The following is a 57671-nucleotide window of genomic DNA, read 5'->3' on the forward strand; positions in this document are numbered from 1 at the left end:
ATGAGATATCCCTCCAATATGGAGTAAGACCCCTTGAAGACTACAAGGTAGATAGGGCAGAGGTGGAAGCATGGCAACATGTGGAGCTGACTGTTACTAATAGGTCGAGGGCTTAATCTGGTTAATAGCGGAGAAAGACGAGTACATGAGAATTCAGGCTTTGCAAATTTATTTGCAGAAGGCTGAATTGGAATGGACGCAGATTTGCGAAGCAAATCCATCGAGATGAAGCGAAGCGGAATCGAGATGAGTTTTTCGGTGTAGATTATAAAAACAAATCGGGTTTGTATGAAGTTTTGAAGGTACATTAAAAATAAGACGTAATTCCTATTGCGTCCTTTTTCTATATTTGATATAATATTTGAATATAGGGGATTGGTCAAATGGTATGACAGAAGTCTCCAAAACTTTTAGCGGGAGTTCGATTCTCTCATCCCCTGTTCTTAAACCTTGAAGCAAGATGGTTGTTTCAAGGTTTTTTATGTTTAAAAATGAAAAGAAATGTAGGGAGGATTTTTAAATGAAGGAAAAGCTTAGGATTAATATAACAAAACCACAGTATGTGCAGGTATCAGATATCACATATGCGCAGGTGGATTCGTGGTATGATCACTGTCGTAGAGATTTAAAACTGGATTTAATATATCCGGAGGATATGTCCGATAAGCGTTACCCGTGTATAGTATGGATATGCGGTGGTGCATGGATGAGGATGGATAAGTCAGCACATTTATCGTATCTTAGCATGCTTGCACATCATGGCTTTGTTGTTTGCAGTGTGGAATACCGCACATCAAATGAGGGCAGTTATCCTATACAGATAGAGGATGTGAAGGCTGCGATCAGGTATTTGAAGGCGCATGCAGACAGATACAGAATTGACAAGGAGCATTTTGGTGCGATGGGAGAATCAGCCGGAGGATTTTTGACATGTATGGCGGCATTGGACAATGATAAGGCTCATGATGTCGGAGACTATCTTGAGGAGTCCAGCAGCATTCAGGCAGCATGTCCATGGTATCCACCGACTAACCTCAGCACATTTAAGTATAAAGATGCTGAGGAGAGTGCAGCGTCTATGGAGTCGCTTTTACTTGGTTATAATATTATGAGAAATATCAAGGATGCATACAACAGTTCTCCTGTATCCAAGGTGACGAAGGATGCACCACCATTTTTGATTATCCATGGTATAAATGATCAGACTGTTTCATTCGAGCAGAGCGAGGAGCTTTACGATAAGCTTATTGAAAATGGCTGTGACGCTGATTTGATTGCATTGGAAGACGCTGACCATGCTGATCTGCAGTTTTTCCAGGATGAGCTGTGGGATAGGATCATCAAGTTTTTCAAGACTAAATTGGGATAAATTATGTCAAATTGCAGCTTTTATCAATCTTATTTCAAGAGTGAATAAAGTATGTTGATAAAGGCTATGACATATTTTGGCAACTGAATAGTTACAAATCATCATATATAATGATTATAAATAAAAACCATAGTATCTTAATGAGTTTAAGATATCTATGGTTTTTTGTTTTGAAATCAATGGAAATATTAAGTATTGCCGAAAGTGATTTGATATTTTTGGCAACTTAAATGAAAAACAAATTCCGGTTATGAGTTAGCCAAATATTGTATCCACAAAATACCACTTGCTTTTCTCGAACGTATGTTGTATAATACAAACAGATGTTCGAGAAAAAGGAGGGCATTATGTTAACATCAATCAATGCTGACATTATGGAAAAACTTAAGATTTTGTCTGATGCGGCAAAGTTTGATGTTGCATGTACTTCAAGTGGTACATCCCGTTTGGGTAATGGAAAGGATATGGGGAGTGCCTTTGCCAGCGGAATATGTCATTCGTTTACGGCTGATGGCAGGTGTATATCGCTTCTTAAGATACTTTTTACAAATGAATGTATTTATGATTGCAAATATTGTATCAACAGATGCAGTAATGATGTTGAAAGGGTGGCATTTACGCCTGAAGAGGTATGTAAGCTTACTATTGAGTTTTACAGACGCAATTATATAGAGGGTCTTTTCTTAAGCTCCGGTATCATAGAATCGCCTGAGCATACCATGCACCTTTTATATACCACACTTTTTCTTTTGAGAAACAAATATCATTTCAATGGGTATATACACATCAAGGGCATACCGGGTGCTTCATCTGAGATTCTTGAGATGATTGGATATCTTTGCGACAGGATGAGTGTTAATCTAGAGCTGCCCACCGCGGAGGGACTTAGGACAGTTGCTCCGAATAAGGTGCGTAAGAACATTCTTACACCTATGAGATTTATTCAAAATGGTATAAAGGACAGCCGAATGTATCATGGCAATAGCAGTATGAAAAACCGCATGTATATTGATGAACATGCATATTATGAGCAGATGGCCGAGATAAAAGATAGTGCTGCAAGATTGTCCGAGTATCACAGAAGGCTTAGTGTTGCTTCAGATTGCAGGAAGGCTGATAAGCTTGCTGAAAAAAGCTGGGGATTGGGAGCGCAGTTTAATCCGGGATTCGTCAGTGAGACAACGGATGTTTCTTATGGAGATGATCCTTATAACAATAATACAGGCTTAAGTATCAAAAGACCTGACAGATATTATGTGCCTGCGGGGCAGAGTACGCAGATGATTGTTGGTGCAACAGGAGAGAGTGATTATCAGATTATATCTGTGGCAGAAGCAATGTACAACAGGTTTGATATGAAGAGAGTATTTTATTCGGCTTTTGTGAATGTCAATATGGATGAGTCATTGCCGGGTATAGGGCAGCCTCCGCAGCTAAGGAGAGAGCACAGGCTTTATCAGGCAGATTTTCTTATGAGATTTTATGGCTTTAAGGCTGGGGAGCTTTTGTCGGAGAATAATCAGAGCTTTAATGATTATATTGATCCAAAGTGTCAATGGGCTGTAGGGCATCTGGAGTGTTTTCCTGTAGAGATTATGACGGCGGATTATTATACACTTCTCAGGGTTCCGGGTATAGGCACTAATAGCGTCAGGCGTATTATTAAAGCAAGAAAGCATGCAAAGCTTTCATTTACTGATTTAAAGAAAATGGGTGTTGTGCTCAAAAGAGCACTGTACTTTATCACCTGTGATGGTCGCATGATGTACAATACAAAGCTTGAGGAGAGCTATATTACAAGGCATCTTATATACAATGAGAGACCGGATACCATGCTTTTGGCTGACAATAAATCATGTACTTATGAGCAGATGAGTATATTTGATTTTATATCCGGCTGAGTGTTTTTCACTGTAGATTTAATTACCGCCGGATTACAGTATACTTCGGATAGCAGAGGCATTTTTTATGGATAGTATTCGTTGTGGCAGACATGGTGGAGTGAATAATATTTTTGTAAATTTACGAGGGAGAAGTATGCATGGATAATATAATATTGAGATGCGACAATAATATAAATGGGATTTTTACAGCGATATATGATGCTTTTGTATACAAAAACCAAATGCAAAAAGAAAATCACGAAATATACCGGGATAATATTTCAATTGAGACAGGTATGGGTGGGAACTATACTCTTTTTTCTAGGACAATAGATATTGTTACCGATGAGGTAAAGGTTCAAAAGACAATTCTGGCAATTCAGAAGAAGCTCGGTTTTAAGATATATGAGACGGTATTTGATGCTTTGTGCCACTATTCTGATAATAGAGCAACAATAGTGCTTGGATTTCTTGTCAGGGCATTTAAGGTTGGACAAAGGATTATGGAGCATATGACCGATAAATATGTTATGGAGGTATTTGAGCTTTCAAGAAAGGTAAATAAAGAGGCCGACAAGATAAGAGGATTTATTCGTTTCAGTGATAATGGAAACTATCTGTTTGCGCACTTTGAGCCAAAATGTGATATGATACCGGTTATTATGTGGCATTTTGTGGACAGATATCCCGGGGAGAATTTTGTGATTTATGATGAGAGAAGAAGATATGCAGTGGTTCACCCGAGGCTTAAGGAATGCTTTTATATAAATGAAAGTGAATTTAAGCAGCTTGAGGGAAGCGTGCCGGATAAGACAGACAATTTTGAGCAGTTATGGAGGGTGTATTTTGAGTACACTGATATAAAGGAACGGTTCAATCCACAGTGTCAGCGTAATCTTTGTCCAAAGTGGTATAGGAAGAATATGGTGGAATTTACCTGATTTTTTAAAGGCTGTAATCGTTACTGGTCACACTGTTAGGGGTGAACAATAGTTGCAGGCCGTAGTGAGGTTTGGCAGCGCGGTTTGAACAGTAAGATAGTGACATAAATACCAATAAATGATACAATTTATAAAGATGTACTTAAACATAAACGATACTATATCAGGGTGATGCTATGCAGATATCAAATTTGGTAAGTCAATATAATAAATCAGTGGCAAATGGTGAGCCTATGACAGGAGCCAAGGGTGTTGAGAAACTGGTATCTTCTTTGAATGAAATGTCCAGAGGAATGATATTTGAGGGAACAGTAAGCAGCGTCCATGGCAATCAGGTGAAGCTTGCCCTGTCAAACGGGCAGCAGATTTTAGCGAGGCTTGCAGGAAAGTTTTCATTTGAACAGGGGCAGTCAGTTTTTTTTCAGGTGAAAAATAATGATGGGGGAACCATAGAAATCAAACCATATACAGTTGATGGTGAGGGAGCCAATCTCACACTGATGGATGCACTAAAGGCAGCCGGACTGCCGGTAGATGGCATCAATTTGTCGATGGTGAACAAGATGATGGAGGAGCAGATGCCAATTGATAAGACAAGTCTTAATCAGATGTATCAGCTTGTGCAGGATAATAAGGATATTAATGTGACTACACTTGTTGAGTTAAAGAGGCTTGGAATTGAAATTAATCAGGTAAATGCAGCTCAGTTTGAAAATTATGCTAATGATAAACAGGCTATTACAATTGCTATGGATAGCCTGATAGAGGAGCTGCCGAATGCTCTTTCAGCTGAAGATTTATCAATGTATAAGCTTGTAACCCAGGCAAGGGATATTCTAAATGTTGTTACAGAAGGTTTGCCGGAAGAGGCATTTATTTCAAATGAAGCCTCTGATATGTCTTCGTATGAGGCAATAATGCGTGATAATCAATCGGCACCTGTAGTAAAAAAACACTTTAATATTGCAGAATTATTTGAATCATTAAATAGTGTTTCCGGTGAATCGCAGGATATTCAGACAATACAGAAAACAGATAATTCCCAGGGAATAGATAATATATTTTTACAGGACAATGAATCGCCGTCAAATACCATTGGTTTTATTTTATCAGATAAGCAGATAGAAGAGCTTAATGAACAGGTCAGAATGCTGCTTCCGAATTTACAGGAAAACAATATTTCCTTGTATTCAGAGGATAGCAGTGTTGTCGGAATACTTAATGATATAAAGAGTATGCTGGAAAACACGCCGGCAAATGCCAATACACTGAGAAATTTGTTTTCAGGAGAAGCCTTTAAGCTTATGTTGAAGGAAGCATTGGAACAGCAATGGATGATTAAGCCGGGAGATTTAGAAAAGAATCCTAAGAAGCTTGATGGCTTGTACGATAAAATTGAAAAACAGATAACAAATATGGAAAATATTTTGAAGACAACAGGCGTGGTGAATTCCAAAGCGGAGGCGCTGGCAGATAATATCCGTGGAAATATTGAATTTATGAACCAGATAAACGAGGCATATACATATGTGCAGGTTCCACTGAGGATGAACGAAAAAAATGCCAGCGGACAGCTGTATGTGTACACAAATAAGAAAAGCATGTCGGACCCGGACAAAGAATTATCAGCATTTTTACATTTGGATTTAGAGCATCTTGGTGTGACTGATGTGTCAATTAAAATGCTTCATAGGAAGGTGACAACTAATTTCTATTTGGATAGTGATGAGTCGTACACACTTGTAAAACAATTCCTGCCTGTGTTGGAAAAGAGATTGCAGGATAAGGGCTATAATTGTGAATTGAATGTAAACAGCGATTCAAAACAGATTAATTTTGTCGATGGATTTCTTAAAAAGGATTTGCCACCTACAGGTCAGGTGCATAGATATTCCTTTGACATGAGAGCATAGCAGTGTATAAGATAATTTACGAATAGTTACTACTGATAATTAAAGCTTACTTTAGAAAGAAAGGTGAGTTGTATGCATGGCGAAAAGGATAATCGTAACAATAATGGAATTGACACAGGCAAAACAGCCGTAGCTATAGAGTATGTGCCGGGAGAAGCGGCACCCAAAATACTTGCTACAGGCAAGGGCGCTGTTGCGGATAAAATTATTGAGAAGGCAAAGGAAAGCAATGTGCCTACATATAAGGATGATAAGCTTGCGGATACACTGTCTAAGCTTAAAATAGGTGATATGATTCCGCCGGAATTGTATGAGGTCGTTGCGGAAATACTTGTTTTTGTTAATGATCTGGATAAGCTTAAGGCAAAGATTGATCAAAAATAATGTGAGGGTTTACAGTATTTGAGGCAGTTATGAATAAAAGAAGTGTTGGAAGTATATATGAGCAGCTTGCGACAGAGCAGTTAATAAAGATGGGATACAGGGTACTTGCCCGCAATTACAGAAACCGCTTTGGAGAGATAGATATAATAGCAAAGGATGGGGATACAATATGTTTTTGCGAGGTGAAATATCGCAAAGATAATGGATGTGGCAGCGCTCTTGAAGCAGTGGGGTATAGCAAACAGAAAAAAATCATATCGGTTGCAAGGTATTATCTTATGACACATGGTCTGAATGAATGGACGCCATGCAGATTTGATGTGATAGCAGTGGACGATGACGAGGTTACTGTGTTGAAGAATGCATTTGAGGGTTGCCAATAGCCATTGGCTTGACATTTTTGATTTAGCATTTCTGATTCAGCATTATTGGTTCGTTTGATTTTTGAACGCCGTAGTAGAGTATTTCATGAAAAAGATAAGGAGCAGGCAATTATAAAAAGTAATTATAAGCAGTAATTATAAAAAACAATAGTTACCGTCAATATATAATTGCATAGATACAAATATGAAGACAGAGATTAATAAGAATATAAAGATTGACAACAATATAGAGATTGATAAGAATATACAGGCTGAAAAAATACACAAAGGTGTTGATGAAATTACTATAAATGATTTTGTGAAAAATAGTGATAAAGATGTTTTTGAGCTTAACAGGCATGTCCTTTCTAATGGCAGTGTTGTGCCGTTATTACATTTTAAGAAGCTTAATGAGCTTTCTATGATAGAGCATTGCTTTACAACACGTCTTGGCGGCTGCAGTACAGGAATGTTTGAGAGCTTAAATCTAAGCTTTACGCGTGGTGATGACGAGGAAAAGGTCTTAGAAAACTATAAAAGAGTGGCGGAGGCAATCGGAGCAGAAGCAGGACAGATTGTTACGACAGATCAGACACATACTACCAATGTTTTGAGAGTTGGAAGAAAGCAGTGCGGTATCGGAGTAACAAGAAAGAGACCGTATACAGATGTGGACGGACTTATCACGAATGAGCCAAATGTTGTTCTTGCCACATTTTATGCTGATTGTGTACCGCTTTATTTTGTTGATCCGGTACATAGGGCGATAGGACTTAGTCATTCGGGCTGGAGAGGTACTGTAAATCGCATGGGAAAACAGACACTTATTGCTATGAACAGGGAGTTTGGTACTCAGGCGCATGATGTTATAGCTGCGATAGGACCTTCAATATGTCAGGACTGCTATGAGATAAGTCAGGATGTTGCAGAGCATTTTGTGGATGAATTTGCGACAGCTAAAGATCCTCATGCACAAGATATTTTGCTCTATAAGGGGGATGGCAAATATCAGCTTGACCTTTGGGAATGCAACAGGAGGGTGCTTGTGGAGGCTGGTGTGCAGGAAGCAAATATTGCCATAACAAATATATGCACCTGCTGTAATCCATCTCTTTTGTATTCACATAGAGCAAGTCATGGCAGGAGAGGAAATCTTGGCGCTTTTATGTTTCTTAAGTAAATTTCGTACAATCTATTAAGGAAATAATAAGAAACACTGAATGCTATATATGTTAAAATAGGTGTATCACGTTGGATAGTACACTGTGTGAGAACTGATGCTGACGGAAGGAATGTCTTATGGTTCTTTGAGTCAATATAAAAGTCACAGCAGTACTGCCGTATATGAACCAGGGAGAACGATATGCAGTTAAATTATCGAGATTCAAAGCCTATTTATGAACAGATTAAGGAAAGCATCAGACGAATGATCGTTATGAATGTTATTAAACGGGATGAAAAGCTTCCGTCTGTCCGTGTGCTTGCCTGCAAGTATGCAATCAATCCTAATACTATAGCAAGGGCATACAGAGAGCTGGAGGATGAAGGATATCTTTATACTCAAAGCGGTAAGGGAACCTTCGTTGCGGATGCCAAGAATGCCAGACAGAGCCGGGCAAAGCATTTGAAGCTGCTTTTTGATCAGGTGGTTACAGAGTTAATTATACTTGAGACGCCTGTTGAGGAATTGATGACCAGGATGGACGATGCGAAGGAGCATTTAAATATTGAAGATGACGCAGCCGAACTTGTATTACAAGAGATGTGGACTGAAGCTGCGGTGATAGAGGGTAATGATGATACAGATAAATAATTTGGTGAAAAAATTTGATGATTTTACAGCACTTGACGGTGTTAATATGAACGTTGAAAAGGGTGCTGTCTATGGTCTTGTCGGTCCAAACGGAGCCGGCAAATCTACACTTATCAGGCATATTACAGGAGTAATGAGACAGGATGCAGGAGAGGTGTTTATTGATGGTGAGCCTGTATATGAAAATGCAAGGATTAAAGGGCAGATGGCTTATATACCGGATGATATGTTTTATTTTTTGCAGTCTGATACGATCAATATGATGCATTACTATAAGGGAATGTATCCGGATTTTGATGAGAAGCAGTTTTACAGGATGCAGGAGTTTTTTCCGTCTATAGATGTTAAAAGAAATATCAGAAAGCTTTCAAAGGGCATGCAGAAGCAGGTGGCATTCTGGCTCGCATTGTGCTGTAAACCAAAGCTTATTGTGCTTGATGAGCCTGTTGATGGACTTGATCCTGTTATGAGAAGACAGATATGGTCTATCATGCTTGATGATGTGGCCGTTAATAATACTACAGTGGTTGTATCGTCACATAATCTGCGTGAGCTGGAGGATGTGTGTGATCATGTAGGCATTCTCAATAATGGAAGGATTATGATAGAGCGGTCTCTTACAGAGCTGCAGGGAAATATTTCTAAGATTCAGATTGCGTGTCCGTATGGCATGCCTAAGATACCACAGGATTTTAAAGTACTTCACATGTCAAATATAGGAAGAGTATACACAGTTATAGTGCGTGGAGAGCCGGATGCTGTAGTAAAGGCCATTACAGATGGCAAGGACAGTCCACAGGTGGTGGATGTACTGCCTCTTACTCTGGAGGAAATATTTATCTATGAGATGGGAGGAGAGGACTATGAAGTCAAAGACATCATTTATTAATAGAACAATACTGCAAAAGAATGTAAAGCTTTACTGGCCAATCTGGACACTGTATACAATCATAATTCTGCTTAACGGTCCGTTTTCCCTGTGGAGCAGATTTAAGAGTGCAGAGTTTATTTATGGCGCAAACTGGCATAAGTATATGCTTGATATAATGTCCCCGGCTATCAGCATGGAGGCGGATATGATTTTCATTTTTGTCATGGCACTGGTTACAGGCATGGCAATGTTCAGTTACCTGTATAATTCGAGAGCATGTAATATGATTCACTCTATGCCTGTGACAAGGCGGCAGCTTTTTTCAACAAATGTATTGACAGGTCTGCTTTTTATGTGGATTCCACAGATAATTAAATACATTACGTCGTTTGTTATATGTATATCATATGGCAATACGAAGGTGGTACATATTGGAATCAATCTGCTTGCTACAATGGGAATATCATTTTTTATGTACAGCCTGGTGTGTCTGTGTGCGATGATTACAGGGCAGCTTGTTTCTGTGGCAGTGATGTATGTAGTTGTCAATCTGCTGTATGGAGGAGCGGTTATTGCCATTGCCAATGTTTTGACATATGTATCGTATGGGCTTCCTTATATGGAATTTGTTAGGAAAATAACTGTTACGTGGTTTGCACCGATATTACAGCTTCTCAATCGGGTAGGATTTCATCCGACCATGAAGAAGGCAGGGGATGATTATTACTGTATTAAATATACTTTCAGAGGCACAAACACTATCATAGTCTATGTCATTGCGGCTGCAGTTATATACTTTATTTCTTATAAGATTTATAAGCATAGAGATTTGGAAAATGCAGGAAGCTTTATTGCCATCCCAAAGCTTAAGCCGGTTTTCAGATGGGTACTGGGCTGTCTGGGAGGACTGATTTTATCTACTGTCACAGCGTCGCTGCTGCTTGGACTTAGAATCAGCATTGGGGTTCCTGCAATTATGGTGCTTGCAGTGGTGCTTGGAATAATAGCCTTCTTACTTTTAGAGATGATTATAAGGAAGAATTTTAAGATTTTTTCTAAAGCACTATTTAAGGAAATCATTGCTTTTGGTGGGTTTGTTGTAGTTGTATTTGGAGGCATAACAGTTTACGGAAATGTGCAGGAAAATTATATCCCGAAGCTTGCTGATATTGATTCTGCCTGTATAACCATAGATTTTGATATCAACCTGGAGGGAAAAGATGTTGAAAAGATTTTAGAGACTCAAAAGATACTTATGGCACAGAAAAAGGATTATTTTAAAAAGAGATATAATGATTCCGGGTATATTACTATCTCATATACATTAAAAAACGGAGAAAAAGTCAACCGTGTATATCATACAACAGATGATTTTAATCCACATAAGCAGTGCAAGGCGATTATGGCGGAGGAAAATAAACCAGAGAATATGATTAATGCCATAATGCAGTGCGATACGACGGATATTACCTTTATCAATGGCTCGGCAGAGCAGTACAATGATAAATATGTAGATGTGCTGAATGAGAGCTTTAACGGAAAAGTTGCTGCTGATATTTTTGAGGCTGTAAAGAAGGACGTTGAGGCCGGTGTGATGCAGGAATATAATTTGCAGAGAATGCTTGACGGAGTGGATAAGGATAATAGCTATATGTACAATCTTATGCTGAATTTTACAGTACCAAAGGGCAACAGGATTGAAAAAAGCTGGATTGACTATAGTTTTACATGGTATGAGGAGCTGTTAGATATACTGGGTGTGACAAAGGAGTATTCTGATTTTGGGGATGTCCGTTCCGATGGCATTGAAACGTATTCCGTCAACATTAGCTTTGGTGAAAACTGTACTAATCTGATAGCTGTTCTGAAAGAAAATGGATTAATTTCATCAAAAGAACCACTTTTGACATATGAATAGTTGTTTCTGTAAATGGTATTGTGATATAATTACTCTGTTATAGATGTTTTGTTTATTATTTTATAATTATATTTGAATAGTTACAGTTATTCTATAAGCTAATATAAATTTAGAACAGGAGAGTATATGAGCAGACCAGTAGTGGCCATCGTAGGCCGTCCAAATGTTGGAAAATCGACTCTCTTCAATGCGCTTGCAGGAGAGAGGATATCTATAGTAAAGGACACTCCGGGTGTCACAAGAGACAGAATTTATGCAGATGTATCATGGCTTGATTACAATTTTACCATGATTGATACAGGCGGTATCGAGCCGGAATCCGGAGACGTGATACTGTCGCAGATGAGAGAGCAGGCACAGATTGCCATCGATACGGCAGATGTTATCATTTTTATCACAGATGTGAAGCAGGGGCTTGTTGATTCCGATTCAAAGGTAGCAGATATGCTTCGTCGTTCACACAAGCCGGTTGTATTGGTTGTCAATAAGGTGGACAGTTTTGAAAAGTACATGACAGATGTGTATGAGTTTTATAACTTGGGAATCGGTGATCCGCATCCTATCTCTGCAGCCTCTATGCTGGGACTTGGAGATATGCTTGATGAGGTTGTGAAGCATTTCCCGGATTCATCAAAGCAGGATGACGATGATGACAGACCAAGGGTTGCTATAGTAGGTAAACCTAATGTAGGTAAGTCATCACTCATCAATAAGCTTGCACGTGAGGACAGGGTGATAGTGTCAGATATAGCAGGCACCACAAGAGATGCTATCGATACAGCTATAAAGTATGATGGCAGGGAGTATATATTTATCGATACAGCCGGTCTTAGACGCAAGAATAAGATTAAAGAGGATATAGAGCGGTACAGTATTATCCGTGCCGTTTCAGCAGTGGAGAGAGCTGATGTTGTCATAGTTGTGATAGATGCTACAGAGGGTGTTACCGAGCAGGATGCTAAAATTGCGGGCATTGCCCACGAAAGAGGCAAGGGAATTATCATCGCTGTCAATAAATGGGATGCCATTGAAAAGGATAATAATACCGTAAAGCAGCACACGGAGAAAATCAGACAGATATTAAGCTTTATTCCATATGCAGAGATACTGTTTATTTCGGCAAAGTCAGGTCAGAGACTCAACAAGATATTTGAGCTCATTGATGTTGTTATAGAGAATAACTCAATGCGTGTTGCAACAGGAGTGTTAAATGAGATAGTTACGGAGGCAGTTGCCATGCAGCAGCCGCCTACAGACAAGGGCAAGAGACTAAAGATATACTATGTGACACAGGTTTCTGTTAAGCCGCCTACCTTTGTAATCTTTGTAAACGACAAGAATCTTATGCATTTCTCATATACCAGATATCTCGAGAATCGAATCAGGGATACATTTGGTTTCAGGGGAACTGCGCTTAAGTTTATTACAAGAGAACGAAAGGAAAATGAGTAAGATGATATTGGCTAGGATTTTAGCATTGGTTGTTGGGTATTTCTTTGGAACCTTTCAGACCGGATATTTTTATGGTAAAGCACATGGAATAGATGTGAGAGAGCATGGAAGCGGCAATTCAGGCACCACCAATACGCTTCGTACGCTTGGATGGAAGGCCGGTGCAGTTACCTTCTTTGGAGATTTGTTCAAGGCAATCATAGCAGTTTTGATATTTTATTTCATATATAGAAATACATATCCTGAAGCTGTCAAATGCATAGAGCTGTACGCAGGCTTTGGCGCGGTGCTTGGACACAATTTTCCGTTCTTTCTTAATTTCAAGGGAGGAAAGGGAATAGCATGTACATCAGGTGTAATACTCGCTGTATGTCCGATTGCAGCTCCGATATGTCTGGTATTGTTTATTCTTGCAGTAGCCATAACAAGATATGTCTCACTTGGTTCTATACTGGTTGTCATATCATTTCTGATTCAGGCGATTGTATTTAACCATATGGGGCTGCTTGGAGTGAGTGGCAATTATGCGGTAGAGTTTGATATCCTTGCAGCTTGTTTTACGGCGATGGCTATCTGGCGTCACAGAGCAAATATCAAAAGACTTTTAAGCGGAACTGAAAATAAATTTGGTCAGAAGGCGAAGTAAGAGCATTTATTAGTGTTTTTGATTAAAATAAATTATATATAATATGAGGCATAGGAAATGAGTAGAGTAGGTATTATAGGTGCAGGAAGCTGGGGAACAGCATTATCCCTGGTGCTTGCAAATAACGGACATTCTGTTGAAATATGGTCAATCGTGGAGAGCGAGATAGAGATGCTTAAAGAAAAGCATGAGCATATTGATAAGCTTCCGGGAGTAAAGCTTCCGGACAGCATTACTTTTACAACAGATCTTGAGGAAACAATCAAAAATAACGATATACTTGTGCTTGCGGTACCGTCTGTATTTACCAGAAGTACTGCAGAAAAGATGGCTCCTTTCGTGAAGGATGGACAGATTATTGTCTGTGTGGCAAAGGGAATTGAAGAAAATACTCTTATGACCATATCTGATGTGGTAGAGGAGGAGATACCTTGCGCTGATGTGGCTGTAATGTGCGGACCTTCACATGCTGAGGAGGTGGGACAGATGCTTCCTACAACAGTAGTTGCAGGAGCAGGTACACAGAAGACGGCCGAGACAGTACAGGATCTTTTCATGAATGAGGTATTTCGTGTGTATACAAGTCCTGATGTGCTTGGAATGGAGCTTGGAGGCTCGCTCAAGAATGTCATAGCACTTGCAGCAGGCATGGCAGACGGACTGGGCTACGGAGATAATACAAAGGCAGCACTTATCACAAGAGGAATTGCAGAGATATCTGTGCTTGCAATTGAGATGGGAGCAAAGGCAGAGACACTTTTTGGACTGACAGGCATCGGTGACCTTATTGTTACATGTGAGAGCCGCCACAGCCGAAACAGAAAGGCCGGAATGCTCATAGGCCAGGGCTATACAATGGATGAAGCAACAAAAGAGGTCAAGATGGTTGTAGAGGGCATCTATTCTGCAAAGGCAGCGCTTGCCCTTGCAAAGAAGTATGATGTCAGAATGCCTATTATCGAGGAAGTAAACAGAGTGCTTTTTGAGGATAAGCCTGCAAAGGAGGCTGTTTCTGAGCTTATGCTTCGTGATAAGAAGATTGAGCACTCCAGTCTTGAGTGGAAATAATTAGTTCATAGGTTAGTGATTATATGACGATAGACAGTCATATAAAAATAGCATCAGAGGAAATTATAAAATGAAAATAAATATAAAAAAACTGACAACCACAGCAAAAATCCCTACAAGGGGAAGTGAATATGCAGCAGGCTATGATCTGTATGCCGATATTACAGAGGAGGTTGTTATAGAGCCGCATGAGACAGCAAAGATAGGAACAGGACTTTCGATAGAGATACCTGACGGATATTTCGGAGCAGTCTTTGCAAGAAGCGGTCTGGCAGCAAAGCAGGCTCTGCGCCCGGCAAACTGTGTTGGTGTGTGTGACAGTGACTACAGAGGAGAGTATATTGTGGCTCTTCACAATGATGGCACGCAGGCGCGCACTATTAATCCCGGGGATCGTATAGCACAGCTTGTGGTCATGCCATATCTGGCTGTTGAGTTTAATGAGGTATCAGAACTTTCAGACACGAAGCGTGGTGCCGGTGGATTTGGCTCTACCGGAGCCAATTAATCATAAATATAGGAAACTGTATAATGATTCAAAGATATATATAGATATGGATAAATATTTAGATAAATATATACGTAAATATATAGGGAGCTAAATAACCATATGTAGTTATACATATATATAGTTGCACATAGTTACAACTAAAACTAATCTTTACTTGAAAAGGGGGACTCATCATGGAAAATCGTATTGTAAAATTTAAATCAAAGGAGAGTGCAGGCTTAAATCTGCATGCTATACCGGGACATTTCGCTACAAGTCATTCGCATATTAATTATTATGTAGATGTGACAAGTATCAAGACCCGTGTATCTGAGGCTAAGGAGGCAGCAAAGGCTCTTTACACCAAGGTGCCGCATCATTCATATATAGATACAATTGTATGTATGGATGGAACAGAAATGATTGGTGCATTCTTAAGCCAGGAGATTGAGAGAAACGGACTTATGTCTGTGAATAAGCACGAGACAATTTACGTTGTATCTCCTGAGATTAACAACGGACAGATGCTTTTCAGGGATAACAATAAGGGTGCTGTTGATGGCAAGCATGTGGTGCTTCTTCTTGCAACCACCACAACAGGTGAGACGATCAGAAGAGCAATGGAGTGTATCAATTATTATGGCGGTATGGTCACATGTGTTGCATCCATATTCTCAACCATCGATGAGGTCAATGGAGTGAAGATTGATAAGCTGTTTGATGATGATGATGTGGTAAACTATCAGACATATCCTGTTACTGAGTGTCCATTCTGTAAGAAGGGGCTGCCGATTGAGGCTATGGTCAATGGTTTTGGATATTCTAAGCTGTAAGTAGTACGTTTATTGCGGTAATCGCCCTGTAAGTGGTTTGATATCAGACTGTGTTTCGTCATAATGACAACAACCTGTTAAATTATTTGGCGGATTGACGATAGCCAATTGACGATAAGTTTTGTATTATAAAGATACAAAGAAACAAGGTAACAGACAGTCAGGACACTGAACAGTTACATATATGTACATAATACTTAGGAGGTATTTTTAAAATGGCAAGTTTATCATTAAAGAACATTTGCAAAGTTTATCCAAACGGATTTGAGGCAGTTAAGGATTTCAACCTTGAAGTAGAAGATAAAGAGTTCATCATCTTCGTAGGACCTTCAGGATGTGGAAAATCAACAACACTTCGTATGATCGCAGGTCTTGAGGAGATTTCTTCAGGAGAGCTTATCATCGACGGAAAGCTTATGAATGACGTAGAGCCTAAGGATCGTGATATCGCAATGGTATTCCAGAACTACGCTCTTTACCCACATATGACAGTATTTGACAACATGGCATTTGGACTTAAGCTCAGAAAAGTTCCAAAGGATGAGATTAAGGCAAAAGTTGAGGAGGCAGCAAGAATCCTTGACCTTGAGAAATTATTAGACCGTAAGCCAAAGGCTCTTTCAGGTGGACAGAGACAGCGAGTTGCCATGGGTCGTGCAATCGTTCGTAATCCAAAGGTATTCCTTATGGATGAGCCTTTATCAAACCTTGATGCAAAGCTTCGTGTACAGATGAGATCTGAGATTTCTTCATTACATAACAGATTAGGTGCAACAATTATCTACGTTACACATGATCAGACAGAGGCTATGACACTTGGAACAAGAATCGTTGTTCTTAAAGATGGTGTTATCATGCAGGTAGACAGCCCACAGAAGCTTTACAATCAGCCAAACAACCTGTTCGTTGCAGGATTTATCGGATCACCACAGATGAACTTTGTAGATGCTCAGTGTGTTGTTGAGGGAGCAAAGGCATTCCTTAAATTTGACAAATATCAGGTTGAGCTTCCTGAGGCAAAGGCTAAGAAGCTTATCGATGGCGGATATGCTGGAAAGAACGTAGTATTCGGTATCAGACCAGAGGATATCTACGATTCAGCAGAGCATCTTGATAAATTTGCTTCATGCAAGATTGATTCAGATGTTACAGGATATGAGTTACTTGGTGCAGAGGTATTATTATACTTCACAGTTGCAGGTGCAAATATGTCAGCAAGAGTTGATTCAGATACACCGGCTCGTTACGGTGATCACATTGAGCTTGCATTTGATCCAAACAAGATTCATGTATTTGATAAAGAAACTGAATTGACAATTACCAACTAGTTCGTTAAAATTAAATAGTTGTAAATTGACAGACCGGGTGTATAATTTACACCCGGTTTTCTTTCGCAAATGTGTGGTTCTGACGCGAAGGTATGGTTTTGAATAGTTAAGTTACGCTGTTAAATATAGCAATGTTATGGCTCCTGTCGTGTGGAGGCTTTTTACTGGCTTGCATCAGAACAGTAATGAGAGGATAAGAATATGATTACGAATCAGAAACTGAAAAAATCACTTGAGGAAATAAAAAATATTACTTCGTTTGATGCGATTTTATACTCAGCCAAGGGAAAGCATCTGACAGGTACGGTGGAAGAACCTGAACATAGCGATATTTTTGTGAAGGAGTTTATAGTATCCGAAGAGGATGTTAGGGAAAAAAACGGTGCAATCGCATTTGCGGTTGAAATTGATTCAGAGCTTGAGTACGTGCTTGTCATGATATGTCCATATACGAGTGAAAATCTTGTAATAGGCAGGATGGCGGTTTGTCAGCTTCGTACACTTGTACTCGGTGAGTCGGAGAGATTTGACAGAAATAATTTTATTCAGAATATTCTTCTTGGCAATATGCTTGGTTCTGATATAATAAACCGTGCCAAGAAATTACATATAGAAAACAGAAAACGAGTAGTATATGTTATAGATACCGGAAAGAATAGCAATGAGATAGCTGTTGAGCTTGTAAAGAATCTGGCTGATATCAGAAGCGGTGATTTTGTGGTGGCAATGGATGAGCATAATGCCGTGCTGGTAAAGGATGTGGAGGACATAGATCCGGGTAAGCTTCAGGAAAAGCTTGCATCAATTGCCGGAAGCCTGGTTGACAATCTGCTTGCAGAAGCTATGATTAAGGTACGGGTGGGCTATGGTAATCCGACAGATATTCTTCCAAAGATTGCAGAGTCCTATCAGGAGGCCAGGATGGCTCTTGAGGTTGGCAGACTTTTTTATGTGGAAAAGGAAATTATGGCATACGACAGGCTTGGCATAGGAAGACTTATTTATCAGCTTCCGATGAGCCTGTGCGAGATGTTCATCCATGAGGTATTTGGTGATGAGGTACCGCAGATACTTAATGATGAGGAGGCAATGTCGACAATCTCTAAGTTCTTCGAGAACAATCTGAACATTTCGGAGACGGCAAGACAGCTTTATGTGCATAGAAATACGCTTGTGTACAGGCTTGAGCGTATTGAGAAGGCTATAGGCCTTGATATCAGAACCTTTGATGATGCTATGATATTCAAAATAGCTACGATGGTGTTAGCACATATCAAGGATAGCAGACAGGGCAGATAATAGAATTTATTACGCAATTTAAAGAAGTAGGAGACAAGTATGGCTAAGAAGCAAACATACGATGAGAAGAGCATAGCAATTTTAGAGGGACTTGAGGCAGTCAGAAAAAGACCCGGTATGTATATAGGAAGTGTTACGACCAAGGGACTAAACCATCTGATATATGAGATTGTGGACAACTCAGTAGATGAGCATCTCGCTGGTGCCTGTGATACTATAAGGGTAACTCTCGAAAAAAACGGTTCGTGTACGGTAGAGGATAACGGACGTGGAATACCTGTAGGTATGCATGCAAAGGGTGTATCTGCAGCGCGTGTTGTATTTTCTACACTGCACGCCGGAGGTAAATTTGACAATTCTGTATACAAGACAAGCGGAGGTCTGCATGGAGTAGGCTCATCTGTAGTAAATGCACTATCAACATATATGGATGTGGAGATAAGCAGAGATGGCTTTATCCACCATGACAGATATGAAAAGGGTGTTCCTGTCGTAGAGCTTGAAAATGGCCTGCTTCCTACTTTAGGTAAAACCAAAAAGACAGGAACAAGGATTAATTTCCTGCCTGATCCGGAGATTTTTGAGAAGACAAGATTCAAGGAAGAGGATGTAAAGAACAGACTGAAGGAGACTGCATATCTCAATCCGAAGCTTACCATCATATACGAGGACAAACGAGGCGATGAGACAGAGCATATTGAGTATCATGAGCCTGAGGGTATTATCGGTTTTGTAAAGGACTTGAATAAAAATATAGAAAAGCTGCATGATGTCATTTACTTTACAGGAGAGAGCGAGAATATAAAGGTTGAGGTGGCTTTCCAGTATACAAGCGAGTTCCATGAAAATATTCTTGGTTTTTGCAACAATATATACAATTCTGAGGGCGGAGCTCATATTACAGGCTTTAAGACTGCGTTTACAGGTATTATCAATTCATATGCCAGAGAGCTTGGCATATTAAAGGAGAAGGATGCGAATTTTAATGGTGCCGATGTCAGAAATGGTATGACTGCGGTAGTGTCAGTCAAGCATCCTGACCCTAGATTTGAGGGCCAGACAAAGACAAAACTTGACAATCAGGATGCAAATCGTGCGACTGCAAAGGTGACAAATGATGAGGTACCGCTTTATTTTGATAAGAATCTTGAGGTTTTAAAGACGGTAATATCATGCGCCGAGAAAGCTGCAAAGATTAGAAAAGCTGAGGAAAAGGCAAAGACCAATCTGCTCACGAAGCAGAAGTTCTCCTTTGATTCAAACGGAAAGCTTGCAAACTGTGAGAGCAGGGATGCTTCAAAGTGTGAGATTTTTATAGTCGAGGGAGATTCGGCAGGAGGCTCAGCAAAGATGGCAAGAAATCGTATGTTCCAGGCAATCATGCCGATTCGAGGTAAGATTTTGAACGTTGAAAAGGCAAGTATTGATAAGGTGCTCGCAAACGCAGAAATAAAGACAATGATAAATGCGTTTGGCTGCGGATTTTCAGAAGGCTATGGAAATGATTTTGATATAACAAAGCTTCGCTATGACAAAATCATTATTATGGCCGATGCCGATGTGGATGGAGCGCATATCTCTACACTGCTTTTGACTCTCTTCTTCAGGTTTATGCCGGAGCTGATTCTGGAGGGGCATGTATATGTTGCCATGCCACCGCTTTACAAGGCTATTCCGTCAAAGGGCGAGGAAAAATATCTGTATGACGATGCAGAGCTTGACAAGTACAGAAAGACACATACAGGCAAGTTTACATTGCAAAGATACAAGGGTCTTGGAGAGATGGATGCGGACCAGCTATGGGATACCACGCTGAATCCGGCAACAAGGATGCTTAAGCGTATTGAAATAGAGGACGGACGTCTGGCAAATGATGTGACTTCACTGCTTATGGGTAGTGATGTGCCACCGAGAAAAGAGTTCATATACGAGCATGCGCATGACGCGGAGCTTGATGTATAGGCATGACGCAGCAGCTTTTGGTTCTCAGTGGTTCTGAATAGTTACGCAGTATTTATAATCGGAGAAAGACATGGATAGAAATATAGATAACAATGTAGACAACAATATAATTCAGACCGAATATTCGGAGCTGATGCAGAAATCATATATTGACTATGCGATGAGTGTAATCATAGCAAGAGCCCTGCCGGATGTGCGCGATGGGCTTAAGCCTGTACAGAGGCGTACACTTTATGATATGCATGAGCTGGGTATCAGGTACGACAAGCCATATAGAAAGAGTGCGCGTATAGTCGGTGATACAATGGGTAAATATCATCCACATGGTGATTCATCAATCTATGATGCGATGGTTGTTTTGGCACAGGACTTCAAAAAGGGCATGCCGCTTATCGATGGACACGGTAATTTTGGCTCAATCGAGGGAGACGGAGCCGCCGCCATGCGTTATACGGAGGCGAGACTTCAAAAAATCACACAGGAAGCATATCTTGCTGATCTTGACAAAAATGTGGTTGATTTTATTCCGAACTACGACGAGACAGAAAAAGAGCCTGAGGTGCTTCCGGTCAAGGTGCCAAACCTTTTGATAAATGGAGCAGAGGGTATAGCGGTCGGCATGGCGACAAGCATTCCGCCACACAATTTTGGTGAGGTAGTGGACGGCGTGATTGCCTACATGAAGAATCCTGACATCACGACCGCTGAGATGATGCAGTATATAAAGGGACCTGATTTTCCGACAGGAGGCATTGTGGCCAATCAGGCAGATCTTGCTGCAATATATGAGACCGGACAGGGAAAGATAAAAATCCGTGGAAGAGTCGAGATAGAGAAGGGCAAGGCCGGAAAGGACAAGCTTGTCATTACGGAAATCCCTTACACAATGATTGGTGCCAATATAGGAAAATTCTTAAATGATGTCTATTCACTTGTCGAGTCAAAAGCGACAACGGATATTGTGGATATAACAAACCAGTCATCGAAAGAGGGAATAAGAATTGTCTTAGAGCTCAAAAAAGGTGCTGATGTTGAGGCTCTTAAGAACCTCTTATATAAAAAGACAAAGCTGGAGGATACCTTCGGTGTAAATATGCTTGCAGTTGCTAACGGAAGACCGGAGACGCTTGGTCTTGTGCCAATCATAAGGCATCATGTCAATTTCCAGTATGAGATTGCAAAGAGAAAGTATGAGACACTTCTTGCAAAGGAGCAGGAGAGAGAAGAAATACAGCAGGGACTTATAAAGGCCTGCAACGTGATAGATCTGATTATAGAAATATTAAGAGGAAGCCGTGACCAGAAAATGGCAAAGGCATGTCTCATAAACGGAGTGACAGACGGCATTAAATTCAAGTCAAAGGCTTCAGAAGCCATGGCAGCACAGCTTTGCTTTACTGAGCGTCAGGCAACTGCTATTCTTGAAATGCGTCTGTACAAGCTGATTGGACTGGAAATTGAGGCTCTTATCAGGGAGCACGAGGAGACCAGGGCAAAGATTGCAGAGTACAGCGATATTCTTGAGCACCGCTCATCCATGGCAAAGGTCATTATGAAGGAGCTTAAAGCATTCCGCAAGGAGCATGCAAGGGACAGACGCACAGAGCTTGATAATCTGGAGGAAGCAGTTGTAGTCAAAAAAGAGCTTGAGGTATCGGATGTAGTGCTGCTTATGGATCGCTTCGGCTATGTGAAGACAGTGGATACTTCAACCTATGAGAGAAACAAAGAGACAGCGGACGCAGAGAACAAGCTGATACTAAGGGTTAAAAATATAGATAAGCTGTGTATTTTCACAAACAACGGAAACATGCACCTTGTCAAGGTGTTAGACCTGCCTTACGGCAAATTCCGTGACAAGGGCACACCTATTGACAATGTAAGCAACTATGACAGCAGTAAGGAGGACATAGTATTTATAGCGCCTCTTATGGATGTCGAAAAGCATACGCTTATATTCGGCACGAAGTCAGCTATGATAAAGCTCGTTGATGGTGCTGAGTTTGTGGTTACAAGAAAGACCTCGCAGGCCACAAAGCTTATGGATGATGATGAGCTGTTGTTTGTTGACATGCTTTCAGAGAATGCTACAATGGTAATGCGTTCAAAGAAGGAGATGTTCCTTCGAATCGACTGTGGCACTATTCCTGAAAAGAAAAAGGCAGCGGTTGGTGTCAGGGGAATGAGGCTTGACAGAGAGGATGAGCTTACTGACATTTATCTGCTTAATGACCAGGAGGAAAAAGAGGTCGAGGTAAAGGGCAAGCAGGTGGCGCTTCACAGGCTGCACATTGCAAACCGTGACACCAAGGGCGTGAAGAAGTAAGATAATACCTGATATGAAAGGAAGCGATGAGCTTGTTGGATAAATTAAGAGAGCTTGGCATTTCGGAAAATCTGATTAAGGAAATTGAAGGGTTTCGCTCACAGTATCCGGTGGACAGGGAGTATGAGTCGAGAATCCCTGTGCCTGCACAGTTTTATTACGGAAGCGATGTATGGGAACAGGCTATAACAGCCGTTTTGTGTGGAGAAAATCTGCTTTTAGTCGGAGAAAAGGCCACAGGAAAGAATCTTTTCGCAGAAAATCTGGCAGGTGTATTTAACCGCCCGCGCTGGGATGTGTCATTCCACGTAAATATGGATGCAGCATCACTTATCGGAACAGATACGTTTAGTGCAGGAGAGGTAACCTTCAGACCGGGACCTGTGTATACAGCGGCAAAAACCGGCGGCTTTGCAGTGCTTGATGAGATAAATATGGCAAAAAGTGAGGCTATGGCAGTTCTTCATGCCACACTTGATTTCAGACATACAATAGATGTGCCGGGCTATGACAGACTGACTCTTCACCCGGCAACAAGATTTATTGCCACGATGAATTACGGCTACGCCGGTACAAAGGAGCTAAACGAGGCTCTTGTATCGCGTTTTGCGGTAATCCGGATGCCTATGATTTCGAAGGAGAGCCTTGTAAAGCTCATAAAGACGCATTATCCTGCAATACGTGAGGCTGGTGCAAATGAGCTTGCTGAGGTATTTCTTGAGCTGCATGCCAAGTGTGAAAGTGGTGAGATATCATCAAAGGCACTTGATCTGCGTGGTCTCATCGGCTCAATAGGTATGATGGAAAAGGGCTTAAATGTATATACAGCCCTTGATATGGGGATAACCAACAAGAGCTTTGATACGTATGAGCAGACTCTTATCCGTGACACAATCCGTGCAAGAATCTCAAGGAAGATGAGCAGAGAGCAGCTGTTTTGTTAATAGGGGCTTGTGACATATGAGGGAATGGACATATGGAAGAACAGGATATAAAGGAAGCAAAAAGAGCAAGAAATTTCATATGGATGGCGGCCTGTGATTATGACATAGAGCCGCTTTTTCTGGCATTTGCACCGGATGGCACTGCGGATATTTACCTTAATCTGATAATCGGTCTGACCTACAAATGGTATGAGCAGGACAAGATAGATGATTTTTTTAATCAGCTTACAGGCAAAAATGCTGCGCTGTATGAGGGACTTTTGTGGATAGGGCTGGAAAATGCCTTGTATGAAAAGGAGAGGCAAACGAGACCGGCACTATATGATTTAAGGCTTGAGTATGCGAAAAAGAGTCTTGCAGGAGCCAATAAAAACAGAGAGTATTCGAGGATTGATACGATCAGAAATGCACACTGCAGAAAGATACTTGGAAAGCCATCAAAGCTTGGGCAGGAGGATGAAGAGCTGTTGCGTGCTTTTTGTTTTACGCCTGATATGACGACTGATGAGATTATAGCAAAAACGAGAGAAATCCTGTGGAAGTATTTCTCGTACAAGCCGTTAAAGGTGGCAAAGCCGCAGGGCATATATTTCTTACAGAAGGTAGCCGGGGCATTTCACTCCGTAGGAAAGGTCAGCACACAGTATGTCAGAGCTAAAAATTTTTATGACCAAAAGTCATCGTCTTACGGTACAGCTTTGTCTATGGAGCATTCAAAGAGATATCTTATGCAGTTTTCACTGCAGAAGGACCCTGTAGAAGCGAAGCGGTATGTGTCAGCCTGTTTTGGAGAAAGCATGTATTCCAACAGGCAGCAAGAAGAGATAGAGAAAAAGCTCTGTGTAGGAAATCATAAAAACTGTCATCTGCTTTTTACCAGAGGTGTTGCGCCGGTGAAAAAGCAGACTGTGCCTGATGAGATTGACAATAAAAGAGAGCGCAGGGAGATTCTTGAATTTACAAAAGAGACAGCCCTGCAATACGACAAAAACAAAGAGCATTTTCAAAAAAACAGGGCAGTGTATCAAAACAGTATAAGGAGACTAACAGAAAGCCTTAGAATGCACTTGGAGACAGCGGATGAGACATTTTGGGATGCCACAACGCACGGCAGGATAAAGCCTGCGAGTGTGTGGAAGGCATTGTATCTGGACAATCCGCGTGTGTTTGAGCGAAAAGATGAGGTGGAAACACCGGGCTTTTCTGTCGACATCCTTATGGATGCGTCGTCTTCCAGAAAGCAGCTGCAGCAGAATATAGCTGCACAGGCATATGTACTGTCAAAGAGTCTGACTAATTGTGGCATACCGGTGCAGATTTATTCATATTGTAGCATAAGAGGCTACACGGTGATGCATATTTTTAAGGAATATGATGACTATGGTGTGGAGGATGAGCTGTTTCGTTATGTCGCAGCAGGAAATAACAGGGATGGTCTTGCTCTGCGCGCTGCATCACATCTGATGGAGCAGAGCCAAAAGCCTAAAAAGCTGCTTTTTATGTTTTCGGATGCAAGCCCCCAGGATGATCAGATAGCAGGAGAGGGTGCATTCTATAAGGACAGGGAGTACACCGATGCTCTTGCTGTTAAGGATACTGTAAATGAGGTGCAGAGGCTTAAAAATTATGGAATAGACGTAATCGGCATCTTCATGGGAAGTGCGCATGACAGTGAGCTTGCAACAAAGATATTCGGCAGAAGTCTCGTGAAGATAAAGAGCATCAACGAGTTTGCCGATGCTGTCGGACGAGTGTTAAATGAGATACTGACCTAGCATTTTAATTGAACTTACAATAAATATAGAGCAATGGAGATAACTAATGAAAGCAATATTATTTGATCTTGACGGAACACTGATTGACTCATCAGAGGGCATCACAAAGTCAGCGCAGTATGCACTTTCGCACTTTGGCGTAGATGAGCCGGACAGAAACAGCCTGTTTTTCTTTATAGGTCCGCCGCTCATAAACACATTTATGGAGCACTACGGATTTCCAAAGGAAAAGGCGCTTGAAGCAGTCGAAAAGTACAGAGAGCGCTATAACAAAACAGGTATATTTGAATGCTCGCTTTTTCCGGGAGTAAAGGAATGCATAGAGGAGCTTAAAGGAGCAGGCTATAGGATAGGACTTGCATCATCGAAGCCGGAAAAATCATGTGAGCGTATTTTGGAGCATTTTAGTATACGGGATATGTTTGATGAGGTGGTCGGAGCTACATTTGACGGCAGGATTGATACCAAGGAGGAGGTGCTTAATGAAGTGATGCGCCGATGGGCAGACATTCCAAGGGATGAAATGTGCTTAATCGGAGATACTATGTTCGACATTGAAGGAGCAAACCGTGTCAATGTGCCAAGCATAGCGGTAAGCTTTGGTTTTGGCGATGTGGATGAGATGGTAGGTGCCGGGGCAAAAGCTGTGATAGATGATTTAAGACAGCTTCCTGATGTGATTTCTAAGTTTTTTGATTAGCTTTTATGAAGCTGCAGAGCAATGTATTGAGAACAAGAGTTATAAACAGTAGTTATAAACTGTAGATAGGAATGGGATTTCATGAATAAGAATTTAAAATTAAGAGCGATAGTGTGGGAGATAATTGTCCCGATTGTGCTTTACTACATTGTTTTTCTAAGTACGATGTACTTTATTTTTGCGTTTATCGGACATACCGCTTCGACATATATGATAGCGCAGATAATATCTGCGGCAATTACAATACCATTTATGTATTTTGCGAGCTATAAGCCGACGCAGCAGATGTTTGTCGAAAAACCAAAGCTTGACAGGGCGCTTTTTGTAAATGTGCTCCGGGTGATTGTGATCACACTTTTTATTTCATTTGCGCTCAACAATATCATCACCATGTCACCGCTTATCGGGCTTTCAGAAGGGTATGCCAAGGCGAATGAGAGCTTTTACGCAAGTACACTCGCACTTGAGCTGATTGGCTCGGCGATTCTTTCTCCGATTATGGAGGAACTTGTTTTCAGAGGCATTGTATTTGGAAATATGCGCAAAATAATGAATGTGCCGCAGGCGGTATTTTTGTCGGCGCTTTTGTTTGGACTCATTCATTTTAATGTAGTGCAGTTTGTCTATGCGTTTTTACTTGGCCTTGTGCTTGCAACCTTTATGTATAAGTCAGCGCATGTGTATGCGGCCGTGATTGGTCATATCACCGCCAATGCGTTTGCTGTCATAAGGACGGAGACAGGTATTTTGAAGTGGACTGTTGATGGCAGTGTTATGGCGTGGGTGGTATCTGTCATATGTCTTGGTGTTGGTGCTGTGCTGTGTGGTTATTATTTAAAACACTCAGAATGAGCTGTCTAGCGTGGAGCGAAACGGAGTGTAGACAAAGTACAAGTATCGTGCAGCTTTGTAAATGTGAGCGGCGCGGGGAGAATATTTACTAATTGTCATGATGATCAGCTATACAATAAAAAGTATAGCTGATTTTTTTGATATCAGACAAGAAAAACTACTATAAAGCACACACAATTCAGACACAATTTACTGAAACAGCGTTATATACCTTGCTTTATTGAAAAAAGTTTTTGGATTTTAAATGGCGAATTGTGCGTATACCCTTTTAAATAAGATAAAAATACAAATATAATCAGAAAAATAACTTTATAATATTAAGTTGTCGAATAATCAGACAATATCAAGAAAAAAACTATTTACATTGGGCTTTCATAGTTGTAAAATCATAAACAGGAAATGATTCACTTCTTAATAAGTTATCCGTTAACAAATTTACACTAGGAAAGGAAGAACCTATGAGTAAACAATGGAATGAAAGCACAGCCACAGCTAAGGGATTGTATGATCCTCGCTACGAGCATGATAACTGTGGAATTGGTGCAGTAGTAAATATCAAAGGTATCAAAACACATGAGACAGTCGAGAATGCTTTAAAGATTGTTGAGAACTTAAAGCACAGAGCCGGAAAAGACGCTGACGGTAAGACCGGAGACGGTGTCGGAATCCTGCTTCAGATTTCTCATAAGTTTTTTAAGAAGGTTACAAAGCCTCTTGGAATAGAGCTTGGAGATGAGAGAGATTACGGTGTGGGAATGTTTTTCTTCCCTAATGATGAGTTCAAGACTATTCAGGCAAAGAAGATGCTTGAGGTTATCGTAGAGAAGGAAGGACTTGAATTCCTCGGATGGAGACAGGTACCTACAGAGCCGGACAAGCTTTCTAAAAAGGCAAGAGATTGTATGCCTTGCATCATGCAGTGCTTCGTAAAGAGACCTGAGGATGTTGAGAGAGGACTTGAATTTGACAGAAAGCTTTATGTTGCAAGACGTGTTTTTGAGCAGTCAAACGATAATACATATGTAGTTTCCTTCTCAAGCAGAACAATCGTATATAAGGGAATGTTCCTTGTGGAGCAGCTCAGACAGTTCTTCATGGATTTACAGGATCCTGATTATGAGTCAGCAATCGCCACAGTACATTCTAGATTCTCTACAAATACAAACCCAAGCTGGGAGAGATCTCATCCAAACAGATTTATCGTACACAACGGTGAGATTAACACTATTCTTGGAAACTCTGACAAGATGTCAGCCCGTGAGGAGAACATGGAGTCTCCAAAGCTTAAAAAAGAGTTCCAGAAGGTTTTACCTGTTATCAATGCAGCAGGCTCTGACTCAGCGATGCTCGATAACGCACTTGAATTTTTGGTAATGAGTGGTATGGAGCTTCCTCTTGCTGTTATGATAATGATTCCTGAGCCATGGGCAAACAATTCAATCATGACCCAGAAGAAGAAGGATTTCTACCAGTACTACGCTACAATGATGGAGCCATGGGATGGCCCGGCTTCAATCGTATTCTCAGATGGTGATTTAGTCGGAGCAGTGCTCGACAGAAACGGACTTCGTCCATCACGTTACTATGTGACAGATGATGACTATCTCATCCTTTCATCTGAGGTCGGAGTGCTTGAGATTGACCCTACAAAGATAGTGAAAAAGGATCGTCTCCGCCCGGGAAAGATGCTTCTTGTAGATACTGTCGCAGGAAAAATCATAGATGATGATGAGCTTAAGGAGAGATATGCTGACAAGCAGCCTTATGGTGAGTGGATTGACAGATACATGGTAAATCTTAAGGATTTAAAGATTCCTAACCAGAGAGTACCTGAGTATACAAAGGAAGAGCGCCAGAGAATGCAGAGAGCCTTCGGCTACACATATGAGTCACTCAAGGATTCAATCCTTCCGATGGCTAAAAATGGTGTTGAGGGCACAGCAGCCATGGGTACCGATACACCGCTTGCAGCTTTATCAGGTAACAGGGAGCCGTTATTCAACTACTTTAAGCAGCGCTTCGCACAGGTAACAAACCCGCCTATCGATTCAATCCGTGAGGAGGTTGTCACATCAACCACACTCTATATCGGTGAGGCCGGAAACGTGCTTGAGGAGAAGCCGGAAAACTGCCGTGTACTTAAGATTAACAACCCTATCCTTACAAACACTGACCTTATGAAGATTAAAAATTTAAAGGCAGATGGCTTCAAGGTAGAGGTTTTACCTATCACATATTACAAGAACACAAGTCTTGAGAAAGCAGTAGACAGACTTTATATAGAGGCAGACCGTGCATACAGGGACGGAGCCAACATTATTATCCTCTCAGACAGAGGTGTTGATGAGAACCACGTTGCAATTCCTTCATTGCTTGCAGTTGCTGCATTGCAGCAGTACCTTGTAAAGACAAAAAAGAGAACATCACTTTCACTCATCCTTGAGTCAGGAGAGCCAAGAGAGGTTCATCATTTTGCTACACTGCTTGGCTTTGGTGCGAGTGCAATCAACCCTTATCTGGCACAGGATACAGTTAAGCAGCTTGTTGACGAGCATATGCTTGACAAGGATTATTATGCAGCAATCGATGATTACAACCATGCGATCATCACAGGTATCGTAAAGATTGCAGCAAAGATGGGTATTTCAACAATCCAGTCATATCAGGGCTCAAAGATTTTTGAGGCAATCGGTATTGACAAGAGCGTTATTGACAAGTATTTCACAAATACAGTAAGCCGTATCGGTGGAATCACATTACAGGATATTGAGAACGATGTGAATGAGCTTCACTCAGCAGCCTACGATCCGCTCGGACTTGAGACTGATGTTACACTTGACAGCAAGGGCAGACACAAGATGAGAAGCGGTGCAGATGACCATCTGTACAACCCGGCTACAATTCATCTCCTCCAGCAGTCTACACAGCGCGGTGACTACAATATGTTCAAGCAGTACACAGCACTTGTGGATGAGGAAGAGAAGAATACAAACATCCGTGGACTCATGGATTTCAACTATCCTAAGAAGGGCGTCAAGCTCGAGGAGGTTGAGAGCGTTGATTCAATTGTGACACGTTTCAAGACAGGTGCTATGTCATACGGATCTATTTCCAAGGAGGCACATGAGACACTTGCCATTGCCATGAACCATCTGCACGGTAAGTCAAATACCGGTGAGGGTGGAGAGGATAAGGATCGTCTCACAATCGGAAAAGACGGAAAGAACCGCTGTTCAGCAATCAAGCAGGTTGCTTCAGGACGTTTTGGTGTCACAAGCAGATACTTAACAAGCGCACAGGAGATTCAGATTAAGATGGCACAGGGTGCTAAGCCTGGTGAGGGTGGACATTTACCTGGAAAGAAGGTTTATCCTTGGATTGCAAAGACAAGACTTTCAACACCGGGTGTTGCACTTATCTCTCCACCACCACACCACGATATTTATTCTATCGAGGATCTGGAGCAGCTTATTTTCGACTTAAAGAATGCAAACAGAGATGCAAGAATCTCAGTCAAGCTCGTTTCTGAGGCCGGTGTAGGAACTGTTGCGGCAGGTGTTGCAAAGGCCGGAGCGCAGGTAGTACTTATCTCAGGCTACGACGGAGGAACAGGAGCCGCACCTAGCAGTTCAATCCACAATGCGGGACTTCCATGGGAGCTTGGACTTGCAGAGACACACCAGACTCTTCTTATGAACGGTCTTAGAAATAAGGTAAGAATCGAGACAGACGGTAAGCTCATGAGCGGCCGTGATGTGGCAATAGCAGCATGTCTTGGAGCTGAGGAATTCGGTTTTGCGACAGCTCCGCTTGTAACAATGGGCTGTGTAATGATGAGAGTATGTAACTTAGATACATGTCCGGCAGGAATTGCCACACAAAACCCTGAGCTTCGTAAGCGCTTTGCAGGAAAGCCGGAGTACGTTGAGAACTTCATGCGTTTCATCGCAGAAGAGCTTCGTGAGTATATGGCAAAGCTCGGCGTAAAGACCGTAGATGAGCTCGTAGGACGTGGAGATCTCTTAAAGAAGCGTGACAACTTAAGCGAGAGACAGTCGAAGATTGACCTTGACTGCATGCTCAATAATCCGTTTGACGGCAAAAAGCAGAGTGTTATCTTCGATCCTAAGCAGGTATATGATTTTGAGCTTTCAAAGACAAAGGATATGACTGAGATCATGACACAGCTTAAGAGCGCACTTGAGAGCGGACAAAAGCGTGCGATTGAGATTGAGGTAACAAATACAAACAGATCTCTCGGAACAATATTTGGTTCTGAGATTACAAAGAAATATGACGATACGCTGGATGACGACACATTTGTTATCAAATGTAACGGTGCAGGCGGACAGAGCTTTGGAGCATTTATCCCTAAGGGACTTACACTTGAGCTTGTCGGAGATTCAAACGATTACTTCGGAAAGGGACTTTCAGGCGGAAAGCTCATCGTATATCCACCTGCAGGAGTAAAGTTTGAGAAGGATGATAATATCATCATCGGAAACGTAGCGCTTTACGGAGCTACAAGCGGTAAAGCCTTCATAAACGGTGTTGCAGGTGAGCGTTTCTGCGTAAGAAATTCCGGTGCAACAGCAGTAGTTGAGGGCGTCGGTGACCATGGCTGCGAGTACATGACAGGTGGCCGCGTAGTTATCCTTGGAAAGACCGGAAAAAACTTTGCTGCAGGTATGAGCGGCGGAATAGCATATGTGCTTGATGAGGACAATGACCTTTACATGAGAACCAACAAGCAGATGGTATTTACTGAGGAGGTCTCAAATAAGTACGATGTATTAGAGCTTAAGGAAATGATAAAAGAGCATGTAACACTTACAAACTCTGAAAAGGGCAAGGAAATCCTTGATCATTTCAGTGAGTATCTTCCTAAGTTCAAGAAGGTTATTCCTTACGATTATAACCGTATGCAGATGGCCATTGTACAGATGGAAGAAAAAGGTCTTAACGCAGAGCAGGCACAGATTGAGGCATTTTATGCCAGCACAAGAGGCTAAGGAGGACGCAGATAATGGGAAAACCAACAGGATTTATGGAATATGACAGATGCGAAGCAGCGTCTGTAGAGCCAAAGGAGCGTATTAAGAACTTTAACGAGTTCCATGTATTCCTTTCAAAAGAAAATCAGCAGAAACAGGCTGCCCGTTGTATGGACTGCGGAGTTCCTTTCTGCCAGGCGGGAATGACAATAGCAGGCATGACATCAGGCTGTCCTCTGCACAACCTTGTTCCGGAGTGGAACGACCTTGTATACACCGGCAACTGGGAGCAGGCATACAATCGTCTGCACAAGACCAATAATTTCCCTGAGTTTACATCAAGGGTCTGCCCGGCACTGTGCGAGAAGGCATGTACATGCGGACACTGGGGCAGTCCGGTATCTGTCAGGGACAATGAGCACGGTGTAATAGAGACTGCATATGCAAACGGATATGCAGCTCCAAAGCCACCAAAGGTAAGAACAGGCAAGAAGGTAGCAATCATTGGTTCCGGCCCTTCAGGACTTGCGGCAGCAGATCAGCTGAACCAGAGAGGCCATGAGGTTACAGTATATGAGAGAGAGGACCGCGTAGGCGGACTGCTCATGTACGGTATTCCGAATATGAAGCTTGATAAGAGCATTATTGACAGAAAAGTTAATATAATGAAGGAAGAGGGCATTCATTTTGTCACAGGATGTGATGTAGGAAAGGATATAAAGCCGGCAGAGCTTTACAAGAAGTATGACAGGGTAATCCTTTGCTGTGGTGCAAAAAATCCAAGAGATATAAAGGCAGACGGAAGAGACGCAAAGGGTATTTACTTTGCTGTTGATTACCTTACCCAGAATACAAAGAGCCTTTTAAATTCAAACCTGACAGATGGCAAGTTTGTATCTGCAAAGGGCAAAAATGTAGTCATTATCGGTGGCGGTGACACAGGAAACGACTGTGTCGGAACAGCAATCCGACAGGGAGCCAAATCAGTCACACAGCTTGAGATGATGCCTTGTCCGCCTACAGAGCGTGCTGCAAACAATCCGTGGCCTGAGTGGCCAAAGGTCTTAAAAACAGACTACGGCCAGGAGGAAGCCATTGCAGTATTCGGACATGACCCACGTATCTATAAGACAACCGTAAAAGAGTTCCACAAGGACAAAAACGGCAACTTAAAGGAGCTTACAATTGTAAGTCTTGAGAGTAAAAAGGACGAGAAGACAGGCAGATTTATGATGGTTCCGGTAGAGGGAACAGAGAAAAAGCTTCCTGCAGAGCTTGTACTTATAGCAGCAGGCTTCCTTGGAACAGAAAGCTACGTGGCAAAGGCATTTGGTGTAGAGCTCAATGCCAGAACAAACGTAAGTACACAGGAGGGTCATTACGCTACAAACGTTAAAAACGTATATGTGGCAGGTGACAACCATCGTGGACAGTCCCTTGTAGTGTGGGCTATCAGAGAGGGCCGTGAGGCTGCCAGAGAGGTTGATGAGAGTCTCATGGGATACTCATATCTCTCAGTACAGTAACTAATTATTATAGCAATTCTCCTTAATAAATTTTATTTCATACATTTTATATCAAAATCCCGGTGCAATGCACCGGGGTTTTTACTGTAGATAAACAGATTGAAATTTGATTTATAAGATGATAAGATAGCAGTGTTTGACATGATAATGAAGATATTAGGAGCAGCAAATGAGAAAAACAGTATTTTTTGATATAGACGGAACAATATGGGACGATGACATGGTAATTCCAGAAAGCACAATAGAGGCTGTGGCAGCCCTCAAGGCAAACGGACATCTGGCATTTATCTGTACAGGACGTGCCAGAGCCAGTGTGAGATCAGAGAAGCTATTAAATATGGGGTTTGATGGAATAATTGCGGCATGTGGCAACTATATTGAAATGGATGGCAAAGTAATATACGAAAATGACCTGAGCGCAGATATGGTTCAAAAGGTCATAAGGGTGCTTTCAGAGTGCAAAATGCCTGTAGTGCTTGAGGGCTCCACAGACTACTGGATAGATGACGAGGGCTTTGAGGATGACCCGTATGTGGACTATCTTTTTGAGTCACTTGGTGAGCATGCACATATAATAAGAGGATATGACGGCGAGATAAAAATTAATAAATTCTCAGCTGACGTGATAGACGGTACTGATTATGAGCGTGTGAAGGCAGAGTTTGCCGACGATTTTCTGATACTTGAGCATGTGGAAAATGTCGTGGAGTTTGTGCCGAAGGGAACCTCAAAGGCTACCGGCATCAAATGGCTGTGCAAGCATCTGGATATCCCGCTTGACGAAACCTATGCGATAGGCGACAGTGTGAATGACCTTGAAATGCTTGAGAGCGTAGGACATGGAATCGCCATGGGCAACTCAATGCCACCGGTTAAAGAAATTGCGGAATATGTCACATCGGATATTTCAGATGATGGTGTGAAAAATGCGTTAAAGCATTACGGATTAATATAGAAAATGTAAAATAAATATTAAAATGAAATATCACTGTTGACATTGAAATGCAATAGTGATATTTTATTTACAGAAAGAAATTAGCACTCAAAAGAAATGAGTGCTAACAGAGATAAAAGGAGGCAATACAATGAAATTAGTTCCATTATCAGACAGAGTAGTATTAAAGCAGTTAGAAGCAGAGGAGACAACAAAATCGGGAATAATCCTTACAAGTTCAGCACAGGAGAAGCCACAGGAGGCTGAGGTTATAGCAGTAGGACCTGGCGGAATGGTTGACGGCAAGGAAGTTAAGATGCAGGTAACAGTCGGACAGAAGGTTATTTATTCTAAATACGCAGGTACAGAGGTTAAGCTTGACGGAGAAGAGTACATCATCGTAAGACAGAACGATATTCTTGCAGTAGTAGAGTAATTTACAGATAGAAGCTAAATATCCGGTACGTTTTACATATCCGGTCATAGCAGCTTACAGCTTGAATTTAAATATCAATATATATAGAAAGGTCGTATAAATCATGGCAAAGGAAATTAAATATGGCTCAGAAGCCAGAGCAGCACTTGGAGCTGGAGTAGATAAATTAGCAAATACAGTCAGAGTAACACTTGGACCAAAAGGAAGAAACGTAGTACTTGACAAATCATACGGTGCACCACTCATCACAAACGATGGTGTTACAATCGCAAAAGAGGTTGAGCTTGAGGATGCTTTCGAGAACATGGGAGCACAGCTTGTCAAGGAAGTTGCCACAAAGACAAATGATGTAGCAGGAGACGGAACAACAACAGCTACAGTTCTTACACAGGCAATGGTTCAGGAAGGAATGAAGAACCTTGAGGCAGGAGCAAACCCAATCGTGCTTCGTCGTGGTATGAAGAAGGCTACAGACAAGGCTGTTGAGGCACTCAAGGATATGAGTCAGAAGGTTAAAGGCAAGGAGCAGATTGCAAAGGTAGCAGCTATCTCAGCAGGTGACGAGGAGGTTGGTAATCTCGTAGCAGACGCTATGGAAAAGGTTACAAACGATGGTGTTATCACAATTGAAGAGTCAAAGACAATGCAGACAGAGCTTGACCTTGTAGAAGGTATGCAGTTCGACAGAGGATATCTCTCAGCATATATGTGCACAGATATGGATAAGATGGAAGCAGTACTTGATGATCCATATATCCTTATTACTGACAAGAAGATTTCTAACATCCAGGATATTCTTCCATTACTTGAGAAGATTGTTCAGGCCGGTGCAAGACTCCTTATCATCGCTGAGGATGTTGAGGGCGAGGCTCTTACAACACTTATCGTTAACAAGCTTCGTGGTACATTCAATGTAGTAGCTGTAAAGGCTCCTGGATATGGTGACAGAAGAAAAGCAATGCTTGAGGATATCGCAATCCTTACAGGTGGTCAGGTAATCAGCTCTGATCTTGGACTTGAGCTCAAGGATACAACAATCGATATGCTTGGCCGTGCTAAGTCAGTTAAGGTTCAGAAGGAGAACACTGTTATCGTTGACGGTGCCGGAGACAAGGAAGCTATCGCAGGCAGAGTAAGCCAGATTCGTGGTCAGATTGATGAGACAACATCTGAGTTTGATAAAGAGAAATTACAGGAGCGTCTTGCCAAGATGGCAGGCGGTGTAGCAGTTATCCGTGTAGGTGCTGCAACAGAGACTGAGATGAAAGAGGCTAAGCTTCGTATGGAGGATGCCCTTAACGCTACAAGAGCAGCAGTCGAGGAAGGAATCATCGCAGGTGGTGGATCAGCATATATCCATGCATCAAAGAAGGTTGCAGAGCTTGTTGATACTCTTGAGGGAGATGAGAAGACAGGTGCAAAGGTTATCCTTAAAGCACTCGAGGCTCCGCTTTACTACATCTCTGCAAACGCAGGACTTGAAGGTGCAGTAATCATCAACAAGGTAAGGGAGTCAGCTCCTGGAACAGGCTTCAACGCAGCTACAGAAGAGTATGTAGACATGGTTGAGAGCGGAATCCTTGATCCTGTAAAGGTTACAAGAAGTGCATTACAGAATGCAACATCAGTAGCTTCAACACTCCTCACAACAGAGTCAGCAGTAGCTACAATCAAAGAGGACACTCCTGCAATGCCAGCCGGTGCCGGCGCCGGAATGGGCATGATGTAATCGTAGACAATGAGGAAAAAAGATAACCCGTGGTCACACTCGTGTGAACCACGGGTTTTCTTTTTGACGAATGTCCGGATATGAGCAAGTAGCACGCAAGTGCGGATTGCGAATATACGGAGGCTGGAGAATCCAGCCGTGTCTACGATGTAGGTAGAATAACACCACAGTACGGATATGAGCAAGAAGCACATCTGCGGCTGTAAAAATATGCGGTGAATTAACATGCGAATATACTTGTTTATATTTAACGATAATAGTATTATATAGAAAAGTATGTGGAGTATGTGGAGGCATTGCAAACTATTTTGATGTAGATCCGACAGTTATCCGTCTTGCGTGGGTTATATTTACTCTTGCAGGTGGAAGCGGACTTATCGCATATATCATAGCAGCTATCATTATGCCGGAAGATCCGGGATACATTGATATGCAGTAAGATAGAATAATAGTAACACAACAGGAGACACACAAATGATTTCAATACGCACAGCAACAGAAGATGATGCAGAAGAGAAAGGGCATTGGAAGGCTGCTTTATGACAGGCTTGAGGAAATACTTAAGAAACAGGGAATATTAAATGTCAATGCCTGTATAGGCTATCCACAGATAGATGATGAATATCTGACCAAGGACAGCGTGCATTTCCATGAGAGGCTTGGCTATCATATGGTGGGTACATTTCATCAGTGCGGATACAAGTTTGGACGTTGGTATGATATGGTGTGGATGGAAAAATTTATCGGAGAACATACAAAAAATCAAGCTCCTGTGATATTGTACAAAGATATATAAGCAATAAAGGAGAACAGATTACGAGGTTACGGATATGAAGATCAATGTAGTAAAAAGGAAAGCAGCATCCAACAGGGAACTGTCACATGCTGTCTATGATATACCGGAGGTAAAAGACCTAAGAGGCTTGCTATATCAGATAATGCTTGTGGAATTATCTGCCAGGCCGGAGCTTTCATCAGAGGGAAAGATAGCATATGAGCTGTCACAGGAGAGAAAGTATACAAAGGAACAGGCATGGGATATTCTGGAACAGGATTTTTCAGATGGACTGTTCAGGGTATTTTTCAATGGAGAGGAATATACAAATCTTACAGATGTATTAGATGTGCAGGAAGAAAATGAGCTTGTGATAATCAGGCTTATCATGATGGCGGGGAGGTTATGGTAATGCAGTCAGGGGAAAACAAAGAAGATATAATAAAAAAACTCAAAGAATACAACCGTTCGCTCCATGGATATACGCAGATGGAGCGGGAATATATTAAAGAAGCGGAGGATACCAGATATCTGTACGGCTTTCAGATACCAAACGCAAGGATACCTGACACACTGGAGGAGCTTTTAAAAAAGCAGAATAATTTTAAAGGATTGCTTCCAAAAGGTCATGAAAAACTGTGCGAATATCTGACTCACATACAGGAGTATACGTGCAATACACGGCTTATCCGCATGGATGTAAGGAGCAGTCTGCTGTCAAATTATATAGATCGCATCGTACAGGCAATAGGAGCATTTTACATATTTTATGGTGCAGGGCTATCAATACAGAAACTCATATACGGAGAGTATAATGACGTTATAAGTTATCGAAATATGGCACCTGTGATAGCTGTTGAGATAATACGGCAAAATGACGAGGTTATCGGGTATTGCAGGGATGTGCTGACTAGTGAAAATAACGTAGGGTTTCTGACTCGTGACCTTATAATAGCAATAGAGCAGAGCAAAAATAAAGAATTGCAGGATCTGCTTACCAATATGCTTCTGGCGGCAAAACTGCAGGAGGGATTGAGGCAGAGCATACTTGAGACGGTGGATGAGTACCAGCTTGACTATTTTTACCGCATGATAGATGTGATATATGAGGAAAAACTGCTCAGGTATTCGTCCGTACAGCGGAGCATTCAGACATGGATCGGCTTAGGCTATGATGAAGTCGAGCAGAGGATCATAGAGCAGATACTTGGGATAATCCATGAGTTTATCCATGACGAGGATAAAAACAAAAGCGCGCTTACAGATGAAAATCCGTTAAAGGTATATATAGCACTGTACTGTATCGGTATAAAAAATATGGAAAATGCTATAAATGAGGCGGTAGCCTTACTTGAGCGAAAAGAGCAGCATATCATAGCGGCTGCGCTTATATATCTGCAGCAGACACAGCATTTTCCGTTCTGGGAATACAAGTCAATGCTTGAAAATTACAGTGATAATAGCTGGATAACTGCGCTGTATCTTAGCGAATGTGTCAGATGTGATGTAGAGCGCATGTCATTTTCAAAGGAAGAATGTTATGAGCTGTTTGATCTGGTTTATCCGTATCTGTCAAAGCTTAAGGCAAAGCAGACATACTCGTCAAAGGGCTTTGAGTGGTTTTCAATCATTATATATAAGGAAAGTATTGTAAACTTTTTGTCAAAACTGCTTATCAAAGCACCGGATACAGAGAGGATAGAACTGTTGCTGCCAAATGTATCTATATTGTGGACAAAGGCTTTGGAGGAATTCTTAAAGGGCTGTTTTTCGTATGTATCACTTCCTGTAAAGAAAAAGTTCATGATAAAAGAGATCATATCACAGCAGGAGGGTCTTAGCAGTTTTGTGACGGAGGAATTAAAAAAGATCAAGCTCGAGGAGGCTGACATTCTGGCACTTGAGGGACGTCTTAAGACCAAAAAGGCATACGCAAGAGCTGCGATCATAGAGGTGCTTTCAAAACAGCCAAAAGAAAGTGTAAAGGATAGCTTTAAACGTTTAAACAATTCACAGGACAAGCTGATAAAGGAGTCTGCACTTGAGCTGCAGCAGTTGGTGCCGGCATATTTTGACAACGCACCAAAGCCGGAGGTAAAGATACTTGGCAGGGAAGATGGATTTGGATTGTACGAGCGTTTTCAGAGATGTGATATGCCGTATCAGTCATTTTTGCAGATACAGAAAAAAGGTGTGCTGATAAAGAAAGAGACAGTTGATCTAAGGTTTCTCGAGGCGTGGGACAAGCAGAAGATTTATGAATATTTTACTCTGTGGAATGGACGTATCGAGGAACATGCAAAGGATGAATATCAGAGATTTGGCATATCATATCTGGTAGGTGACGAGCGTCTTCTGATGCTCGATTATCAGTTGGACTCACTGGATGCAATTCCGTTTGGCAGTGTATGGAGAGAATATTTTGCAAAAGATAAGCTGAGTGAGCAGGTGATCTTTCAGCTTAAATTTATTGTGGACGGTGTTGGATATGATTACGACAGGATTTTTACAAGGGATATAAAGCTTACATACCTGACTTCGGAGGAGACGAAAAAATGGAAATATTATGACCATATCTCAAAGATCATTAAATATTATTTTTACGAATGTGACAGGGATAATATATTTTCGAAACCGGCAGCACAGACTATTGAGCTGTTTCTTAAGTATACAAAAGAAAATTCTTATCGCAGGAAGGATTCCTGGGACAGGAACTGTGTTCATTCGCTTGCCGATATGGATGTATTTCGCGCGTTGGAGAATGCGCTTCATCTGGACAGCATAGAGGATGAAGCATTTAAGCAGTATTTTCCGCTGATCTATGAGTGCTATCTGCATTTTAACCTGGACTGTGATGCGTCAGTGACGGATAAGATGAATATAAGCCCTATGACAGCAGCGCGCGCATGCTGCCTTGGAATATTGCCGCAGACCGTACTGATGGAGATGATACTGGATACACATCTGGAAAAAAATGACAATATGCCATATTATTACAGTGGCAGAAATGATATGCTCTCAGAGGCATTTGGCGCAGCATATTTTGAAAACAGAGGTGTATACGGCAGACCACATCTGAAACTGCCGGAGAAAAATGCGCAGGCAGTTGATTATCTAAGGCAGACTCTTGACAAAATAAGCGAGGCTCTGATACATATGGAGACAGCGCGCCTTAACAGCGAAAGCAGCATAACGGATTATGTAAAGCGGCTTTATGTTATCTGCGGCATGAAATATCTGCTTACCATATTAAAAGTGCTTGAGGGAGAGGAGATAAAGAGGTCATCATATGGCAGTGACCGTCAGACTGTCTTTGCAAATCTTATCCGCAGATGTTATCCGCTTCCGTCAGACTCTGCAAAAGAGCTTGAAGCTGCCGGAATACCTGAAAAACGTCTCGTAGAGGTGGCAATGATGGCACCTCAGTGGATAGACCTGGTAAATGAGGTGCTTGACTGGAATGGTTTCAAGGAGGCATGCTATTACTTTATCGCACATATGAAGCAGGATGATCCGGAACACAAAAAGGCAGAGATAGCACACTATACGGAGCTTGATCCGGAAGATTTAAGTGATGGAGCTTTCGATATAGAATGGTGCAGGGATATTTACGGTAAACTTGGCGAAAAGCGCATAAAGACGCTCTATGATGCATCAAAGCTGTTGTGTGAAAACAACTTCCACACGAGGGCAAGAAAATACATGGATGCGTGTATGGGTAAAAAGAATAAAGAAACTTTTTACAAACAGGCATCGGAGAAGCGTAATAAGGATGCGCTGAATGCGTACTGTATCGCACCGATAGAGGATGATGCAGACCTGCTCAAGAGATATCTTTATGTGCAGCAGTTTTTAAAAGAGTCAAAAAAATTCGGCTCTCAGAGACAGGCGAGCGAAAAGCGAAGCTGCGAGATAGCACTTAAAAATCTTGCAAGAAATGCAGGATTTGACAGTGTGGATCGTATGGTATGGAAGCTTGAGAGCAGTATGACGGATGAGTACAGTGATGTGTTTACGCCACAGCAGATTGATGATATACAGATATCGATCGCAGTGGATGAAAACGGACAAAACGACATCTGTGTATACAAAAACGGCAGAAAACTCAAATCCGTTCCCGCAAAATACAAAAAGGACGAGCGTGTACTCCGCATAAAAGAAGCCCATCAGATGTTAAAGCAGCAGTACCAGCGCACACGCAGCATGCTTGAAAAGGCAATGATGGAGCGCACGGAGTATGGTCTTTCGGAAATAGAGTCAATGTCAAAACATATGGTTGCAGGCCAACTCGTAAGAAATCTCGTTATGATCTGTAATGACAGCATAGGTTTTTACAGGGACGGATATCTGGAAATGGGGGATAAAAAGACAAAATGCAGTGGCACGATCCGTGTGGCACATGCATTTGATCTCTATGAACATCAGGTATTAAAAGAGATACAGCAGTATCTGTTTGATAACCGTATCGTACAGCCGTTTAAACAGGTATTCAGGGAGCTGTACTTGAAACTGCCTGAGGAGCTGGAGCTTGAGTACACTAAACGCTATACAGGATATCAGATACAGACAAAGCAGGCTGCCGGAGCATTAAAGAAATGTGGCTGGAATGCGTCATATGAGTATGGGCTGGAGAAAGTGTCCTATAAATATGATGCTGTAGCACAACTGTTTGCGGACGCGGACTGGTTTTCTCCAAGTGATATAGAGGCACCTGCCATAGATTATGTGGAGTTTTCAAAGAGAAGGAGCAGTGAGCCACTTCTGATCCGCGATGTGGATGATGTATGGTTTTCGGAGACCATGAGGGACGTTGATCTGGCGGTAAGTCTGGCATTTATCGGAGGTGTAGATCCTGTTACCTCTACATCTACAGTAGAGCTTCGGAGAGCAGTGATCGAGTGTACCTGCAGGCTCATGAAGCTTACAAATGTCAGGGTGGAAGGCAATTTTGCACATATAGAGGGACATTATAATGATTACAGCGTCCATCTGGGAAGTGCCGTTGTGCATCAGAAAGCAGGCAGCGCGATACATATGATCCCGGTATGGAGCGGACAGAGGGGAAAAGTATATCTGCCATTTATGGATGAAGATCCGATGACTGCGCAGATAGTATCAAAAGTGATCATGCTGGCAGAGGATACATCGATAAAAGATCCATCCATACTGTCACAGATCAGTAAAAAATAAAAAAGAGGCGATAACAAATGCACAAAAAGATGATAAAAGCCGCGGGAGTGGAGATATAATTTAGGACTTGTAAGCTACCGGATTTTTATGTATTATGGTTTATGCTATTTGCAAGATTTTAGTTACATACTATCAATGAAAAAGAGGAATTTGTCATGTATAAATTTGCTATAGTAGAAGATAATGAGGCGGCTGCAGAAAAACTGGCAGGCTTTCTTGAGCGATATGCAAATGAAAACGATGAAGTATTTGAAGTAGTTAAATTTCATGATGCTTTGGATTTCTTAGACGGATATCGTACCGTATATGATGTGGTTTTTATGGACATAGAGATGCCGGGAATAGATGGAATGGAAGCGGCACACAGGCTTCGCAGACTCGATCAGAAGGTAATACTGGTGTTTGTTACCAATATGGCAAGCTATGCGGTAAAAGGTTACGAGGTAAATGCAACGGATTATATAGTAAAACCGGTATATTATGGAGATTTCGAACTGAAATTAAAACGTATACTTGCAGGATATCAGGCTGCATCAGAGGCAATTCTTGTCGTAAGACAGGGAGGATATGTCCGCCTTTTACTCAGAAAGATCCATTACATTGAGGTTCAGGGACACCGCCTTATGTATCACAATGAGGATGGAATAGTTGAGGGCAGTGGAACGCTCCTTGAGACAGAAGAAAAGCTTAAGGACAAGGGATTTTTACGATGTAACAAATGTTATCTCGTAAATCAGAGACATATAATCGGAGTAAACGGTTATACGCTTATGCTTATGGGTGGCGAAGAATTACAGATCAGCAGACCAAGGAAAAAAGCATTTATGTCCGAACTGGCGGAGGCTATGGGAAAGGATAATGTGCTATGAATCTGATCACAGAGTTTTTTAAGAATAACGGATATGTATTTGAAATACTTCTATCTGTGTCATTTTTCGTCTGGGGTCAGCAATGCAGAAAGAGATTTGTGCCAAGGGTAATTGGTGTGATAATAGGAATGCTGTTTGTCTCGATATTGTGGCAGTATATTCCTGTAGATAATGCCTGGATTGAAAGCCTTCGAACAGCAGTGTTTTATGTGCTGTGTACCGTTGGTGTGACATTATGTTTTTGCATGGATTTTATGCAAGCAGCATTTTATACTACTGCGGCGGCTGCGTCACAGCATTTCTGCTTTAAGCTGACAAGAATGATTATAATGCTGTTTATAAGACAAGGCCTTAAGAATGAGCTTGTTATGAATATAATGTATCTTGTTATAGTTGTAGTCTTTGAGGTGGCATGCGGACTGTTTTTTGGCGGAAAATTAAGGAAGGACAGTGAAGGAGAAGCATTTCATACCAAATCCCCCACGGTTCTTATATTACTTATAGGAATGCAGCTCTGCACGAATCTGTTTCAGAATTTATTTGATCAATATGAAGTGGGATTTATGCCGTATACAGTATTTATCATGTTTGATATGATATGCTGTCTGTTCCTTCTCATGCTGCAGTGTGAGATAGTGCGAAAGGAAAAGGAGCAGGAGAGCAATGCGATTATGCAGCATCTTTTGTACCAGCAGAAGCAGCAGATGAAGCTTTCGCAGGAAACTATAGATCTTATCAATGTCAAATGCCATGACATAAAAAATCAGATAGCGACTATCGGCAACAATATACCCGAGGATGAGCTTGCGGACCTAAAAAGGGCTATAGATATATACGATACGGCTTTTAAGTCAGGAAACGAAGTGCTGGATGTGCTTTTAATGGAGAAGTTCATGCAGTGTGAGAATAAAAAGATACGTCTTGACTGTATGATAGACGGAGAGCTGCTTTCATTCATGAAGAAATCGGATGTCTACTCACTGTTTGGAAATGCGATTGATAACGCTATAGAGGCGGTGGATAAGATAAATGATGAAGAAAAACGCTGCATTAACGTGCGTGTTAAGAAAAGCCGCGGAATGATACTGATCCATGTGGAAAATCAGTATCTTGGAGAGCTTTCCTTTGAGGAAGGACTGCCTCAGACCACGAAGAAGGATAAACGCTATCACGGCTTTGGAATGAAGAGCATACGCATGATAGCAGAGAAATATCATGGCTTTTTGTCAGCTGGATCAAAAGATAATATGTTTTCACTTGATATTTTACTTCCTGTGCCAGAATGATGGTATGGGAAGTTTTTTGTACAGGAAATCGCATGCAAAAGTGTGCATATAGGACAGATTAAGTATCAAAAATGACAGTTCATGCAAAATCCATTGTACGTATTTGTGAAAATTGATAACCTCTGTTTATCAACAGAAAAGGAGAAGATAAGTATGTTTAGAAAAACAAACATGTGGCGTGGTATTTCTATGACATCGGCATTGTTCCTTACAGTTTCATTACTGGCAGGAAACATTCTGGAGACATATCGTACATCGGTAGATGCGTTTGTCGGAACCAGAAGTCAGGTAACAGTGACAGAGGATGCACAAGATTCATGGACATATCAGTCAAAATTCACATCAGCCAAGGAGGCTTATGATGGCTTTAAGGAATTGGCTATCTGCACATCTCAGGAGACATTTGCACTTCTGAAAAATGAAAATGCTTCTTTGCCACTCAAAAGTGATGCAAAGATTACAATGTTCGGTATCCGCAGCTATGCACCGGTATACAGTAATTCTGGTGGAAGTGTGGCTGATGGAAAATCTACAGTGCAGATCTTTGATGCATTCAAAGAAAGAGGCTTTCAGATCAATCCATCAATGATGGCAGCATATGAGAAATTTTTTGAGGGAAAAGAATGGGCAGTACCACAGTTTGGTGGTGGAATCTTACCGGAGTATTCAGAGATCACTGCATATGATGATCCTCATGAGCTGACACTTGATGAGTTAGCCAAGCTTAACCCTGACTATAACTCACAGTATGATGAGTATAACGATGCTGCTATCGTAGTAGTAGGAAGAGTCGCCGGAGAAGGCGGCGACGGCTATTATCCGGGAGAAGAAGGCAGAGCTGACGGCGTTGAGACAGTAACAGGCAACATCTTAAGTCTCAGCGATGAAGAGATGGCAATGGTAAATGAGGCAAAGGCAAACTTCGATAAAGTAATCGTGCTTGTCAATGCAACAAACCCTATGGAGATTGCAAATTTACAGAATGATCCTGATATTGATGCAATTATGTGGATAGGATATCCGGGAGCTTACGGTTTCTATGGTGTTGCAGATGTGTTAAACGGAACTGTTTCTCCATCAGCATATCTGGGAGATGTGTTTGCTAAAAATAGTGCACTTGCACCAGCAATGCAGAATTATGGAAATATTCCATGGACAAATGCAAGTGATTTCTCAGAGAGTGCAAATGTAAATTCTTACTTAGTAGAGGCAGAGGGAATTTACACCGGATATCGTTATTATGAGACAAGGTATGCAGACATTGTTCTTGGAAACGGAGGCACAGAGGCTTCGGCAGGAACATATGCAAATGCAGACGGAACAGTTGCAGAGACTGACGGAACCTGGGATTACAGCAATGAGGTGGTATATCCATTCGGATATGGACTCTCATACACAACCTTCGAGCAGACACTTGATGATGTTGTGATAGCAGATGATAAGAAAACAGCACAGGTTACAGTGACCACAACCAATACAGGTGATGTGGCCGGCAAATCAGCAGTACAGGTTTATGCACAGACTCCATACACAGATTATGATAAGCAGTATGGTATTGAAAAATCAGCAGTACAGCTTATAGATTTTGAAAAGACACAGACACTTGAGCCGGGAGCAAGTGAGACAATCACACTTAATATAGATCTGTCTAACCTTGCAAGTTACGATTCAACAAACGCTAAGACATACATCGTAGATCCGGGAACATATTATTTTGCAGTTGGAAGCAATTCACACGATGCACTTAACAACATCCTTGCAGCGCAGGGAAAGACAACAGCTGATGGTATGACTGCAGATGGAAATGCATCACTTTCATACTCTTGGAGCTGGGATGGAGATGTTGACAATACAACATTTGCAACAAGCAAGAACGGAACTGAAATCACAAATGCAGTTTCCGATGGGGAATACTCAATGGATATCAATTCATTCATCCCTGATACAGTAACATATCTTTCAAGAAGTGACTGGAACGGAACATTCCCTAAGACAATATCAGGTCTTACAGCAAATGACGAGCTTTCAAAGCTTCTGGGAAATGATTTTATTGAGCTTAAAAAAGATGATGATACATCAGATCTTGTATTTGGTGATACATCAAGTGATCTGACGATCATGGATTTAAAGGGCGCTGATTACGATGATCCTCGCTGGGATGAGCTGATCGACAAGGTAACTATTGATGAGTTCCTTAGCTTTGCAGCAAATGCATTCCACAACATCGAGGCAATCCCTTCAATCGGACTTATGCAGTATACATCAGATGATGGTCCTAACGGATCTGATTCACATTACCTGACAGAGGGCTCTTATCAGGGAAAAGCATATGAGGATGCAGCTGATTACGACTATGCAACACGAGTTGGAGTATCACCTGAAAATGTGGCATATAGCTGGAACAAAGAGCTTGCATATGAGAATGGTGAGATAACACTCGGTGAGAGCACACTTGTACTCAATCTTCCTATCATGATCGGACCTGGAATGAACATCCACCGTCATGCATACAACAGCCGTGGAGCTGAGTATTACTCAGAGGATCCGATCCTTACAGGATATATCGGAAGTGCTGTTGTGCAGGGAGCACAGTCAAAGGGTACTCTTGTAAATATCAAACATGCAGCATTTAATGATCAGGAAATCAACCGTTCAGGAATCGCGGTATTCATGAATGAGCAGAAAGCAAGGGAAGTAGAGCTCAGAGGTCTTCAGCAGGCATTTGAGGCAAATGGAAAACCGGCTTCATTTGAGTCTGACGATACAAAGGCAGATACATATACACAGGGCGCACTCGGAGTCATGTCATCATACAACCGTATCGGTGCAGTTGCATCAAGTGCAAATGCCGGTGTACAGGTTCAGATCATGAGAGATGAGTGGGGCTTTAACGGCTACAATGTAACAGACTTTACAGGTGTATCACTTAAGGCATCACCTAAGGAGTCAATTCTTGCCGGAACAAATGCATTCTGTGGATTTGGGGCAGGAGATGAGATCACATACTGGAACGCAGAGTCTTTGAGCAAGGACAGGGATGTATGTCTGGCTATCAAGCAGGATCTTCACTATGCATTATATGCGCTTGCAAACAGTGCAGCGATGAACGGAATCAATGAGACTACACACAGTGAGGATGTCATGACCTGGTGGAGAGTGGCATACAAGTCTTGCACAGGTGTATTTGCGGTAATATGTGCACTATGCGTGGTTTTCTATATCATAAGCCGCATAAGAAGAACAAAAAAACAGGAGGCATAGGAAGAGAATGAACATGAAAAAAGTCATCAATAAATCCAATTTGATTCTTTGGATCGTAGCAATAGCCGCTCTTATCGGAATGATCATATATATTGTGACTTCGGTAACAGGATATCTTGCAGATGCAGTTATGAATCCAATGCCTGTTATCTGTACAGTTGTAGCAATTATTGCAGCAGTCTTTGCGGCTATAGGTGAAGAAAAGATAAATGTTGTAGTGTACGATATACTGATAGTTATGGTAAATATTCTGCTTTTAGTAAGTTTTTACTGGTTTATATTAGGTCGCGTTTCGCTGGCGGCAGATGTATATTTTATTCCGGTAAACTATCCGGCTGCAGAGGCAGATGCATTGCACATTTCAATTGTTGGCGCAGTATTCTATCTGGTCGCAGATATTGTGATGATTGTAACGGCGTTTATCAAAAAGAAAAAATAGACTGACTATATCTGGAAAAGTATCCATCCGAAAATAGGATGGATACTTATTCCTGATTATATTATAGGACAGTTTGGTAATATAATTTAATTGAAAGGATAGGAATATAAATGAAAGCAGTTTCATGGAACGATGGATGGACAGTAAAACATTTGGATGAAACAGGCGAAGGCACACCGGTCAGAATACCCCATGATGCAATGCTTGGAGAAAAGAAAAGTGCAGATGCACTCGGGGGAACCAACACAGGCTGGTATGAGGGTTATGATTACCTATATGAAAAAGATTTCATACCGGGTGATGAATATAAAAATAAAAAAATGATATTGGAATTTGAGGGAGTCTATCACGAGGCAGAGGTCTGGATTAATGATAAAAAAGCTGCATTCAGACCATACGGATACACTAATTTTTACGTTGATGTTACAGAGCTTTTTCACATAGGCAAGCATAACCACATCAGTGTGATCGCCAGAAATGCCGATCAGCCAAACAGCCGCTGGTATTCAGGAGCAGGAATATACCGGCCGGTCACGTTATGGGTGGGGGATGATATACACATTCCGGTAAATGGTGTAAAAATCCGTACTGTGTCTATTGAGCCGGCAAAAATTGAGGTGAGTGTACAAACCAATGCAGCTTCACCTGTAAGCGTAGAGATAATTGATCCAAACGGTAATGTTGTATGCAGTCGTAAAAACGAATGTGCGTGCAGGGTGACAGAAATCATTGATGTGCCGGGTGCAAAGCTTTGGAATGTGGACACTCCGTTTCTTTATAAATGCCGTGTTACAGCGCAAAATGATGTGGTAAGTGAGAGCTTTGGAATAAGAGAGCTTTCCTGGGGAGAAAACGGCATCTGTATAAACAAGGAGCGTGTCATCGTTCAGGGGGCATGTGTCCACCATGATAACGGACTGCTTGGAGCAGTGTGTGATCCCGATGCTGTAGAGCGCAAGGTGCGTCTTATGAAGGAAAATGGTTATAATGCCATAAGAAGTGCACACAATCCATGCTCAAAGGTATTTTTGGATGAATGTGACAGACAGGGTATGCTTGTCATGGATGAATATATTGACCACTGGTATATCCACAAGACAGAATATGACTATGTCAATTATTTTGACAAATGGTGGAAGCAGGATCTTACCGATATGGTGGAAAAGGATTATAACCATCCCTGCGTCATACTGTACTCTACAGGAAATGAGGTAAGTGAGACTGCACAGGAGCGTGGAATAAAGCTTACCGGTGAGATGACAGAGTTTTTACATGGACTAGATGACTCGCGGCCTGTCACATGTGGTGTCAATATATTCTTTAATTTCTTAAGCTCTATAGGCTTTGGGGTATACAGTGACAAGAAGGCTAAAAAGGAAGCAGAGAAGAAGCCGGGAAAGAAGAAGGCGGTCGGAAGCCAGTTCTTTAACAATCTGGCAGGTCTTTTAGGAGATGAATTCATGAAGCGTGGAGCAACACTTCATGGCTGTGATGTAAAGACGAGGGATGCTTTTGCAAATATGGATATAGCCGGATATAATTACGGCATTTACCGCTATAAGCATGATTTAAAGAAGTATCCGGGCAGGCTGATACTCGGAAGTGAGACCTTCTGCAATGATGCCTACAAATTTAGAGAGATGGCAAAGAAAAATCCTCGTCTTGTCGGTGATTTTGTGTGGGCAGGAATGGATTATCTCGGTGAGGTAATGGTTGGTTCATGGGAATACAGTGACTATGCCAAAAATTTTAATGGTGAGCTCGGCTGGGTATCTGCAGGCTCGGGAAGAGTAGATCTGACAGGAAAGCCTTTGTGTGAAGCTTTATATACAAGAGTGGCATTAGAGCATGAAAATGGGCCGTTTATCGGTGTATGTCCGGTAAATCATACAAATGACAGACATAGTCCATCTGCGTGGAAGATGTCAAATGCACTTGAGAGCTGGAGCTTTGGCGGTTGCGACGGAAACAAAGCCAATGTCGAGGTATATGCGAGAGCAGCCAGAGTCGATCTGTTTGTAAACGGAAAACAGGTTGGCTCAAAGCAGCTTAAAAACGACTGTATAGCAAGATTTTCGTGTACATATGAAAGCGGCAGCATAGAAGCAGTATCTTATGACAACAGTGGAAAAGAAATCGGAAGAAAAATGCTTCAGACAGCAGGAAATGAGACTGTTATCACAATGGAAGCAGAAAAGAGCAGCGTCAGACATGGACATCTTGCATATGTACGTCTTAAATACACTGATAATAATGGGATCACAAAACCTCTTGAGAGGGGAACGATACAGCTTACTGTAGAGGGCGGAAAGCTGGAAGCATTTGGAAATGCATGTCCTTATAATGAGATGGGATATCTTGGAAATAAAGCAGAGACTTATTATGGTGAGGCACTTGCCATTGTTCGTGCCGGTGCTGAAAACGAGATAAGAATAACTGCTTTTGATGGCAATAATCAGTCTGAGATACTCGTTCCTGTTGTTGCAGAGTAAGAGCCTTGTAATATTGAGAATAATTGATATGGAGGAATAAATGGATTTAATAAGAGAAAAATGGAATGATTTTTCAATAAAACATAAATTGATAGCGCAGTTTGTAAAATTTTATGCGTTTTCGCTGTTTGTGACAGTTGTGCAGTATCTTCTGCTGACATTCCTGCCGTCACTGTTTTACAAATTAACGGACTGGTGCGATATACCGTGCCAGCTTATCCATCTGGCAGTAGGACCTGTTGATACATATGTGTTTAATTATCCTGTTACGGGAGATGCTACAGGTGGAATGGGTTATTTTGCAGCATTTGCAGTAACGCTTTTTATTGCACAGTGCATTAATTTTCCTATGCAGCGCAACGTTACATTCAAATCAAAGGGAAATATATGGTATCAGATAGCGTGGTATATCGTGGCTTTTGTTTTAATTACAATAGCATGCAGCTTCCTTATGGGAATATATGTACCAATCTGTAAAAAATATGTTCCGACAGCACTTTATAATGTACTTATAACGGTTATTAATGGTGGCGTGCAGATGGTTATATATTTTCCTATTTACAAGATTATTTTCCCGGAGGGAGAGGCTTAAATGAAGATGACTTTAGAGCAGAAATGCGCACTTTTATCAGGTAAATCTGTATTTCAGACAAGAGAATATAAAAATCTGGGAATTCCGGCAATATGGCTTTCAGATGGACCACACGGACTTCGTAAACAGGCTGGCGCTTCTGATCATTTAGGCTTAAATCCGAGTGTGGAGGCTACATGCTTTCCATCGGCTGCAACTATAGCAAACAGTTGGGATGAGACACTTGGTGAGAAAGTGGGAGAAGCACTTGGTGAAGAAACAGCAACTCTTGGAGTAAATGTTTTGCTTGGACCGGGACTTAACATGAAAAGAAATCCGCTATGCGGACGAAATTTTGAATATTTCTCGGAAGATCCGTATCTGGCAGGCAAAATGGCAGCCGCATATATCCGTGGTATTCAAAAAAATGGAGTGGCAGCATGTCCGAAGCATTTTGCGGTAAACGATCAGGAAACAAGGAGAATGGCATCGGACAGTATCGTTGATGAGAGAACTCTGCGTGAAATATATCTGACAGGATTTGAAATTGCGGTAAAAGAGGGAAATCCGAAATGCATCATGTCGAGCTATAACCTTATAAATGGTACTTATGCCAATGAGAACGAACATCTTTTATCAGAAATTTTAAGAAAAGAGTGGGGCTTTAAGGGTTCTGTTGTAACTGACTGGGGTGGTTCAAATGATCATGCACTCGGGGTAAAGGCAGGATCAACACTAGAAATGCCTGCACCGGGAGGCGATTCGGTAAGAGAGCTGATCGCAGCGGTAAAAAGCGGCAAGATAGAAGAGAGCGACGTTGATGCAAGAGTTAATGAGCTTTTAGAGCTTATATATTCAACCGGGAAAGCAGTAAAAGAAGCAACTAAAAATGCAGTGCTAAAAGACGGGGAGCTTAATCTTCCCGATGATATGAAAAAGAAACATCATGCTCTGGCATGTATGGCAGCGGCAGAAAGCATGACATTGCTCAAAAATAATAATGGTATTTTACCACTGAAACACAATACAAAGGTTGCAATCATCGGAGATTTTGCAAAAAATCCAAGATATCAGGGAGCAGGATCAAGTATGGTAAATACCACAGCACTTGATAATCTGCTTGACTGTATGGAAAGATCGTCTGTAGAGGTAGTAGGCTATGCAAAGGGCTTTGACCGCCTGGGACAACAGGATGATGCGGCTGTAAAAAAAGCAAGAGAGCTTGCAAAGTGTGCTGAAATAACAGTTCTTTGTCTGGGGCTTGACGAGGTGCAGGAGAGCGAAGGCCTTGACAGGCAGATGATGAAGCTCAGACAAAATCAGATATCACTGCTTAAGGCACTTCACAGAGATGGAAGAAAGATAGTTGTGGTACTGTCGGCAGGAAGCAGTGTGGAAACACAGTGGAGATCATATTGTGATGCGATACTTTATGCGTGCTTAAGCGGACAGGCCGGAGCACGCGCTGTGGCAGATGCATTGACAGGTGTCATAAATCCAAGCGGAAAGCTGGCAGAGACCTGGATAGAAAAATATGAGGACACTCCTTCCTTACATCACTTTGCCGGTAAAAAGAGAACTGTGGAATACCGTGAAGGCATATATATAGGATACAGATATTATCAGAAAGCAGACATCGCCACAGCATTCCCGTTTGGCTTTGGTTTAAGCTATACAACCTTTGAGTATTCAGACATCAGTGTGGAAGCTGACAGGGTAAGCTTTACAGTGACAAATACAGGAAATGCTGCTGGAAAAGAAATATCCCAGATATACATAAGCGCACCGGGAAAAATGGTTTTCGTACCGGAGCGTGAATTAAAAGGATTTGTAAAGACATTGCTTATGCCCGGAGAAAGCAAACGTGTAACAGTATCTTTAGATGATAAGGCTTTCCGCTATTGGAATGTAAAGACGAACAGATGGGAGCAGGAAGGTGGAGTCTACAAAATATCTGTCGGAAGATCATCTGAGGATATCGTATTAAGTGACGAGATAAGCCTCAAAGGAACAACAGATAAGAAACCATATGATATGGGTAAGCTTTCCCATTATGAGTCAGGTAATGTGCAAAATGTCGATAAAGATGAATTTGCACAACTTCTGGGACATGAAATACCTGACGGAAGACCTGACATCAGCCGTAATATGACTCTTGGAGAGATGAATCACGCAAGAAGCCCTCTCGGCTGGCTTATATGGGCGATACTGACAGGTATGCTTAACAGGAGCTTAAAGAAAGGAAGTCCGGACTTAAATCTGCTTTTCCAGTTAAATATGCCGCTGCGCGGACTGGCTAAGATGACAAGCGGAATGATAAGCATGGGAATGGTTGACGGAATCGTGCTTGAGCTTAAAGGCTTCTGGTTTGTGGGGATTATCAAGGTACTTGTAGAATTTATTAAGAATATTATACAGAACCGGAGATTAGAGAAGAGACTGTATAATTATAAATAATAGAATAAACATCGTATACGTTTTAGCGTCCTGATATTGTAAATATTATCAGGGCGCTAAAAACATCTTTTCAAACAATTACACCTATGGTATAATGGGCGGTGTTGGAAAAAATACGACAATGAATATTTATATCGGAGTGAGAATTAATGAGTAAGGTTATAGTAGTTACCGATTCAAACAGCGGTATCACACCTGACGAGGCAAAAATGCTTGGAGTAGAGGTACTCCCAATGCCTTTTTACATCAATGAGCAGATGTATTATGAGAATATCGATCTGACGCAGGAGCAGTTCTACGAGAAGCTCGCTGCCGGAGGAGATATCAAGACATCTATGCCTTTAGTCGGTGACGTTACAGATAAATGGGATGAGCTTTTAAAGGAATATGACGAGATCGTATATATTCCGATGTCATCAGGACTTTCAAGCTCATGTGAGACAGCATATATGCTCTCACAGGATTATGACGGCAAGGTGCAGGTAGTCAACAATCAGAGAATATCAGTTACAATGCGCCAGTCGGTTATAGATGCAAAGAAGCTGGCAGAGGAAGGAAAAAATGCGGCAGAGATAAAGCAGATATTAGAGGCTGCAAAGTTTGAGTCTTCCATATATATCATGGTCGATACTCTTACTTATCTCAAAAAGGGTGGCAGAATCACACCTGCAGCGGCAGCACTTGGCACACTTTTAAAGCTCAAGCCAGTGCTTCAGATTCAGGGTGAGAAGCTTGACGCGTTTGCAAAGGCACGTACCGTAAAGCAGGCAAAGAGCATCATGATAGATGCCATGAAGTCGGATTTTGAGAAGCGCTTTGGTAATCCGGATGGTAGCCGTATAAATCTTGAGATGGCTTACACGCATGATCTTGCAGCAGCAGAGGCATTTAAGGAAGAGGTTCAGGCGGCATTCCCAAATAACGAAATCGTTATGAATCCGCTTTCACTTTCGGTTTCATGCCACATAGGACCGGGAGCGCTTGCGATAGCCTGCTCAAAGAAGATAGAGTACTGTAACAGCTAATTTTGAATAGTTACAAGGCATAATAAATATACCAATAAAATCAGGCAGTTACATGGCACAAGGTGTCGTGTCAGAAAATACAAGGGAGGCATGTAAAATGTCAAAGGTAGATGTAGTAATAGGATGTTTCTATGGTGACGAAGGAAAGGGTAAGGTAATTGATTACCTTGCAGCCGACGCTGATGTAGCAGTAAGATGTACAGGCGGAGACAATGCCGGTCACACAATCAAGGCAAACGGTGTTAAATACGCAATGCACCTTATTCCGTCAGGTCTCTTATCAGGACACACGATCGGAGTAATCGGAAACGGAGTGGTTTTAAATCCACAGGTTCTTTTAGAGGAAATCAACAACTTAAAGGAACACGGATATGATGTAGATAAATATTTAAAAATCAGTGACAAAACACATGTCATTTTCCCATATCACAGAAAGCTTGATGTAGCACTTGAGAAGGTGAGACAGGCAAAGAAAATCGGTACTACAGGAAAGGGTATCGGACCTTCATATTGCGATAAGTATGAGAGAAGCGGAATCAGAATGGAGGATTTATACGCACCTGATTTCAAGGAGCGCCTCAAAGAGCAGACAGAGCTCAAGCTTGCACTTCTTAAGGTATATGATCCTGAGACTGATTATACAAAGGAGCTTGATTTTGACAAGATGTTTGCAGAGTACAGTGACTATGCAGCACAGCTTGAGCCATATGTATGTGATACAATCACTCTCTTACATAAGGCACTTGAGGATGACAAAAAGGTGGTTGTTGAGGGAGCACAGGCTACACTCCTTGACATCGACTTTGGTTCATATCCATATGTTACATCATCAAATCCTACAATCGGTGGTATCCTTACCGGAACAGGTCTTTCAGCATCAGATATCGGAAATGTATACGGTGTCATCAAGGCATACTCAAGCCGTGTAGGCGAGGGTCCATATGTGACAGAGCTTCTTGACGCAACAGGAGACAGAATCCGTGAGCTCGGACATGAGTACGGCACCACAACAGGCCGTCCGAGAAGATGCGGATGGTTAGACCTTGTTACATTGAAATATGCTAAGCGTCTGAACGGACTTACAGCACTTTCTGTAAACCATCTCGACACAATCGGCAAGTTTGATACAATAAAGGTCTGCACCGGATATGATGTAAACGGTAAGGTGACAGAGGACTTTACCACAAACCTTAAGGTTTTAAACAACGCAAAGCCTGTATATGAGGAGCTTGAAGGTGGCTGGGGCGATGAAATCGCTAGCTGCAAGACCTTTGAGGAGCTTCCTGAGAATGCACAGAAGTACATCAGCTTCATAGAGAAATACATCGGAGTACCTGTTAAGTTCATTGGAACAGGTGCTGACAGAGAAGCTATGATTGTGCGCGCAGACAAATAGCAGTGCAAATATTACAGTATGAAAAAATTTAATTAATTTACAAAAGAGTGTTCAAAATTCACAAATTGAACACTCTTTTTTTATACGCTGATATCATAACAATTTAGGAAGGAGCATTACTGTGATAGAAATTAGTAATCTCGTAAAGAAATATGGCGACCATATGGCTGTCGATCATCTTTCGCTGACTGTGGAGCCGGGAAAGATATATGGATTTTTGGGACCAAACGGCGCCGGAAAGTCAACCACCATGAATATTGTTACCGGATATATTGGTGCCGATGGTGGAACAGTAAAGATAAACGGCTATGATATATTTGCACAGCCTGAAGAGGCAAAAAAATGTATAGGATATCTGCCGGAGATACCACCGCTTTATGTGGATATGACGGTGTATGAATATCTGCAATTTGTGGCAGAGCTCAAAAAGCTTGACAGGAAAAAGAGAAAAGAAATGATAGAAGATGCCATGGATATGACCGGTATCACGGAGGTGAAAAACCGTCTCATAAAGAACCTATCCAAGGGCTTCAGACAAAGAGTTGGCTTCGCTCAGGCACTGCTTGGCTATCCGGAAATCATTATACTGGATGAGCCTACGGTTGGACTTGATCCGAAGCAGATAATAGAGATTCGTGAGCTTATCAAAAAGCTTGGAGAAAACCATACTGTGATACTTAGCTCGCATATTTTAAGTGAGATAAGTGCGGTGTGCGATCATGTGTTTATCATATCAAAGGGCAAGCTTGTAGCAAGTGATGCCACTGAAAATCTGATCAGTCTCATGTCAAAGAATCAGGAAATCAATCTTGTTATCAAATCAGACGAGATTGGCGCAAGAGGAATGCTTGAGAAAATAGTAAATATTGATAAGGTCACATTTGAACAATCTGAGGAAGAGGGTACAGTGAAGGCTTTGGTTGTTGCAAAAGCAAACTGCGATATACGTGAGGAAATATTTGAGCTTGCAAGCGCAATGCATATGCCAATCCTTGAGATGCATTCTGTTGTCAAGTCACTCGAGGATGTATTTCTTGAGCTTACAGGGGAAGGAGATGAGAAATAATGCTTGCAATATTTAAAAGAGAATTCAAATCATATTTCCAGAATGTTATAGGATGGCTATTTGTAGCCGCGCTTCTTGCAGTGTATGGCCTGTATT

At 41.6% G+C, this 57671-nt stretch carries 43 protein-coding genes, 1 tRNA gene and 1 rRNA gene (1 of these 45 running past the window's edge); all 45 read left to right on the forward strand.

Annotation, left to right across the window (positions count from 1 at the left end):
* Positions 1-120: ribosomal RNA gene (locus ACW6PM_RS06520) — 23S ribosomal RNA — on the forward strand; the annotation flags it as partial.
* Between the two features lie 249 nt (positions 121-369).
* A tRNA-Trp gene (locus tag ACW6PM_RS06525) sits at positions 370-440 on the forward strand.
* An 80-nt stretch (positions 441-520) separates the two neighbouring features.
* Positions 521-1369, forward strand: coding sequence for an alpha/beta hydrolase fold domain-containing protein (locus tag ACW6PM_RS06530; RefSeq protein WP_456056617.1), 849 nt, complete (start codon positions 521-523; stop codon positions 1367-1369).
* Positions 1370-1716: 347 nt separating this feature from the next.
* Positions 1717-3270 carry a putative DNA modification/repair radical SAM protein gene (locus tag ACW6PM_RS06535; protein ID WP_456056618.1) on the forward strand — a complete coding sequence of 518 codons (1554 nt, stop codon included), beginning with the start codon at positions 1717-1719 and terminating at the stop codon, positions 3268-3270.
* 140 nt (positions 3271-3410) lie between these two features.
* The gene (locus ACW6PM_RS06540) at positions 3411-4193 is read left to right on the forward strand and encodes a TIGR03915 family putative DNA repair protein (protein ID WP_456056619.1); all 783 of its coding nucleotides are present in this window, start codon (positions 3411-3413) and stop codon (positions 4191-4193) included.
* Between the two features lie 176 nt (positions 4194-4369).
* Positions 4370-6106 carry a flagellar hook-length control protein FliK gene (fliK, locus tag ACW6PM_RS06545; RefSeq protein WP_456056620.1) on the forward strand — a complete coding sequence of 579 codons (1737 nt, stop codon included), beginning with the start codon at positions 4370-4372 and terminating at the stop codon, positions 6104-6106.
* Positions 6107-6178: 72 nt separating this feature from the next.
* The gene (locus ACW6PM_RS06550) at positions 6179-6490 is read left to right on the forward strand and encodes an EscU/YscU/HrcU family type III secretion system export apparatus switch protein (protein ID WP_308650081.1); all 312 of its coding nucleotides are present in this window, start codon (positions 6179-6181) and stop codon (positions 6488-6490) included.
* Positions 6491-6519: 29 nt separating this feature from the next.
* Positions 6520-6873 (forward strand): YraN family protein, encoded by a 354-nt coding sequence (locus ACW6PM_RS06555; protein ID WP_456056621.1) that lies wholly within the window; start codon positions 6520-6522, stop codon positions 6871-6873.
* 184 nt (positions 6874-7057) lie between these two features.
* Positions 7058-8032 (forward strand): peptidoglycan editing factor PgeF, encoded by a 975-nt coding sequence (gene pgeF, locus ACW6PM_RS06560; RefSeq protein ID WP_456056622.1) that lies wholly within the window; start codon positions 7058-7060, stop codon positions 8030-8032.
* A gap of 183 nt (positions 8033-8215) precedes the next feature.
* Positions 8216-8665 (forward strand): GntR family transcriptional regulator, encoded by a 450-nt coding sequence (locus ACW6PM_RS06565; RefSeq protein WP_456056623.1) that lies wholly within the window; start codon positions 8216-8218, stop codon positions 8663-8665.
* Positions 8649-9554 (forward strand): ABC transporter ATP-binding protein, encoded by a 906-nt coding sequence (locus tag ACW6PM_RS06570; protein ID WP_456056706.1) that lies wholly within the window; start codon positions 8649-8651, stop codon positions 9552-9554. The genes ACW6PM_RS06565 and ACW6PM_RS06570 overlap by 17 nt, the downstream gene beginning before the upstream one ends.
* On the forward strand, positions 9529-11454 hold the full coding sequence (locus ACW6PM_RS06575) for a hypothetical protein (RefSeq protein ID WP_456056624.1): 1926 nt from the start codon (positions 9529-9531) through the stop codon (positions 11452-11454). The genes ACW6PM_RS06570 and ACW6PM_RS06575 overlap by 26 nt, the downstream gene beginning before the upstream one ends.
* Before the next feature lie 126 nt (positions 11455-11580).
* Positions 11581-12906, forward strand: a complete 1326-nt coding sequence (gene der, locus ACW6PM_RS06580; protein WP_109257354.1) for a ribosome biogenesis GTPase Der — start codon at positions 11581-11583, stop codon at positions 12904-12906.
* Positions 12899-13552, forward strand: a complete 654-nt coding sequence (plsY, locus tag ACW6PM_RS06585) for a glycerol-3-phosphate 1-O-acyltransferase PlsY (protein ID WP_308657590.1) — start codon at positions 12899-12901, stop codon at positions 13550-13552. Before der ends, plsY begins: the two co-directional genes overlap by 8 nt.
* Before the next feature lie 57 nt (positions 13553-13609).
* On the forward strand, positions 13610-14620 hold the full coding sequence (locus ACW6PM_RS06590) for an NAD(P)H-dependent glycerol-3-phosphate dehydrogenase (RefSeq protein ID WP_443753736.1): 1011 nt from the start codon (positions 13610-13612) through the stop codon (positions 14618-14620).
* 70 nt (positions 14621-14690) lie between these two features.
* Positions 14691-15128, forward strand: coding sequence for a dUTP diphosphatase (dut, locus tag ACW6PM_RS06595; RefSeq protein WP_308650074.1), 438 nt, complete (start codon positions 14691-14693; stop codon positions 15126-15128).
* A 176-nt stretch (positions 15129-15304) separates the two neighbouring features.
* Positions 15305-15943, forward strand: a complete 639-nt coding sequence (locus ACW6PM_RS06600; protein ID WP_308650073.1) for a type I phosphoribosyltransferase — start codon at positions 15305-15307, stop codon at positions 15941-15943.
* A gap of 215 nt (positions 15944-16158) precedes the next feature.
* Positions 16159-17271, forward strand: a complete 1113-nt coding sequence (locus tag ACW6PM_RS06605; RefSeq protein ID WP_308650072.1) for an ABC transporter ATP-binding protein — start codon at positions 16159-16161, stop codon at positions 17269-17271.
* A 201-nt stretch (positions 17272-17472) separates the two neighbouring features.
* Positions 17473-18570: a PucR family transcriptional regulator gene (locus tag ACW6PM_RS06610; protein ID WP_456056625.1), complete on the forward strand. Its 1098-nt coding sequence runs from the start codon at positions 17473-17475 to the stop codon at positions 18568-18570.
* Positions 18571-18609: 39 nt separating this feature from the next.
* Positions 18610-20532, forward strand: a complete 1923-nt coding sequence (locus tag ACW6PM_RS06615) for a DNA gyrase/topoisomerase IV subunit B (RefSeq protein WP_308668804.1) — start codon at positions 18610-18612, stop codon at positions 20530-20532.
* 70 nt (positions 20533-20602) lie between these two features.
* Entirely contained in the window at positions 20603-22858 is a 2256-nt protein-coding gene (locus ACW6PM_RS06620; RefSeq protein WP_456056626.1) for a DNA gyrase/topoisomerase IV subunit A, read from the forward strand.
* 26 nt (positions 22859-22884) lie between these two features.
* Positions 22885-23802, forward strand: a complete 918-nt coding sequence (locus tag ACW6PM_RS06625; protein WP_456056627.1) for an AAA family ATPase — start codon at positions 22885-22887, stop codon at positions 23800-23802.
* Positions 23803-23834: 32 nt separating this feature from the next.
* Positions 23835-25577 carry a hypothetical protein gene (locus tag ACW6PM_RS06630; RefSeq protein ID WP_456056628.1) on the forward strand — a complete coding sequence of 581 codons (1743 nt, stop codon included), beginning with the start codon at positions 23835-23837 and terminating at the stop codon, positions 25575-25577.
* Between the two features lie 46 nt (positions 25578-25623).
* Positions 25624-26277, forward strand: coding sequence for an HAD hydrolase-like protein (locus tag ACW6PM_RS06635; protein WP_456056629.1), 654 nt, complete (start codon positions 25624-25626; stop codon positions 26275-26277).
* A gap of 81 nt (positions 26278-26358) precedes the next feature.
* Complete coding sequence (locus ACW6PM_RS06640; RefSeq protein ID WP_456056630.1) at positions 26359-27129, forward strand: CPBP family intramembrane glutamic endopeptidase; 771 nt, start codon at positions 26359-26361, stop codon at positions 27127-27129.
* A gap of 458 nt (positions 27130-27587) precedes the next feature.
* On the forward strand, positions 27588-32141 hold the full coding sequence (gene gltB, locus ACW6PM_RS06645) for a glutamate synthase large subunit (RefSeq protein WP_456056631.1): 4554 nt from the start codon (positions 27588-27590) through the stop codon (positions 32139-32141).
* A gap of 14 nt (positions 32142-32155) precedes the next feature.
* Positions 32156-33649 (forward strand): glutamate synthase subunit beta, encoded by a 1494-nt coding sequence (locus ACW6PM_RS06650; protein ID WP_330021546.1) that lies wholly within the window; start codon positions 32156-32158, stop codon positions 33647-33649.
* Positions 33650-33818: 169 nt separating this feature from the next.
* Positions 33819-34604, forward strand: coding sequence for a Cof-type HAD-IIB family hydrolase (locus ACW6PM_RS06655; RefSeq protein ID WP_448755078.1), 786 nt, complete (start codon positions 33819-33821; stop codon positions 34602-34604).
* Positions 34605-34734: 130 nt separating this feature from the next.
* Complete coding sequence (locus ACW6PM_RS06660; RefSeq protein WP_015516725.1) at positions 34735-35019, forward strand: co-chaperone GroES; 285 nt, start codon at positions 34735-34737, stop codon at positions 35017-35019.
* 103 nt (positions 35020-35122) lie between these two features.
* Positions 35123-36748, forward strand: a complete 1626-nt coding sequence (gene groL / locus ACW6PM_RS06665) for a chaperonin GroEL (protein ID WP_456056632.1) — start codon at positions 35123-35125, stop codon at positions 36746-36748.
* Between the two features lie 256 nt (positions 36749-37004).
* Positions 37005-37187 carry a PspC domain-containing protein gene (locus ACW6PM_RS06670; protein WP_456056707.1) on the forward strand — a complete coding sequence of 61 codons (183 nt, stop codon included), beginning with the start codon at positions 37005-37007 and terminating at the stop codon, positions 37185-37187.
* Positions 37188-37250: 63 nt separating this feature from the next.
* A complete protein-coding gene (locus ACW6PM_RS06675; protein ID WP_456056633.1) occupies positions 37251-37544 on the forward strand; it encodes an N-acetyltransferase family protein in 294 nt (97 codons plus the stop codon).
* A gap of 34 nt (positions 37545-37578) precedes the next feature.
* Positions 37579-37935, forward strand: coding sequence for a hypothetical protein (locus tag ACW6PM_RS06680; protein WP_456056634.1), 357 nt, complete (start codon positions 37579-37581; stop codon positions 37933-37935).
* Entirely contained in the window at positions 37935-42713 is a 4779-nt protein-coding gene (locus ACW6PM_RS06685) for a DUF5724 domain-containing protein (RefSeq protein ID WP_456056635.1), read from the forward strand. The genes ACW6PM_RS06680 and ACW6PM_RS06685 overlap by 1 nt, the downstream gene beginning before the upstream one ends.
* 155 nt (positions 42714-42868) lie before the next feature.
* Positions 42869-43582, forward strand: a complete 714-nt coding sequence (locus tag ACW6PM_RS06690) for a LytR/AlgR family response regulator transcription factor (RefSeq protein ID WP_456056636.1) — start codon at positions 42869-42871, stop codon at positions 43580-43582.
* A complete protein-coding gene (locus tag ACW6PM_RS06695) occupies positions 43579-44868 on the forward strand; it encodes an ATP-binding protein (protein ID WP_456056637.1) in 1290 nt (429 codons plus the stop codon). Before ACW6PM_RS06690 ends, ACW6PM_RS06695 begins: the two co-directional genes overlap by 4 nt.
* Positions 44869-45021: 153 nt before the next feature.
* Entirely contained in the window at positions 45022-48129 is a 3108-nt protein-coding gene (locus ACW6PM_RS06700; RefSeq protein ID WP_456056638.1) for a glycoside hydrolase family 3 C-terminal domain-containing protein, read from the forward strand.
* Between the two features lie 7 nt (positions 48130-48136).
* Complete coding sequence (locus ACW6PM_RS06705) at positions 48137-48568, forward strand: sodium:proton antiporter (RefSeq protein ID WP_456056639.1); 432 nt, start codon at positions 48137-48139, stop codon at positions 48566-48568.
* 110 nt (positions 48569-48678) lie between these two features.
* A complete protein-coding gene (locus ACW6PM_RS06710; RefSeq protein ID WP_456056640.1) occupies positions 48679-51060 on the forward strand; it encodes a glycoside hydrolase family 2 TIM barrel-domain containing protein in 2382 nt (793 codons plus the stop codon).
* Between the two features lie 40 nt (positions 51061-51100).
* A complete protein-coding gene (locus tag ACW6PM_RS06715) occupies positions 51101-51652 on the forward strand; it encodes a hypothetical protein (RefSeq protein WP_456056641.1) in 552 nt (183 codons plus the stop codon).
* Positions 51653-54088, forward strand: a complete 2436-nt coding sequence (locus ACW6PM_RS06720) for a glycoside hydrolase family 3 C-terminal domain-containing protein (RefSeq protein WP_456056642.1) — start codon at positions 51653-51655, stop codon at positions 54086-54088. It abuts the gene before it with no gap.
* Between the two features lie 149 nt (positions 54089-54237).
* Positions 54238-55113: a DegV family protein gene (locus ACW6PM_RS06725; RefSeq protein WP_308650059.1), complete on the forward strand. Its 876-nt coding sequence runs from the start codon at positions 54238-54240 to the stop codon at positions 55111-55113.
* A gap of 97 nt (positions 55114-55210) precedes the next feature.
* Complete coding sequence (locus tag ACW6PM_RS06730) at positions 55211-56509, forward strand: adenylosuccinate synthase (RefSeq protein ID WP_456056643.1); 1299 nt, start codon at positions 55211-55213, stop codon at positions 56507-56509.
* Positions 56510-56630: 121 nt separating this feature from the next.
* Positions 56631-57575 (forward strand): ABC transporter ATP-binding protein, encoded by a 945-nt coding sequence (locus tag ACW6PM_RS06735; RefSeq protein ID WP_456056644.1) that lies wholly within the window; start codon positions 56631-56633, stop codon positions 57573-57575.
* Positions 57575-57671: the beginning of a Gldg family protein gene (locus ACW6PM_RS06740; RefSeq protein WP_456056645.1), read on the forward strand. Its footprint extends 2030 nt past the window's final position; 97 of the gene's 2127 nt are visible here — the first part of the coding sequence; the start codon lies at positions 57575-57577; the stop codon falls past the right edge of the window. Before ACW6PM_RS06735 ends, ACW6PM_RS06740 begins: the two co-directional genes overlap by 1 nt.

It is taken from the genome of Agathobacter sp. (genome assembly GCF_977054825.1).

Excerpts from the sequence above, each read along its gene's own strand:
- ACW6PM_RS06530 (WP_456056617.1), top strand. The coding sequence starts at position 521 with ATGAAGGAAAAGCTTAGGATTAATATAACAAAACCACAGTATGTGCAG.
- ACW6PM_RS06535 (WP_456056618.1), top strand. The coding sequence starts at position 1,717 with ATGTTAACATCAATCAATGCTGACATTATGGAAAAACTTAAGATTTTG.
- ACW6PM_RS06540 (WP_456056619.1), top strand. The coding sequence starts at position 3,411 with ATGGATAATATAATATTGAGATGCGACAATAATATAAATGGGATTTTT.
- fliK (WP_456056620.1), top strand. The coding sequence starts at position 4,370 with ATGCAGATATCAAATTTGGTAAGTCAATATAATAAATCAGTGGCAAAT.
- ACW6PM_RS06550 (WP_308650081.1), top strand. The coding sequence starts at position 6,179 with ATGCATGGCGAAAAGGATAATCGTAACAATAATGGAATTGACACAGGC.
- ACW6PM_RS06555 (WP_456056621.1), top strand. The coding sequence starts at position 6,520 with ATGAATAAAAGAAGTGTTGGAAGTATATATGAGCAGCTTGCGACAGAG.
- pgeF (WP_456056622.1), top strand. The coding sequence starts at position 7,058 with ATGAAGACAGAGATTAATAAGAATATAAAGATTGACAACAATATAGAG.
- ACW6PM_RS06565 (WP_456056623.1), top strand. The coding sequence starts at position 8,216 with ATGCAGTTAAATTATCGAGATTCAAAGCCTATTTATGAACAGATTAAG.
- ACW6PM_RS06570 (WP_456056706.1), top strand. The coding sequence starts at position 8,649 with ATGATACAGATAAATAATTTGGTGAAAAAATTTGATGATTTTACAGCA.
- ACW6PM_RS06575 (WP_456056624.1), top strand. The coding sequence starts at position 9,529 with ATGAAGTCAAAGACATCATTTATTAATAGAACAATACTGCAAAAGAAT.
- der (WP_109257354.1), top strand. The coding sequence starts at position 11,581 with ATGAGCAGACCAGTAGTGGCCATCGTAGGCCGTCCAAATGTTGGAAAA.
- plsY (WP_308657590.1), top strand. The coding sequence starts at position 12,899 with ATGAGTAAGATGATATTGGCTAGGATTTTAGCATTGGTTGTTGGGTAT.
- ACW6PM_RS06590 (WP_443753736.1), top strand. The coding sequence starts at position 13,610 with ATGAGTAGAGTAGGTATTATAGGTGCAGGAAGCTGGGGAACAGCATTA.
- dut (WP_308650074.1), top strand. The coding sequence starts at position 14,691 with ATGAAAATAAATATAAAAAAACTGACAACCACAGCAAAAATCCCTACA.
- ACW6PM_RS06600 (WP_308650073.1), top strand. The coding sequence starts at position 15,305 with ATGGAAAATCGTATTGTAAAATTTAAATCAAAGGAGAGTGCAGGCTTA.
- ACW6PM_RS06605 (WP_308650072.1), top strand. The coding sequence starts at position 16,159 with ATGGCAAGTTTATCATTAAAGAACATTTGCAAAGTTTATCCAAACGGA.
- ACW6PM_RS06610 (WP_456056625.1), top strand. The coding sequence starts at position 17,473 with ATGATTACGAATCAGAAACTGAAAAAATCACTTGAGGAAATAAAAAAT.
- ACW6PM_RS06615 (WP_308668804.1), top strand. The coding sequence starts at position 18,610 with ATGGCTAAGAAGCAAACATACGATGAGAAGAGCATAGCAATTTTAGAG.
- ACW6PM_RS06620 (WP_456056626.1), top strand. The coding sequence starts at position 20,603 with ATGGATAGAAATATAGATAACAATGTAGACAACAATATAATTCAGACC.
- ACW6PM_RS06625 (WP_456056627.1), top strand. The coding sequence starts at position 22,885 with ATGAGCTTGTTGGATAAATTAAGAGAGCTTGGCATTTCGGAAAATCTG.
- ACW6PM_RS06630 (WP_456056628.1), top strand. The coding sequence starts at position 23,835 with ATGGAAGAACAGGATATAAAGGAAGCAAAAAGAGCAAGAAATTTCATA.
- ACW6PM_RS06635 (WP_456056629.1), top strand. The coding sequence starts at position 25,624 with ATGAAAGCAATATTATTTGATCTTGACGGAACACTGATTGACTCATCA.
- ACW6PM_RS06640 (WP_456056630.1), top strand. The coding sequence starts at position 26,359 with ATGAATAAGAATTTAAAATTAAGAGCGATAGTGTGGGAGATAATTGTC.
- gltB (WP_456056631.1), top strand. The coding sequence starts at position 27,588 with ATGAGTAAACAATGGAATGAAAGCACAGCCACAGCTAAGGGATTGTAT.
- ACW6PM_RS06650 (WP_330021546.1), top strand. The coding sequence starts at position 32,156 with ATGGGAAAACCAACAGGATTTATGGAATATGACAGATGCGAAGCAGCG.
- ACW6PM_RS06655 (WP_448755078.1), top strand. The coding sequence starts at position 33,819 with ATGAGAAAAACAGTATTTTTTGATATAGACGGAACAATATGGGACGAT.
- ACW6PM_RS06660 (WP_015516725.1), top strand. The coding sequence starts at position 34,735 with ATGAAATTAGTTCCATTATCAGACAGAGTAGTATTAAAGCAGTTAGAA.
- groL (WP_456056632.1), top strand. The coding sequence starts at position 35,123 with ATGGCAAAGGAAATTAAATATGGCTCAGAAGCCAGAGCAGCACTTGGA.
- ACW6PM_RS06675 (WP_456056633.1), top strand. The coding sequence starts at position 37,251 with ATGATGCAGAAGAGAAAGGGCATTGGAAGGCTGCTTTATGACAGGCTT.
- ACW6PM_RS06680 (WP_456056634.1), top strand. The coding sequence starts at position 37,579 with ATGAAGATCAATGTAGTAAAAAGGAAAGCAGCATCCAACAGGGAACTG.
- ACW6PM_RS06685 (WP_456056635.1), top strand. The coding sequence starts at position 37,935 with ATGCAGTCAGGGGAAAACAAAGAAGATATAATAAAAAAACTCAAAGAA.
- ACW6PM_RS06690 (WP_456056636.1), top strand. The coding sequence starts at position 42,869 with ATGTATAAATTTGCTATAGTAGAAGATAATGAGGCGGCTGCAGAAAAA.
- ACW6PM_RS06695 (WP_456056637.1), top strand. The coding sequence starts at position 43,579 with ATGAATCTGATCACAGAGTTTTTTAAGAATAACGGATATGTATTTGAA.
- ACW6PM_RS06700 (WP_456056638.1), top strand. The coding sequence starts at position 45,022 with ATGTTTAGAAAAACAAACATGTGGCGTGGTATTTCTATGACATCGGCA.
- ACW6PM_RS06705 (WP_456056639.1), top strand. The coding sequence starts at position 48,137 with ATGAACATGAAAAAAGTCATCAATAAATCCAATTTGATTCTTTGGATC.
- ACW6PM_RS06710 (WP_456056640.1), top strand. The coding sequence starts at position 48,679 with ATGAAAGCAGTTTCATGGAACGATGGATGGACAGTAAAACATTTGGAT.
- ACW6PM_RS06715 (WP_456056641.1), top strand. The coding sequence starts at position 51,101 with ATGGATTTAATAAGAGAAAAATGGAATGATTTTTCAATAAAACATAAA.
- ACW6PM_RS06720 (WP_456056642.1), top strand. The coding sequence starts at position 51,653 with ATGAAGATGACTTTAGAGCAGAAATGCGCACTTTTATCAGGTAAATCT.
- ACW6PM_RS06725 (WP_308650059.1), top strand. The coding sequence starts at position 54,238 with ATGAGTAAGGTTATAGTAGTTACCGATTCAAACAGCGGTATCACACCT.
- ACW6PM_RS06730 (WP_456056643.1), top strand. The coding sequence starts at position 55,211 with ATGTCAAAGGTAGATGTAGTAATAGGATGTTTCTATGGTGACGAAGGA.